Origin of the sequence: Gordonia sp. YY1, from assembly GCF_009872315.1 — a bacterium.
GTDB classification, from domain to species: Bacteria; Actinomycetota; Actinomycetes; order Mycobacteriales; family Mycobacteriaceae; genus Gordonia; species Gordonia amicalis.
Map to the genome: position 1 here is coordinate 230795 of NZ_WXYI01000001.1, position 56515 is coordinate 287309.

The 56515-nt window shown below is 67.5% G+C and carries 54 protein-coding genes and 4 pseudogenes (1 of these 58 only partly in view); 32 read left to right on the forward strand and 26 right to left on the reverse strand.

What is annotated here, in order from left to right; all coding sequences use genetic code 11:
* From BPODLACK_RS23375 to BPODLACK_RS01080, 3 genes and pseudogenes are all read right to left on the reverse strand, one after another.
* Positions 1 to 172: pseudogene (locus BPODLACK_RS23375) on the reverse strand (heparin-binding hemagglutinin); the annotation flags it as partial.
* Positions 173 to 257: 85 nt separating this feature from the next.
* Positions 258 to 764, reverse strand: coding sequence for a helix-turn-helix domain-containing protein (locus BPODLACK_RS01075; RefSeq protein WP_006436799.1), 507 nt, complete (start codon positions 762 to 764; stop codon positions 258 to 260).
* A gap of 127 nt (positions 765 to 891) precedes the next feature.
* Positions 892 to 2232 carry a DUF445 domain-containing protein gene (locus BPODLACK_RS01080; protein ID WP_006436800.1) on the reverse strand — a complete coding sequence of 447 codons (1341 nt, stop codon included), beginning with the start codon at positions 2230 to 2232 and terminating at the stop codon, positions 892 to 894.
* A gap of 41 nt (positions 2233 to 2273) precedes the next feature.
* Between BPODLACK_RS01080 and BPODLACK_RS01085 the strand changes: the two genes are divergently transcribed.
* From BPODLACK_RS01085 to BPODLACK_RS01095, 3 genes and pseudogenes are all read left to right on the forward strand, one after another.
* A complete protein-coding gene (locus BPODLACK_RS01085; RefSeq protein ID WP_174324733.1) occupies positions 2274 to 3074 on the forward strand; it encodes a TetR/AcrR family transcriptional regulator in 801 nt (266 codons plus the stop codon).
* Positions 3071 to 3902 (forward strand): annotated as a pseudogene (locus tag BPODLACK_RS01090) (SDR family NAD(P)-dependent oxidoreductase). The gene BPODLACK_RS01085 and the pseudogene BPODLACK_RS01090 overlap by 4 nt, the downstream one beginning before the upstream one ends.
* Positions 3899 to 4750, forward strand: coding sequence for a polyphosphate kinase 2 family protein (locus tag BPODLACK_RS01095; protein ID WP_006436803.1), 852 nt, complete (start codon positions 3899 to 3901; stop codon positions 4748 to 4750). Before BPODLACK_RS01090 ends, BPODLACK_RS01095 begins: the two are co-directional and overlap by 4 nt.
* Before the next feature lie 116 nt (positions 4751 to 4866).
* Here BPODLACK_RS01095 and BPODLACK_RS01100 read toward each other — a convergent pair.
* The 5 genes and pseudogenes from BPODLACK_RS01100 to BPODLACK_RS01120 form a co-directional block, all read right to left on the reverse strand.
* A pseudogene (locus tag BPODLACK_RS01100) lies at positions 4867 to 5668 on the reverse strand (hypothetical protein).
* 217 nt (positions 5669 to 5885) lie between these two features.
* Positions 5886 to 6653: a heparin-binding hemagglutinin gene (locus BPODLACK_RS01105; protein WP_159404523.1), complete on the reverse strand. Its 768-nt coding sequence runs from the start codon at positions 6651 to 6653 to the stop codon at positions 5886 to 5888.
* A gap of 253 nt (positions 6654 to 6906) precedes the next feature.
* Positions 6907 to 7794 (reverse strand): 3-hydroxybutyryl-CoA dehydrogenase, encoded by an 888-nt coding sequence (locus tag BPODLACK_RS01110; protein ID WP_159404524.1) that lies wholly within the window; start codon positions 7792 to 7794, stop codon positions 6907 to 6909.
* Between the two features lie 162 nt (positions 7795 to 7956).
* Positions 7957 to 9252, reverse strand: coding sequence for an isocitrate lyase (gene aceA / locus BPODLACK_RS01115; RefSeq protein ID WP_159404525.1), 1296 nt, complete (start codon positions 9250 to 9252; stop codon positions 7957 to 7959).
* Positions 9253 to 9723: 471 nt separating this feature from the next.
* A complete protein-coding gene (locus BPODLACK_RS01120) occupies positions 9724 to 10500 on the reverse strand; it encodes a hypothetical protein (RefSeq protein ID WP_159404526.1) in 777 nt (258 codons plus the stop codon).
* 60 nt (positions 10501 to 10560) lie between these two features.
* Between BPODLACK_RS01120 and ramB the strand changes: the two genes are divergently transcribed.
* Positions 10561 to 11991 (forward strand): acetate metabolism transcriptional regulator RamB, encoded by a 1431-nt coding sequence (ramB, locus tag BPODLACK_RS01125; RefSeq protein ID WP_006436809.1) that lies wholly within the window; start codon positions 10561 to 10563, stop codon positions 11989 to 11991.
* Between the two features lie 3 nt (positions 11992 to 11994).
* On the opposite strand, the gene BPODLACK_RS01130 is transcribed toward ramB, so the two are convergent.
* Positions 11995 to 13407: a lipase family protein gene (locus BPODLACK_RS01130; RefSeq protein WP_006436810.1), complete on the reverse strand. Its 1413-nt coding sequence runs from the start codon at positions 13405 to 13407 to the stop codon at positions 11995 to 11997.
* A gap of 396 nt (positions 13408 to 13803) precedes the next feature.
* Here BPODLACK_RS01130 and BPODLACK_RS01135 point away from each other — a divergent pair.
* Positions 13804 to 15094 (forward strand): annotated as a pseudogene (locus BPODLACK_RS01135) (lipase family protein).
* Positions 15095 to 15133: 39 nt separating this feature from the next.
* On the opposite strand, the gene BPODLACK_RS01140 reads toward BPODLACK_RS01135, so the two are convergent.
* Positions 15134 to 15598, reverse strand: coding sequence for a MaoC family dehydratase (locus BPODLACK_RS01140; protein WP_006436812.1), 465 nt, complete (start codon positions 15596 to 15598; stop codon positions 15134 to 15136).
* 25 nt (positions 15599 to 15623) lie between these two features.
* On the opposite strand from BPODLACK_RS01140, the gene BPODLACK_RS01145 reads away from it, so the two are divergent.
* The 8 genes from BPODLACK_RS01145 to BPODLACK_RS01180 all read left to right on the forward strand — a co-directional run bounded on the left by BPODLACK_RS01145 (position 15624) and on the right by BPODLACK_RS01180 (position 20892).
* A complete protein-coding gene (locus tag BPODLACK_RS01145) occupies positions 15624 to 16160 on the forward strand; it encodes a carboxymuconolactone decarboxylase family protein (protein ID WP_006436813.1) in 537 nt (178 codons plus the stop codon).
* Positions 16161 to 16173: 13 nt separating this feature from the next.
* Positions 16174 to 16842 carry a class I SAM-dependent methyltransferase gene (locus BPODLACK_RS01150; RefSeq protein ID WP_006436814.1) on the forward strand — a complete coding sequence of 223 codons (669 nt, stop codon included), beginning with the start codon at positions 16174 to 16176 and terminating at the stop codon, positions 16840 to 16842.
* Between the two features lie 28 nt (positions 16843 to 16870).
* On the forward strand, positions 16871 to 17689 hold the full coding sequence (locus tag BPODLACK_RS01155) for a class I SAM-dependent methyltransferase (protein WP_159404527.1): 819 nt from the start codon (positions 16871 to 16873) through the stop codon (positions 17687 to 17689).
* Positions 17686 to 18015, forward strand: coding sequence for a cupin domain-containing protein (locus BPODLACK_RS01160; RefSeq protein WP_006436816.1), 330 nt, complete (start codon positions 17686 to 17688; stop codon positions 18013 to 18015). The genes BPODLACK_RS01155 and BPODLACK_RS01160 overlap by 4 nt, the downstream gene beginning before the upstream one ends.
* A gap of 46 nt (positions 18016 to 18061) precedes the next feature.
* Positions 18062 to 18712, forward strand: coding sequence for a helix-turn-helix transcriptional regulator (locus BPODLACK_RS01165; protein ID WP_006436817.1), 651 nt, complete (start codon positions 18062 to 18064; stop codon positions 18710 to 18712).
* Positions 18713 to 18812: 100 nt separating this feature from the next.
* Positions 18813 to 19292, forward strand: a complete 480-nt coding sequence (locus BPODLACK_RS01170; RefSeq protein WP_006436818.1) for a hypothetical protein — start codon at positions 18813 to 18815, stop codon at positions 19290 to 19292.
* Between the two features lie 5 nt (positions 19293 to 19297).
* Positions 19298 to 20017 carry an ATP-binding cassette domain-containing protein gene (locus BPODLACK_RS01175; protein ID WP_006436819.1) on the forward strand — a complete coding sequence of 240 codons (720 nt, stop codon included), beginning with the start codon at positions 19298 to 19300 and terminating at the stop codon, positions 20015 to 20017.
* Positions 20014 to 20892 (forward strand): hypothetical protein, encoded by an 879-nt coding sequence (locus tag BPODLACK_RS01180; RefSeq protein WP_006436820.1) that lies wholly within the window; start codon positions 20014 to 20016, stop codon positions 20890 to 20892. Before BPODLACK_RS01175 ends, BPODLACK_RS01180 begins: the two co-directional genes overlap by 4 nt.
* Here BPODLACK_RS01180 and BPODLACK_RS01185 read toward each other — a convergent pair.
* Together BPODLACK_RS01185 and BPODLACK_RS01190 are read right to left on the reverse strand one after the other, a co-directional pair.
* On the reverse strand, positions 20810 to 21694 hold the full coding sequence (locus BPODLACK_RS01185) for a DNA-3-methyladenine glycosylase family protein (protein WP_040004800.1): 885 nt from the start codon (positions 21692 to 21694) through the stop codon (positions 20810 to 20812). The genes BPODLACK_RS01180 and BPODLACK_RS01185 overlap by 83 nt on opposite strands.
* A 219-nt stretch (positions 21695 to 21913) precedes the next feature.
* Positions 21914 to 23152: an amidohydrolase family protein gene (locus BPODLACK_RS01190; protein WP_006436822.1), complete on the reverse strand. Its 1239-nt coding sequence runs from the start codon at positions 23150 to 23152 to the stop codon at positions 21914 to 21916.
* Between the two features lie 486 nt (positions 23153 to 23638).
* Here BPODLACK_RS01190 and BPODLACK_RS01195 point away from each other — a divergent pair, with 486 nt between their 5' ends.
* Positions 23639 to 24685, forward strand: coding sequence for a linear amide C-N hydrolase (locus BPODLACK_RS01195; RefSeq protein WP_159404528.1), 1047 nt, complete (start codon positions 23639 to 23641; stop codon positions 24683 to 24685).
* A 204-nt stretch (positions 24686 to 24889) separates the two neighbouring features.
* On the opposite strand, the gene lpdA is transcribed toward BPODLACK_RS01195, so the two are convergent.
* A complete protein-coding gene (lpdA, locus tag BPODLACK_RS01200) occupies positions 24890 to 26275 on the reverse strand; it encodes a dihydrolipoyl dehydrogenase (protein WP_159404529.1) in 1386 nt (461 codons plus the stop codon).
* A 120-nt stretch (positions 26276 to 26395) separates the two neighbouring features.
* Between lpdA and BPODLACK_RS01205 the strand changes: the two genes are divergently transcribed.
* The gene (locus BPODLACK_RS01205) at positions 26396 to 27022 is read left to right on the forward strand and encodes a TetR/AcrR family transcriptional regulator (protein ID WP_159404530.1); all 627 of its coding nucleotides are present in this window, start codon (positions 26396 to 26398) and stop codon (positions 27020 to 27022) included.
* Between the two features lie 11 nt (positions 27023 to 27033).
* On the forward strand, positions 27034 to 28302 hold the full coding sequence (locus tag BPODLACK_RS01210; RefSeq protein WP_159404531.1) for an NADH:flavin oxidoreductase: 1269 nt from the start codon (positions 27034 to 27036) through the stop codon (positions 28300 to 28302).
* Between the two features lie 73 nt (positions 28303 to 28375).
* Here the strand turns inward: BPODLACK_RS01210 and BPODLACK_RS01215 are convergent, their stop codons facing one another.
* Positions 28376 to 30067: a serine hydrolase gene (locus BPODLACK_RS01215; protein ID WP_412768037.1), complete on the reverse strand. Its 1692-nt coding sequence runs from the start codon at positions 30065 to 30067 to the stop codon at positions 28376 to 28378.
* 162 nt (positions 30068 to 30229) lie between these two features.
* On the opposite strand from BPODLACK_RS01215, the gene BPODLACK_RS01220 reads away from it, so the two are divergent.
* The 4 genes from BPODLACK_RS01220 to BPODLACK_RS01235 all read left to right on the forward strand — a co-directional run bounded on the left by BPODLACK_RS01220 (position 30230) and on the right by BPODLACK_RS01235 (position 35751).
* Positions 30230 to 32281 carry a prolyl oligopeptidase family serine peptidase gene (locus BPODLACK_RS01220; RefSeq protein ID WP_159404532.1) on the forward strand — a complete coding sequence of 684 codons (2052 nt, stop codon included), beginning with the start codon at positions 30230 to 30232 and terminating at the stop codon, positions 32279 to 32281.
* Positions 32282 to 32555: 274 nt separating this feature from the next.
* Entirely contained in the window at positions 32556 to 33293 is a 738-nt protein-coding gene (locus BPODLACK_RS01225) for a TerD family protein (protein ID WP_159404533.1), read from the forward strand.
* Positions 33290 to 34069: a cyclase family protein gene (locus tag BPODLACK_RS01230; protein WP_159404534.1), complete on the forward strand. Its 780-nt coding sequence runs from the start codon at positions 33290 to 33292 to the stop codon at positions 34067 to 34069. Before BPODLACK_RS01225 ends, BPODLACK_RS01230 begins: the two co-directional genes overlap by 4 nt.
* A 5-nt stretch (positions 34070 to 34074) precedes the next feature.
* On the forward strand, positions 34075 to 35751 hold the full coding sequence (locus BPODLACK_RS01235) for a thiamine pyrophosphate-binding protein (RefSeq protein ID WP_159404535.1): 1677 nt from the start codon (positions 34075 to 34077) through the stop codon (positions 35749 to 35751).
* A 21-nt stretch (positions 35752 to 35772) separates the two neighbouring features.
* On the opposite strand, the gene BPODLACK_RS01240 is transcribed toward BPODLACK_RS01235, so the two are convergent.
* The 8 genes from BPODLACK_RS01240 to BPODLACK_RS01275 form a co-directional block, all read right to left on the reverse strand.
* Positions 35773 to 36567 carry a hypothetical protein gene (locus tag BPODLACK_RS01240; protein WP_159404702.1) on the reverse strand — a complete coding sequence of 265 codons (795 nt, stop codon included), beginning with the start codon at positions 36565 to 36567 and terminating at the stop codon, positions 35773 to 35775.
* Positions 36568 to 36630: 63 nt separating this feature from the next.
* A complete protein-coding gene (gene ppk2, locus BPODLACK_RS01245; RefSeq protein ID WP_159404536.1) occupies positions 36631 to 37581 on the reverse strand; it encodes a polyphosphate kinase 2 in 951 nt (316 codons plus the stop codon).
* A gap of 101 nt (positions 37582 to 37682) precedes the next feature.
* Positions 37683 to 38201, reverse strand: coding sequence for a DUF6764 family protein (locus tag BPODLACK_RS01250; RefSeq protein ID WP_159404537.1), 519 nt, complete (start codon positions 38199 to 38201; stop codon positions 37683 to 37685).
* Between the two features lie 131 nt (positions 38202 to 38332).
* Positions 38333 to 38773 (reverse strand): SRPBCC family protein, encoded by a 441-nt coding sequence (locus BPODLACK_RS01255; protein WP_159404538.1) that lies wholly within the window; start codon positions 38771 to 38773, stop codon positions 38333 to 38335.
* 106 nt (positions 38774 to 38879) lie between these two features.
* Positions 38880 to 39557, reverse strand: a complete 678-nt coding sequence (locus tag BPODLACK_RS01260) for a DUF4166 domain-containing protein (protein WP_159404539.1) — start codon at positions 39555 to 39557, stop codon at positions 38880 to 38882.
* A 153-nt stretch (positions 39558 to 39710) separates the two neighbouring features.
* The gene (locus BPODLACK_RS01265) at positions 39711 to 40319 is read right to left on the reverse strand and encodes a TetR/AcrR family transcriptional regulator (protein ID WP_159404540.1); all 609 of its coding nucleotides are present in this window, start codon (positions 40317 to 40319) and stop codon (positions 39711 to 39713) included.
* A 70-nt stretch (positions 40320 to 40389) separates the two neighbouring features.
* Entirely contained in the window at positions 40390 to 41208 is an 819-nt protein-coding gene (locus BPODLACK_RS01270; RefSeq protein WP_159404541.1) for a tyrosine-protein phosphatase, read from the reverse strand.
* Between the two features lie 51 nt (positions 41209 to 41259).
* Positions 41260 to 42174: an alpha/beta hydrolase gene (locus BPODLACK_RS01275; RefSeq protein ID WP_236577589.1), complete on the reverse strand. Its 915-nt coding sequence runs from the start codon at positions 42172 to 42174 to the stop codon at positions 41260 to 41262.
* Here BPODLACK_RS01275 and BPODLACK_RS23380 point away from each other — a divergent pair.
* On the forward strand, positions 42103 to 42303 hold the full coding sequence (locus BPODLACK_RS23380) for a hypothetical protein (RefSeq protein ID WP_236577593.1): 201 nt from the start codon (positions 42103 to 42105) through the stop codon (positions 42301 to 42303). The genes BPODLACK_RS01275 and BPODLACK_RS23380 overlap by 72 nt on opposite strands.
* Before the next feature lie 185 nt (positions 42304 to 42488).
* Here the strand turns inward: BPODLACK_RS23380 and BPODLACK_RS01280 are convergent, their stop codons facing one another.
* From BPODLACK_RS01280 to groL, 3 genes are all read right to left on the reverse strand, one after another.
* A complete protein-coding gene (locus BPODLACK_RS01280; RefSeq protein ID WP_159404543.1) occupies positions 42489 to 43430 on the reverse strand; it encodes an MSMEG_6728 family protein in 942 nt (313 codons plus the stop codon).
* A gap of 40 nt (positions 43431 to 43470) precedes the next feature.
* Positions 43471 to 44115: a DsbA family oxidoreductase gene (locus tag BPODLACK_RS01285; RefSeq protein ID WP_159404544.1), complete on the reverse strand. Its 645-nt coding sequence runs from the start codon at positions 44113 to 44115 to the stop codon at positions 43471 to 43473.
* Positions 44116 to 44272: 157 nt separating this feature from the next.
* Entirely contained in the window at positions 44273 to 45898 is a 1626-nt protein-coding gene (gene groL / locus BPODLACK_RS01290; protein ID WP_006436843.1) for a chaperonin GroEL, read from the reverse strand.
* Positions 45899 to 46133: 235 nt separating this feature from the next.
* Here groL and BPODLACK_RS01295 point away from each other — a divergent pair, with 235 nt between their 5' ends.
* From BPODLACK_RS01295 to BPODLACK_RS01320, 6 genes are all read left to right on the forward strand, one after another.
* Entirely contained in the window at positions 46134 to 47042 is a 909-nt protein-coding gene (locus BPODLACK_RS01295; RefSeq protein ID WP_159404545.1) for a TIGR03621 family F420-dependent LLM class oxidoreductase, read from the forward strand.
* Positions 47043 to 47105: 63 nt separating this feature from the next.
* On the forward strand, positions 47106 to 47741 hold the full coding sequence (locus tag BPODLACK_RS01300) for a DUF4178 domain-containing protein (protein ID WP_159404546.1): 636 nt from the start codon (positions 47106 to 47108) through the stop codon (positions 47739 to 47741).
* A 22-nt stretch (positions 47742 to 47763) separates the two neighbouring features.
* The gene (locus BPODLACK_RS01305) at positions 47764 to 48309 is read left to right on the forward strand and encodes a DUF2617 family protein (RefSeq protein WP_159404547.1); all 546 of its coding nucleotides are present in this window, start codon (positions 47764 to 47766) and stop codon (positions 48307 to 48309) included.
* On the forward strand, positions 48306 to 48860 hold the full coding sequence (locus BPODLACK_RS01310) for a DUF4247 domain-containing protein (RefSeq protein ID WP_159404548.1): 555 nt from the start codon (positions 48306 to 48308) through the stop codon (positions 48858 to 48860). Before BPODLACK_RS01305 ends, BPODLACK_RS01310 begins: the two co-directional genes overlap by 4 nt.
* Before the next feature lie 69 nt (positions 48861 to 48929).
* Entirely contained in the window at positions 48930 to 49355 is a 426-nt protein-coding gene (locus tag BPODLACK_RS01315) for a DUF350 domain-containing protein (RefSeq protein WP_159404549.1), read from the forward strand.
* Between the two features lie 13 nt (positions 49356 to 49368).
* Entirely contained in the window at positions 49369 to 50934 is a 1566-nt protein-coding gene (locus BPODLACK_RS01320) for a polyamine aminopropyltransferase (protein ID WP_159404550.1), read from the forward strand.
* On the opposite strand, the gene BPODLACK_RS01325 is transcribed toward BPODLACK_RS01320, so the two are convergent.
* Positions 50928 to 51878, reverse strand: a complete 951-nt coding sequence (locus tag BPODLACK_RS01325) for an SDR family NAD(P)-dependent oxidoreductase (protein WP_159404551.1) — start codon at positions 51876 to 51878, stop codon at positions 50928 to 50930. The two genes, BPODLACK_RS01320 and BPODLACK_RS01325, sit on opposite strands and share 7 nt — an antisense overlap.
* Before the next feature lie 76 nt (positions 51879 to 51954).
* Between BPODLACK_RS01325 and BPODLACK_RS01330 the strand changes: the two genes are divergently transcribed.
* From BPODLACK_RS01330 to BPODLACK_RS01350, 5 genes are all read left to right on the forward strand, one after another.
* Positions 51955 to 52560: a TetR/AcrR family transcriptional regulator gene (locus tag BPODLACK_RS01330; RefSeq protein WP_159404552.1), complete on the forward strand. Its 606-nt coding sequence runs from the start codon at positions 51955 to 51957 to the stop codon at positions 52558 to 52560.
* Positions 52561 to 52566: 6 nt separating this feature from the next.
* Positions 52567 to 53820 (forward strand): sensor histidine kinase, encoded by a 1254-nt coding sequence (locus tag BPODLACK_RS01335; RefSeq protein ID WP_159404553.1) that lies wholly within the window; start codon positions 52567 to 52569, stop codon positions 53818 to 53820.
* A 69-nt stretch (positions 53821 to 53889) separates the two neighbouring features.
* Positions 53890 to 54708: a LytR/AlgR family response regulator transcription factor gene (locus BPODLACK_RS01340; protein ID WP_159404554.1), complete on the forward strand. Its 819-nt coding sequence runs from the start codon at positions 53890 to 53892 to the stop codon at positions 54706 to 54708.
* Positions 54701 to 55090: a hypothetical protein gene (locus BPODLACK_RS01345; protein ID WP_159404555.1), complete on the forward strand. Its 390-nt coding sequence runs from the start codon at positions 54701 to 54703 to the stop codon at positions 55088 to 55090. The genes BPODLACK_RS01340 and BPODLACK_RS01345 overlap by 8 nt, the downstream gene beginning before the upstream one ends.
* On the forward strand, positions 55087 to 56515 hold the 5' portion of the coding sequence (locus BPODLACK_RS01350) for a sodium/solute symporter (protein ID WP_159404556.1). Its footprint extends 359 nt past the window's final position; 1429 of the gene's 1788 nt are visible here — the first part of the coding sequence; it begins with the start codon at positions 55087 to 55089; its stop codon lies off the right edge, out of view. Before BPODLACK_RS01345 ends, BPODLACK_RS01350 begins: the two co-directional genes overlap by 4 nt.

Consider the following 56515-nt stretch of genomic DNA (forward strand, 5'->3'; position numbering starts at 1 on the left):
CAAGCTTCGACTGAGTTGTCCCGACAGTCTCCGCAAGCTTCGACTGAGTTGTCCCGACAGTCTCCGCAAGCTTCGACTGGGCCTGTTCGCTCGCCGCCTCGCCACGCTCACGAACCTCGGCCAGCAACGCGGCCACCTGTCCCACGGCTGTCGTCAACGGGTTCTCGCTCATTCAGCTACTCCTGCCTCAGTTTTCTCGGAACTCGGCTTCTCAGGACTCGGCGATGCTTCGGGCCCACCAGTAGCTGATGACTCAGCTACTCATGGTCTGTCGGGGAGATCGAATTCTCCTTCCGGAAGGATTCGTAGATCTCCAGCAACATCTGTTTCTGACGCTCGTTGATCGAGTCATCTGCGATCAGAGCATCACGGACCGGGCTCGCGGGGCGTTCTTCGAGAATTCCTGCGCGGACGTACAACACTTCCGCGGACACCCGCAGACCCTTGGCGATCTGGGCGAGGACGTCGGCGGACGGTTTCCGCAGTCCCCGTTCGATCTGACTGAGGTACGGATTGCTGACGCCGGCGCGTTCGGCGAGCTGCCGCAGCGAGACCTTGGCGGCCACACGCTGGGACCGGATGAAGGCGCCGATGTCCTGGGCCGCATTCGTCACCGCGTCCTGGGCGGCGGTCGCCACCGCCTCCACTGCTTCCACGGCCTCGACCGCCATCGCCGTCGGGCCGTCCTCGGACACGTGGTCGCCGGACTCGGCCCGGCCGTCCACGACGGCGTCGACGGAAGCCTCGTCCTTCTCGCGCTTCATCACGCTCCGTTCCAGGGGTCGATCATCGCGGCGCCCCGACCGGATACCCACTGCCGCACCCGGCCACGCACGCTTTCCCAGTATCGGCGTCGGTGCTAGCACGTGCAAGCACACAGCTAATCCCGTGTCAGTGGAAGATCAGCACCGACGTGGTGTGGATGGCCAGACCGGCGAGCGCACCGACAACGGTGCCGTTGATGCGGATGAACTGCAGATCGCGGCCCACCTGGAGTTCGATCTTGCGGCTCGTGTCGTCGGCGTCCCAGCCGCGCACGGTCTCGGTGATGACCGCGATGATCTCCTGCGAATAGTTGGCGGCGATGTGATGAGCGACCCGCGCCACCCAGCCGTTCATCTTCTCCTGCAGCGGACGGTCATCGCGAATTCTCGTGGCCAACTGGATGATCGAGTCCGACAAGGTATTTCGCAGCGTGCTGTTGGGGTCGTCGAGCATCTGCTCGATGACGGCCTTGCCGGTCTTCCATGCGGTCGACGCGGCACCGGTGACCTCGTCACGTCCCACCAACTCCATCTTGATGTTCTCGAACTTCGCGATCATCTCGGGATCGTGCTGCAGGTCGTCGGCGAACTTCTCGACGAACTCGTGCATGGCCCGACGCAGTTCGTGGTCGGGGTCGGAGCGCACCTTGTAGGTGAAGTCGACGAGCTCCCGATGGATCTTGTCGCCGACGAGCGTGTTGACGAACTTCGGCGTCCACTGCGGCCCGTCGCGGTCGACCACGCGGTCGATGAGGTCCTGGCTGCCGATCGCCCACTCGTGGGCGCGATCGCACAGCATCTGGAAGACCGGTTCGAGACGGTCCTCGGCGATGAGCTGTTCCAGGATCCGGCCGGTCGGGGGCGCCCACTGCGGTTCGGCCACCCACTTGAGAGCCGCCTGGATGAGCTGTTCGACGTCCTCGTCGCGCAGCATCTCCGACGCGAGCTGGACCGCACGAGCCGCTTCACCGGAGATCCGCGGGGCATTGCGCGAGTCGGCGACCCACGTCGAGAACCGCCGCGGCAGGTCGATCTGCTGAGCGCGGTACACCACCACCTCGGGCGTCATGAAGTTCTCTTCGATGAAGCCGCCGAGCTGGTCGCCGATGTCGTCCTTCTTCTTGCGGATCAGCGCGGTGTGCGGGATCGGGATGCCGAGCGGATGCCGGAAGAGGGCCGTCACCGCGAACCAGTCGGCCAGCGCGCCGACCATGCCGGCCTCGGACGCCGCCTGCACATAACCGACCCATGCGGCGACGTCGGTACCGTCCCGGTGCTCGAGGTAGCGGGTGAAGAGGTAGACCACCGCCGCGAAGATCAGGAAGCCGGTCGCGACCGCCTTCATCTTGCGGAGGTCCCTGCGCCTGCCGGCGTCGCCCGGGTTGTCCCCACCGAATCCAGGGGCGGACGGCGCCTTCGGCACACCCTCGGGTTGTCCCGCGGCTCCTTCGATGACTGTCGATGCCATGGCACCAGTGTCACCCATCAACCGACTACGCTGGCGTCGTGATGGCCAACCGCCCGAATCCCGCAGCTGCCGCGCGTGCAGCGATGGCGGCTGCGGCCAACGTGACGCGTGGCCTCGAACAGGTACTGACCACCGTCACCGACACCGGCGCCAAACCCGACGGCCGCAAGCAGCGCTGGGAGAAGCACAAGCTCGCACGCCGCACCGAGCTCACCGACGGCGTCATCGCCGCGATCCGCGAGCTGGGTGCCGACGTCGGGATGGACGAGATCGCCGCGCACATCGGGGTGTCCAAAACCGTCCTCTACCGGTACTTCACCGACAAGAGCGACGTCGGGGTGGCGACCACCGTGCGCTTCTTCGAGACGACGATCTGGCCGCGCCTGACCGAGGCGATCTCCGACGACGTCGACGAGTACACCCTCACCCACACGATCATCGGCGTGTACGTCCACGCGGTCGACGATGAACCCAATCTGTACCGCTTCGCGCTCGCCAGCTCGCCCACGTCGTCGCCCGCTCCGGCCGACTCGGTTCGCCTGGTGTCGCAGCTGGTCATGAGCAGCATCGTGATGCGCATGGCCGACCGGGGCGCGGACACCACGGGTGCGGAACTGTGGTCGCACGCCCTCGTCGGCGGTATCCAGCACGTCGTCGACTGGTGGATGACCAGCCGCACGCTCGACGCCGACCAGGTCGTCGACTACCTGACGATGATGGTGTGGAGCGCGATCGTGGGCGTTGCCTCCGTCGACGGGTCGCGGGATGCCTTCCTCGCCGCTCCCCCACCGCTGACCGAACCCGCGCGCGAGGCACCGTCCGACGCGGGAGGGGGGTTGTGAGCCGGGTGGCGCTGGTGACCGGGGGCAGCCGGGGCGTCGGTCACGGCATCGCCCGTGCACTCGTCGACGACGGCTGGACCACGTACGTCACCTCCCGCCACGGCACCGGACCCGACGGCGCCCTCGCCCTGCGCTGCGATCACACCGACGACGCCGCGGTGGCCGCGGCCTTCGACGAGATCGCCTTCGAGTGGGCAACTCGACCTCCTCGTCAACAACGCCTGGGCAGCGCCCAAGGGATTCGGCGGGTTCTCCGACCCGTTCTGGAAACGCCCGGTCGACGACTGGGACACCCTGATCGGCGTGGGCCTACGCGCGCACTACGTCTCGTCGGTTCATGCGGCACGCCTGATGACCGAGGCGGGACGGGGTCTGATCACGAACATCTCGTCCTTCGGGTCCCGCGGCCACCTCCATTCGGTGCTCTACGGGATGAGCAAGACCGCACTGGACAAGATGGCCGCCGACATGGCCGTCGAGCTGAAGGACACGGGCGTCGCCGCGATCTCGTTGTGGCTCGGCCTCATCCGCACCGAGTTGCTGTTGTCGCTCGGCATCGACGAGTTCGCCGGTTTCTCGCTGCAGCGAGCCGAGGACCCGGAGTTCGTGGGCCGGGTCATCTCCCGACTCGCCCGGGACCCGGATCTCGCCGCACACAACGGCCACACCCTCGTCACCGCCGAACTGGGCACCCGCTACGGCATCGTGAACAACGATGGGACACCGCCGGATTCGCATCGTGCTGCGTTCGGCGGCGGACCACTGTTCCCACCATCACACCAGGTGGACGTCGACGATCGAATCCCGTCACGAGAGGACCTGTCATGAGCAAGGGCTGGACGGCACCTGCCGTGGAGGCACTCCGCGCCCGGACGATCGGGCCGATCGCCTCCTTCGACGCCGACTCCACGCCCGGATTCGACGGTGACAAGGATTCCGGGGCAGAGCTTCTCGCCGAGCGCGGTCAGACGCTGGCCGCTCTGCAGGAGCTGTTGTACGCCAACGGCCGCACCGGTGATCACCGGTCGGTGTTGCTCGTGCTGCAGGGGATGGACACCGCGGGCAAGGGTGGCATCGTCCGGCACGTGGGCGGCCTCCTCGACCCGCAGGGGTTGTCCATCAAGGGATTCGGTAAGCCGACCCCGGAAGAGTTGCAGCACGATTTCCTGTGGCGGATCAACAAGGCGCTGCCACCCGCGGGTCGGATCGGGATCTTCGACCGGTCACACTACGAGGACGTGCTACCCGTCCGGGTGCACAACCTCGCCCCGAAGTCGGAGTGGGAGAAGCGTTACCACATCATCAACCAGTTCGAGTCCGAACTGGTCGACAACGGCACCACGATCATCAAATGTTGTCTGGTGGTGTCCAAGGACGAGCAGAAGGCCCGCCTCGCCGAGCGCCTCGACCGGCCGGACAAGTACTGGAAGTACCACCCCGGCGACGTCGACGAACGCGCCCATTGGGACGCCTACCTCGAGGCCTACCAGGATATCTTCGACCTCACCGACAAGGACTCGGCGCCCTGGTTCGTGATCCCGGCGAACCGCAAATGGTTTGCCCGACTGGCTGTCTGCGAGTTGCTCACCACCGCACTCGCCGGACTCGATCTCGACTGGCCGAAGGCGGACTTCGACGTCGAGGCCGAGAAGAAACGAGTCGCGGCGTCGGACTGATCCCCTCGCTGCCCGTTCCGCCTCCCGCGGGCCCGCTTCCTTCCCGCTCTGCCACCTCCCTTCCGCTGCTCAGATCCAATAAGCGGCGAGGAATCCAAGGCGCGCAAGCAAATTCGCTACGCAGGAATCCCTGTTCCCGGTATCAGATCCAAACGGCCGAGCCACGGGCGCAGCAGATCGGGAAGTGAGCCCTCCTCGAGAACCGACCAGGTCCAGCGCACGACCATCACACCGAGCGCCCTGAGTTCGTCCTCGCGACGCTTCTCCCGGCAGACCCGCCTCGATCATCTGCGCACGACTCCAGGACTCGCCGACGCTTTCGGACAATCCGCTCGCCAGCGACAGCGCACGCCGCGCGTTGCGGATACCCTGTCGCCGACGACCCGCAAGGATCTGTGCGATCCGGTCGCGATCCGCGCCGGCACGCAGCGCCTGGTCGAACGCTGTCAGCGCCTGGGCGAAACTCCCCGCCGCGGCGACATCGACCGCGGTGCGCTCGAGTGATGTCACCAGCATGCCGTCGACCTCGACGAGTTCGACGTCGTCCACAGTCGCCGCATGAACGTGCCGATGCCCGAGGACCGAACCGCCCGACTTCTTTCGATTGATGACATGGACGTACTCGATGTCCGGCTTGAGAAGCGGTAGGCCATGAACTGCCGCCGCCGACGCGTGGCCCAACGGCAGGCGCGGCGCCTCGGCCGTACCGGTGGTCGCGACGGCAATGGATTTGAGTCGATGAAGACGCTGAGCGCCCTCGCGTCCGCCGAAGGCCGGAGATGACCGGACGAAGACGCCGGGGATGAGGCGCAGCAGATCGCCGCCTTTGACGGCGGCGGCGAGCTGGTTGTCGGAGAACGCCGCATCGAGTGCAGCGCCGCGTCGGACGAGACCGTAGTGGTCAACGGGAAAGAGCATCACTCTCCTTTGACGCACCGGCGGTCCGATCGGATCCCTGCTCACGCGGAACTCTTCCCGCGCGGACGTTTCCCTCCCGCCGTTGCAGTTTCCTTCCCGCTTATTGGATCTGCCGAGCGAGAGGGAATCCGCGCAGCGCGAAGGAAACAACCGAGCGCGAACACGACGACGCCCCCGCTGAACCCAGCGGGGGCGTCGTATCGAGTTGTGCGACTGCTTACTTCGCGGTGGTCGCCTTCTTGGCCGGAGCCTTCTTGGCGGGCACCTTCTTCACCGGCGGCACCGACTCGTCCTTGGCAGCTTCGACCTTCTTGGCCGGCGATGCCTTGGCGGTGCGGGTCTTGGCCTCGACAGTGCCTGCGGCGCCGTCGATCTCCTTGGCCGCGTCGTCGGCCTGCTCCTTGATGTCGCTGCCGGCCTCTTCGATGGCGACGGCGACGTCCTCGACCTCTTCGCTCACGCGGCCGGCCAGCTTGGCGGCGCGCTCACCCACGAGGCGGGTCTGCGAGGACACGACGCCGAGGGCGTCTTCGGTGAGGTCGACCGCGTCGTTGTAGACCTTCTCGACGCGAGACAGGTTCTCCTGGACGACCGGCTTCTTGCGCAGGCGCTCGAGGGTGGCCTCGCCACGCTCGGCGAGCGTGTTGTAGAAGTCGGTGGCCTTCTCGACGTACGGGTCGGCGAGCTTCTTCAGCTCGTCGGCGGTCAGCTTGCCGCGGATCTCCTCGATCTCGGTCGGGACTTCCTCCGAGAGCGACTCGATGCGGGTCTTGGCCTCGTCGAAGCGGGTCTGTGCGGTCTCGGGCAGATCGGTGATGAGGGCCTTGGTCTCGCTGTAGCGGGCTTCGAGACGCGTCTGCGCGGTCTCGGCAGCGGCCTCGGTGCGCTCACGGAGCTCGGTGAGCTTCTCGGTGACCTGCGCGAACGCATAGTCGCCGGCGCCGACTGCGGCATAGAGGGGGGCGTAATTGCGGGTGGTGGTCACGAGGACACTCCTTCTGTCGGTCACCAATCGCGCTGCAGCACATGCGGTCTCGCTGGTCTCGGCGTCGTTGCCGGGCGCATGTCGGGTTGTCGTCGATTCGACGCGATGGTCGGTGTCGCAAGCCGCCACGATCTTCCGGCTCGTCACCGCGCGAGATGAGAAACCGCGGCGCCATCGGTATTGGTGTTTCCGAACTCCAGTATCCACGCTGTGCTAGCAAATGCAAGCATTCTGCTAACACCTGTGGTCCACGTCACCTTTTCCCGACGAGGGGCCGCTCGTATTCGTAGAAACCGTGCCCGGCCTTCTTGCCGAGACGACCGGCCTCGACCATCCGCAGAAGCAGTGGCGGCGGCGAGTAGAGCGGCTCCTCGAACTCCTCGTACATCTTGTCGGCTATCGCCTTGACGGTGTCGAGACCCACCAGGTCGGCGAGCTTCAGCGGCCCCATCGGATGAGCGCAGCCGAGCACCATCGCCTTGTCGATGTCCTCGACCGTCGAGAAACCGCTCTCCACCATGCGGATCGCGGAGAGCAGATAGGGAACGAGCAGCGCGTTGACGACGAAGCCCGACCGATCGGCGGAACGGATCACCTGTTTGCCGAGTACGTCGTGTGCGAAGGATTCGGCCCGTGCGGTCACCTCGGGAGCTGTCATCAGCGTGGTGACGAGCTCGACCAGAGGGAGCACGGGTACGGGATTGAAGAAGTGGAGACCGATCACGCGGGCGGCGTTCTGAGTTGCCATGCCCAGTTTCATGATCGCGATCGAGGAGGTGTTCGACGCGAGCACCGCATGCGGGTCGACGACGATCTTGTCGAGCTGGGTGAAGATCGCGGTCTTGACCGCCTCGTCCTCGACGACGGCCTCACAGACGAGCTGCCGGTCGGCGAAATCGCCCAGGTCCGAGGTGAACGTGAGGCGGTCCACCGCCTGGTCGCGTTCGCGTTCGGTCAGTTTGCCGCTCGACACTCCCCGATCGAGCGAACTCAGGATGCGGGCACGGCCCGCCGCGACGAGGTCGCGAGTCGATTCGTACACCAGCACGTCGGCCTGGGCCCGGGCACACACCTCGGCGATACCCGCACCCATCTGTCCGGCGCCGACGACGCCGACTCGGCAGACCTTCTCGCTTGTCATGTCGAATCCTCACGGGAAAGTTCTGGTAACAACTGATCTCGCACGAACATGGGTAACTCCCGGGGTACGAACCAAGCCCTGGATAGACCAACAGGCGGTCCGCAGCGAAAGCCGCGGACCGCCTGACTGGTTCGCCGAGATTCCGGGGAGGCGGAATGGCTCCTAGTGGAACTGGCCCTCTTCGGTCGAGCCCTTGAGAGCTGCGGTCGAGGTGTTCGGGTCGACGGTGGTGGCGATGCTGTCGAAGTAGCCGGCGCCGACCTCACGCTGGTGCTTGACGGCGGTGAATCCACGCTCGTCGGCTGCCTTGAACTCACGGTTCTGCAGGTCGACGAAGGCGGTCATCTGCTCGCGGGCGTAACCGTAGGCCAGGTCGAACATGCCGTAGTTGAGCGAGTGGAAGCCGGCCAGCGTGATGAACTGGAAGGTGAAGCCCATGGCGCCCAGCTCGTTCTGGAACTTGGCGATGGTGCTGTCGTCGAGGCGCTTGCTCCAGTTGAACGACGGGCTGCAGTTGTAGGAGAGCAGCTGGTCGGGGAACTCCGACTTGACTGCCTCGGCGAACTTGCGGGCCAGCTCGAGATCGGGGGTACCGGTCTCCATCCAGATCATGTCGGCATAGGGAGCGTAGGACTTCGCACGCTCGATGCACGGCTCGATGCCGTTCTTCACGTGGTAGTAGCCCTCGGCGGTGCGCTCACCGGTGACGAACTGCTTGTCGCGGTCGTCCACATCGGAGGTGATGAGGGTCGCGGCCTCGGCGTCGGTACGCGCGATGACGACGGTGGGGACACCGGCGACGTCGGCGGCCAGGCGGGCCGAGTTCAGGGTGCGGATGTGCTGCTGGGTCGGGATGAGCACCTTGCCACCGAGGTGGCCGCACTTCTTCTCCGAGGCGAGCTGATCCTCCCAGTGGGTACCGGCGGCACCCGCGGCGATCATGGCCTTCTGCAGCTCGTAGACGTTGAGCGCGCCACCGAAGCCGGCCTCACCGTCGGCGACGATCGGGACGACCCAGTTGTCGACCGAGTCGTCACCCTCGACGCGGGCGATCTCGTCGGCGCGGAGAAGCGCGTTGTTGATGCGACGAACAACGTTCGGAACCGAGTTCGCCGGGTACAGCGACTGGTCGGGGTAGGTGTGGCCGGACAGGTTGGCGTCACCGGCGACCTGCCAGCCCGACAGGTACACGGCCTTCAGGCCGGCGCGGACCTGCTGCACGGCCTGGTTACCGGTGAGGGCACCCAGAGCGTTGATGTAGCTGCCATCACCCTTGGTCACGCCTTCCCACAGGATCTCGGCGCCACGGCGGGCGAGGGTGTGCTCCTCGACGACCGAACCCTGGAGCTGAGCGACCTGCTCGGCGGTGTAGTCGCGCTTGATGCCCTTCCAGCGGGGATTGGTGTCCCAGTCCTGCTGGATTTCCGCGGCGGTGCGGGGCTTTCCGACGTTGCTCATTGGCTACTTCGCTTTCGTTGTCCTGCTCGTCTCGACCGGGTCGGATCGGGACGACCGGCCCGGCGCGCCGCCGAGGCCTGGAGTGCTGACAGACATCCGACGTGGTTCCCGAGAGCGTTGTACTCGCGAGTCCGGCGGCGGTGTCGGCCGGACTTTGCGAACTCTTGGGCTTCCGTCTGAGGTGCCTGCAGCAAGGGTGCCACAGGACAAACACGCAGGTCCAACCCTCGCGGACTGTAAATCCGGGTTATTTTTTGACGCCGCGTTGCAAAGTTTGCAAATCTTGACATGTGAAAGCCTTCGTGGATCCCCGAAAAAAGTACGCGCGTACTGGGATTTCCTACTCCCGAGTACAGCAGACTCCGTGACTTCTCTGCGAGCCGTCGGGGGTCCGACATCCGGCGCCGGCGCGGCAATAGTGACCACTTTCACACCGCGCAGACGGCCCGACGCGCGCTTCGACCGCCTCGATCAGGGTGCGGTGACGCGACCGACGGCGGCGTCGAAGACTCTCACGAAGGTCGCGGCGTCGACGGGTTCGGTCGGTTCGGTCGGCGGATCGGAGGCCGGCGTGGTCGCGCCCGACACCGTCAGCTGGACGGTCACCGGCCCCGACGTCGGACGGTCCAGGGCGGCATGTCCGGCGAAGCCGATCTGGCGGCGGACACCACCGTCGGGCAGCGTCGTGGTGACCTCGGACCGCGTCAGCAGCATCTGCTCGCCGGTGCCGAGGCCGCCGTCCACCTCGGGCGGCGCCATCTCCGTGTACTCGGTGACGACACGGCTCCCGGCGAGATTTCCGACGGTGATCTCGGTGGTCGTGCGCGAGCAGCGACCGGTCGTGGAGAGCCGGTCGGCGTCGATGTCGCGCCTCGCCTCGGTGACCAGCTCGACGAGTACCCCCGTGCCACCACGCGCGGCGAGGACCGCCGAGCTGTCCGCGGTCAGCTCCCCGTTCAATTCCGCGTCGGCGGTCGGGGTGCAGAACCCGGGGGTCACCCGGGCGGTGCGCGCGGCGTCGATGCCCGCCCGGTTTCCCGCGACGAGGTCACTGACGGACAGCGATTCGGCGGTGAATCCCGGCGGTAGGTCGGATGGCTGGAGCAGCAGGTCGGCAGGCGTGCGAGGAGCGGGTGCTTCGGCCGACCCGTTCGAACATCCGGCGATCGCGATCACCGCGGCCACCAGCGCGAACACGGCCGACGCCACCGGCCTCGGGCTGCGGTGTCGGCCGCGGGGTGAGCGCACGCGGTCACCGTACCCTGAAGGGGATCATCGATCTGGCATCCCCTGTCCTGGAGGTGGCGAGTGAGCAGGACCTACGTCGGCTCCCGGCTGCGTCAGTTGCGATCCGAGCGCGGACTCTCGCAGGTGGCCCTCGCGCAGACGCTGTCGATCTCCGCGTCGTATCTCAATCAGATCGAGCACGACGCCCGGCCGCTGACGACGTCGGTGTTGCGCAAGATCACCGAGGCGTTCGGCGTCGACGCCGGGTTCTTCGACTCCCAGGACGATCTCCGGCTGGTCGCCGAACTGCGCGAGGTGCTGCTCGACGACGACATCGAGGCCGGTCCGGGCGCGCACGACGCCCAGCAGATCAGCACGATGGTCGCCTCGCATCCGGAGATCGCGCAGGCGATGGTCAATCTGCACCGGCGCTACCGGATCGCGACCGACCAGCTCGCCGCGGCCACCGACGAACGCGGCGACCGCAGCATGCGGGGCACGATCAGCGCACCACACGAGGAAGTGCGCGACTACTTCTATCAGCGCCGCAACTACATCCATGAGCTCGACATCGCCGCCGAGGAGATGACGAACCGCATGCGCATGCACTCGGCGGACATCCGGCGCGAGATCATGAACCGCATCGAGAACGTGCACGGGATCAGCATCGTGCGCCGCGTCGACCTCGGCGACTACACCCTCCACCGGCTGAACTCCGAGGAGCGCCGCCTGGAGTTCTCGGCCGCCCTCTCCGCCGGACAGCGGACCTTCAAGCTCGCCAGCGAGCTCTGCTACCTCGAGTACCACGATCTCCTCGACGAACTCGTCGACCAGGGAAACTTCACCAGTGAGGACGCGCGCTCACTGGCGCTGCTCGGCCTGGCGAACTACTTCGCCGCGGCAGTCGTGCTCCCCTACAGCCAGTTCCACGGCGCGGCAGAAGATTTCCGCTACGACATCGAACGGCTCTCAGCGTTCTACGCGGTGTCCTACGAGACGATCTGCCACCGGCTCTCGACGCTGCAACGCCCCAACCTCCGCGGGATACCGTGGTCGTTCGTCCGTGTCGACCGCGCCGGGAACATGTCGAAACGACAGTCCGCCACCGGTTTCCACTTTTCCTCCAGCGGCGGCACCTGCCCGCTGTGGAATGTCTACGAGACCTTCGCCTCGCCGGGCAAGATCCTCACCCAGATCGCCGAGATGCCCGACGGCCGCAACTACTTCTGGGTGGCGCGCACGGTCGAACGCCGCGCCGCGCGGTACGGGCAACCCGGCAAGACCTTCGCGATCGGCATGGGATGCGAACTCCGCCATGCCGGTCGGGTGATCTACTCCGACGGCCTCGAGATCGGACCGCAGGCACACGTGACCCCGATCGGTGCGGGCTGCCGCGTCTGCGAACGAACCCAGTGCGCACAGCGGGCCTTCCCCGCCCTGGGCGCCACACTGCGCGTCAACGAACACTCCTCCACGGTGTCGCCGTACATGGCGATCACCGAGACACGGTGAGGATCAGCGACACTCGTTGGTGGCGGGGATTCCCTGCAATCGACGGTCGAGCCAGGTGGCCACATCGGGAAAGGCCTCGAACACCGTCGTGATGTGCTCACCCGGATACTCGCGGTAGATCGCGGTCGCACCGAGTTCGCACTGCTCGGCGAACAGGGCACGCGCCTGGGTCGCGGGAAGCCACCATTCGTAGGTCCCCTGATAGATGAACAGGGGCATGGTCGCCCGGTACCCCGACATCGACGTGACGTCGAAGATGTGGTCGGCGACCGGTGAATGGAACGGGTCGGGGTCGAGCGAGAGCAGCTGCGTCGGCAGATGGGAGAAACCCAGGATGCCCATCTCGCCGGTGCAGAGGTCGCGCAGCCCGGAGGTCGCGAGCCACCGTGCGACATGGTTCGACATCCCCAGGATCTCCGGACGCTCCCGCGCCACACCCAGCATCGCGGAGTGGAAAACCCCGGATGCGAGGTTGGCGTTCATCGCCCCGGCCAGGACCCGGTAATCCGCCGGAACACCGCCGATGGCCGCGCCGACGAAGCGTCCGGCCTGATCGGGGGCGTAGGTGGAGGCGAGTTTCGCGGCCCCGTTGGTGGCGATCGCACCACCGGAGTATCCGTGCATGGCGATCGGGCCACGACCGAACTCGATCGGATCGAGTCTCGCCGCGGCACGGACGGAATCGAGGACGACATGCGCGCCGACATACGGTTCGGCATAGGCCATCCGGGCGCCCGTGTGGTCGGGCACGATCACCGCATAACCACGATCGAGCGCCAGCTGGGTCAGCGGCGGGAACAGGTCGGTGTTGTTGGTGTCCTTGTTGTACCCGTGGGAGAACGTGTAACCCGGTGTACAGGTCGTCCCCAGCGCGACGATCGGTGTGTTGTTGACGAGGATCGGCCGCGGCCCCGGACCCCTCCACGCCTTCTGCGGGACGAACAGGGTCGCCGTGCCGAACAGCGGGCCGCCGGTGGCGTCGGTGGTGCGGAACTTGATCTGCCGGGCCGACCGCAGCGGCACGGTGACGAGGAAGCCGGCCACCTGCGTCACGTCTCTAGTCGCGATCAGGTCGCCGGGCTCGAGTGCGGCGAGGTCGGCGGGCCAGTGATCGAAGAAGCGATCGCCCACCGGCGACGGCATGACCGCCTCACGCAGTTCCTGCAGTTCCTTGGAACCGCCCTCGATCTTCGACCGCTGCGGGATGCGGTTGAGCTTCTTGACCGGCGGGGCGGGCACCACCGCGTCGATCTCGCCCGGGATGGCCGACGGTACGGCGGTCAGGTTCGGTGGCTCGGCCCGGGCCACCGGGCCGAGCCCCGGTCCCCACACGCCACCGAGCAGGCCAACGGTCGCGACGCCGACGGCCGCCGCCACACACAGCGTCCGTGATCGCCACCTGAACTTCGAGCGCATCGCCAACACTCCTGCCACACCGGCGATCCCGGGTCAGCTCACCCCCGATGGTCAGCCCAACTCGCCATTCCGGTCCGAATTCCGTCATGCTAAACGCCCGCGGGGACTTCGGCAGGGGACAAACAGATTCAGGCAGAAATCCCCTGGCCGCGATCACGGTTGAGTATCGAAGAAATGTCCATGCGGGTGGCGGGCATCGACATCTGGTCGCTTGTCCTAGTCTCGACCGCAGCGAGGCGACACACTCGCGAGCTGCGGAGGCACCCGATGGCGGCACCGGCGAATCGCCTACGACACCGGACCAGCCGGCGCGCGCTGATCGTGTGCATCACCCTGGGGCTCGTGGCTGCCTGGCGGACGGTGGCCCCGGGGTCAGCATCCGGCGAACCGCCGAACATGATGCCTGTCCCGCCACCGGTCGCCGAGGCCGTCGACTCGGCCGTGCCACCTCCCCCGATCCCCCGCCTCCGCGAGGTCCCACCACGAGCGCGCGCATCCGGATTCGACCACCGCACACTGGAATTACGTGAGGCGCTGTTGCCGTCACCGACCGGCGACCCGTTCTTCGACCGGTGGCCGCCCGATCTGTCGGCACTGGAACCAGGCCAGGTGATCGCGGTCCGCGACGTCACCGCCTCCGCGAGCCCGGTGGTCACCATCCCGTTGCGGTCGGCGACCCTCGTCAAGTTCGCCACCACCGACGCGGTCGGCGCCCCGATCTTCGGTACGGCAACGCTGCTGATTCCGGCACGAGCGGTCCGTGGGCCACGGCCCCTGCTGGTCAACAACCTGCCGATCGACTCACTCGGAGCCGCCTGTACACCGGGATACACGTTGGCACATGGCTTCTCGATCGCGACGAACCCCACCGACCTGATCCCGCCGACCACTCAGCTCGCCTTGTACGACGGTCACGCGGTCCTCATCCCCGACCATCAGGGGCCGCGGATGGCCTACGCCGAGCCCGTTCTGGCGGGGCACGTCGTCCTCGACGCGATCCGCGCGGGTCTGACGCTACGCCCGGACATCCTGCGGCACAGCCGGATCGCGATGGCCGGCTACTCGGGCGGGGCGATCGCGACGCACGGCGCGTCGAAGCTGGTCGGCGAGTACTCACCCGAACTGTCCGACCGGATCGTCGGCGCCGCACTCGGTGGGGTTCCCGCCGACTTCCGGATGCTGGTCGGCAGCATGAACGCCAACCTGGCCACCGGGCTGTTCCACGCCGCGACCTTCGGCATCGCACGCGAACGCACCGAGATCCTGGCGATGGCCAACCGGCCCGCGCGTTGGCTGGCCACGTCACCGCTGAAGAACGTCTGCGTCATCCCCGAGGCCCTGGCAGGGGGGACATTCCTGCCGATGCAGTTGCTGTCGCGCGACCCGGACCCGTTCCACTCGCCGGTGGCCGAACGCATCTACCGGATCACCGCGATGGCCGACCGTAAATCGTTGGCCCCCTTGCTGATCTACCACGGAACCCACGAGTGGTGGATTCCCGCAGCGGGCGCCCGAGCGCTCTACCGCCAGCAGTGCTGGATACGGGGCGACCGCCGCATACCGCGAGATCTTCGGCGAACACATCACCGGCGCGCTCTTGGGATTCCCGGTCGCGCTCGAGTGGCTGAACATGCGACTCGCCGGACGGCCGGCGGTCGACGAATGCCCGCGGCGCCCGGCCGGATGAGGCCGGGCGCCGCGAGAGTCCGAATCGAACAGACGAGGATCAGTAGACGAGCACGCGCAGGTTCTCGGCGACACAGGCCGGCTTGGACTCACCCTCGATCTCGACCGTGTTGGTCACGACCATGTTCACGCCTTTGGGGGTCTCCTCGATCGAGGTGATGACGGCGTTGGACCGGATGCGGGCGCCGACCTTCACCGGGTTCGGAAAGCGCAGCTTGTTCATGCCGTAGTTGAGGACGAGCTTGGGACCCTCGACGGAGAAGATCTGGCCGGCGATCATCGGCAGCAGGGAGACCGTCAGATACCCGTGCGCGATCGTGGTGCCGAACGGCCCCGACTTGGCGCGCTCGGGATCGGTGTGAATCCACTGGTGGTCACCGGTGGCGTCGGCGAACGCGTCGATACGCTCCTGGGTGATCTCCAGCCACTCGCCCGACCCGAGGTCTTCGCCGATCGCGGCCTTCAGTTCTTCGACACTTCTGAACGTCCGTGTGCTGTTCGTCATAGTGGGCGTAGTCTACCGTGGCCCCATGAGCGCACCGCGAGTCACACCGGGTGGTCTCCGAGAACTCGGAGGTTTCAATTTCGTCTTCGCGCGCGGGGCCGCCCGCGTCATCGGAGTCGACGACGCGCACATCTTCTCGACGCTCGGCCGGGCGAAGGGCCTGTTCCGCGGCTGGCTGCATTTCAGCGGCCGGTTGATGCCGTTCGGGACGTTGCCACGCAAGGACTCCGAGATGATCATCATCCGCGTCGCACATCTGCGTGGTTGTGAGTACGAGCTCGACCATCACCGCAGACTCGGGCGCCGGGCGGGCATCGGTGACGTCGAGTTCGAGCGCATCCTCGAGGGCCCGGACGCCGGTTGGGGCGACCGCGAGCGGGCCATCCTGCGCGCCGTCGACGAGCTGGTCGCCGACAAGGACGTCTCCGACATCGCCTGGGCCGCACTGTCGCGGCACCTCGACGACCGCAAGCTGATCGAGTTCACGCTGCTCGTCGGCCAGTACGACAGCCTGGCCACGACGATCCACACGCTCCGCATCCAGCGCGATCGTCATACCTGACATCGGCGAAGCGATGGAGTCGATCAGCCAGCGCCTGATGCGCAACGCCGCATTCGCCGAGATCTACGAGAACCTGTGGCGACCGACCTTCACCCGGTTGTTCAGTCTCGGTGGGCGCGCCACCGAGGACTACGACCGCGCACTGCGCGCATACCTGTCCCGCCCCGGCGACCGACTCGTCCTCGACGTTGCCTGTGGCCCAGGCAATTACACACGCGTGATCGCCGACGGCCTGACCGGCGACGGCCGCTGCATCGGAATCGACTTCTCGGCAGCGATGCTCGCGCGGGCGGCCCGCACCAACGCCGTCGACCGTGCCGCGTTCCTCCGCGCCGATGCGCACGCGATCCCGTTCGGCGACAACACCTTCGACGTCGTCACCTGCCTGGCCGCCCTCTATCTCATCCCCGATCCCCTCCGCGTCGTCGACGAACTGGTACGGGTCACCAGGCCGGGCGGCGAGATCGTCGTGTTCACGTCCGTGGCGACCGAACTGACGTCACTTCCCGGGGTTCAACGGGTCGTCGCCCTGACCGGCTTTCACATCTTCGATGAGCACACCATCGTCGACCGCCTGCGTGCGGCCGGACTGGTGGACGTCGAGCAGACCATCACCGGCCACGGACAGTACGTGCTGGGCCTGAAGCCGGGGCCGGTTATGCCCGCAGGAGATTTACAGTAATGTCCTCCTCGAAATAGGGAGGTTAGGTATGACTAACGAAACTTCGTCCGCCGATCAGCTGCCGTTCGGGCGGCGTAAGACCGAGGACATGCCGGGACATTGGCTGCTCGCCCGGCTCGGCAAGCGAGTGCTGCGTCCCGGTGGACGGGAGCTCACCGAGAGCCTGCTCGACGACGCCCGCATCAACGGCGCCGACGTACTCGAGATCGCCCCCGGCCTGGGCAAGACCGCCACGTCGATCCTCGAGCGATCGCCACGCAGTTACGTCGGCGTCGACGACGATCCGGATGCCGTCGTCCTCACCAAGGATGTCATCGGCGATCGCGGTCGGGTCGTCGCCGGGGACGCATCGGCCACCGGACTCGACGACGCGAGCACCGACGTCGCCGTCGGCGAGGCGATGCTGACGATGCAGTCCGACCGCAACAAGGCCGAGATCGTCGGGGAGGCGTTCCGCGTGCTGCGCCCCGGCGGCCGCTACGCGATCCACGAGCTGGCGATCAATCCCGACACCCTTCCCGACGAGGACAAGACCGAGATCCGCAAGTCCCTGGCACGGTCGATCAAAGTCAACGCGCGACCACTCACCGAGGCAGAGTGGCGAAAGCTGCTGACCGACGCCGGCTTCGAGGTCACCACCGTCAAGTTCGCCGAGATGGCGCTGCTGGAACCGCGCCGCGTGATCGCCGACGAGGGCCTCGGCCGCGCACTTAAGTTCGTCGGCAACGTCATCCGCGACGCCGACGCCCGCAAACGCGTGCTCGCGATGCGTTCGACCTTCACCAAGTACAAGTCGCATCTGGCTGCCATCGAGGTCATCGCGACGAAGCCGGAGGTCGCGGCATGAGCGACACCACCGTGATCACCGGCCTTGCCGAGAACACCGGCAAGGCCGGCGACCGTCCCGACCTCTCGGTGCTCTCTCGCAACGACGGTGCCAACGTCGTGCGTCTGTCCTTCCTCGCCGGGCAGACGATGCCCGACCATCGCGCGGGCCGGCCGATCCTGGTCATCGGTCAGAGCGGCGAGATCGACTTCACCGTGGGTGACGACACGACGCGCCTCGAGGCGGGCGTCGCGATCCACGTGAACGCCGACATCCCGCACGCCCTCGAAGCGCGGACCGATGCAGTGGTCACACTGGTGGTGTTGGAGAATCCGACTGCGAACTGAACTCCGCGTCGGCGCGCGCGGTGCGCGTCGAGATCGAGAGGAACCCATGGCGACCAAGCAGCGCGACAAGATCATCGCCCTGCTCACCGAATCGGCCGCGCCGATGGTCGCCGGAGAGATCTCGGCACGCCTCGACCTGCATGTCACCACGGCCCGCTTCCACCTCGCCAAACTTGTCGAGGAGGGGCGGGTCGAGACCACGACGGTCCCGACCGCAGGCGTCGGACGTCCCCGCGTCGGTTATCGGATGGTCCGGCAGGCGCCCACCGGCGCGCTGCTGGGCCATCTCCTCGGACAGCTCGGCAGCACGACGGCGGCTCGCGAGCACGCCGGCGCCGAGGCCGGTCGCCTCTGGGCCGAACAGCATGCGCACCCCGTGCCTGCCGCCGATCTGCCCGACCCCGTGACCGTCGCCGCCCAAACCCTCGGCGAACTGGGCTTCCAGGTGTCGAACATGGTGAGCGCCTTCGGTTCCCACGAACTACGACTGTGCTCGTGCCCGTTGCAGGACATCGCCCGCACGCACCCCGAGGTCGCCCGCGGAATCGCTCGCGGGGTCATCGAGCAGGCACTTGCCGCGAGTTCCCCCGCACTCAGTTCGCAGTATGCCGTCAGCGTCGCCCCGGATCCGTCCGGCGGCAACTGCGAGATCGTGCTGCGACTGGCCCCGGTGCGACGCGGCGCAGCCCTCCCCTGAGACACGTACATAGGTAAGGCTTGCCTCAATCATTTTTGAGGATTAAGTTACTCCAAAGGCGTTGGCGAACGACCACCGCCGGACACAGGAGAACCACGTCATGCAGCTCATCCGGAGGATGACCATCGCCGCGCTCGCGACGCTCGTGGCCGTCATCGGGCTCGTATCGGCCACCGGCGGCGCCTCGGCCGCCAAGACCTTCCCGCCGAACTTCAAGGTCACCGCCGACCGTCCCACGCTCGCCGATCTCAACGACATCGTCGAGTTCCTGGTCGAGACGCCGGCGTCGGATCAGGCCAAGGCAGCCAACGTCGAGGGCGGCATGAACGCCGTGATCGTCCCGAAGACCGTGTACTCACTCGGCCTCTTCCGTGCGCCTCGTGGCTGGAACGACGTGACCGGCCCCCTGGTCCAGAAGGGCAACAGTGTCACCGCCACGCTCAACAGCGGCTCGGCCGGCCGTCCCACGATCCGCATGACGATCGAGTTCAAGAAGCTCGACGGCAACTGGAAGCTCGCGGCGAGCTCGCTGTGCCAGGGCGTCAAGACCGTCGGCCTGAACATCTACTGCAACAGCTGATCGGCGTGCTCGACATCAACGGCCTGTCCGTCCGAGTGGGCGGGCAGGCCGTTCTCGATGGGATCACCACTCATGTCGACGACGGTGAGCTCGTCTATCTGCTCGGCCGCAACGGCACCGGAAAGACCACGCTACTGCGGACCATCTGCGGTGTGATCCCGCCCTCTGCGGGACGAATCCTCTTCGACGGCAAGCGATTCGCCGAACTCGCCACACCATCGACGGTGATCGGTATGCACCTGGGCACCGACGGCGCCCATCCCGGACACACCGCCCGGCGCCACCTGACCTGGCTCGCCCGGGCCGGCGGGATCCCGACCGGCCGGGTGGCCGAGGTCCTCGACCTCGTCGGACTCTCCGACGTCGCCGACCGCCGGGTCGTCGACTACTCCCTGGGCATGCGGCAGCGGCTCGGGATCGCGACCGCGCTCCTGGGCGACGCCCGGACGCTCATCCTCGACGAGCCGGTCAACGGTCTCGACATCGACGGCATCCGTTGGCTCCGAGGCCTTCTCCGGGACCTCGCCGACGACGGCCGCCGCCTGCTCATCGCCTCTCACCACCTCGACGAGGTGGCCCGCACCGCCGACCGCGTCGTCGTCCTGGATTCCGGTCATGTCACCGCCGATGCGCCGCTGACCGAATTCATCGGTGGGCATGCGGATCTCGAGGAGGCATACCTCGCCGCGGCGGCCGGCCGGACACCCGCAGGAGTCACCCCATGACCACCACACTCGCGGCCGTGGTGGGCCAGATCCGTCGCGGCACCCGCGCCGAGCTCACCCGTGTCGGCGGTGCACGCAGCATTCTGCTCTACGGGCTGATCCCGGGAGCGGTACTTCTGCCCCTCGTCATCACTTTCGGCGTCGCCACCGTCGCCGAACGGTTCGCGTCGATCTCGGGCAGCATCCAGGTCACCTCGGTCACCACGACCAATTCGGTCTACTGGGTCATCACCTTCACCGTGATGATCTGGGCCGTGGTCGCCGCCTACGCCCAGGCGACCGCGGAGCGCGGTGCGCTGGGAGAGCTCGCCCGCCACCTCTACCCGCGGCGCTGGACCGGTCTGGTCTCCCGGTGGATCGCCTACGGCACTGGCGCCGCCCTGTGTAGCGCGGCACTGGTCGCGCTGGTCATGGCGATGCTGCCCACCTTCTTCCCGAAGGTCTACAGCGGGGTCGACATCGGTTCGGCGGAGGGGGTACGCTTCCTGATCGCGGTGCCGGTCTTCGCGGTGTTCGCGGTCGGGATCGGCATCGGACTCGCCGCGATCATCGGCCACCCCGCGGGAACCGTTGTGACACTGCTAGGTTGGGCGTACGTCATCGAGAACGCGATCAGCCTGGTGCCCGACGGTTATACGCTGCAGCAGTACATGCCCTTTCTCAACGGAACCTTCGGCACCGGACAGGAACTCGCGTTCATGCCGCCGTGGGGTCCCACCGGAGGACTCCTCTACTGCGGCGCGATCGCGCTGACCCTCGTCACCCTCGGATGCATCACGCTGACGCTCCGGGTCAGAAGGACCGGTAGTCGCGCACCGTCATCCGCGGTCCTCGCCGCTCTCGGCGGACGCCGTGCAGCTCGACCATCCGGATGATCCGACGCCGTTGTCCGGCATAGGGTTCCAGCAGTTCGAGCATGCCCGCGTCGTCGACCGGTTCGCCGATGAGGGTCATGCCCACCAGTGTCGGGATGTGATAGTCACCGACCGACACCGCATCGGTGTCGCCGACCGCACGCGCACGCGTCTCCGCCTCGGTCCAGCGCCCCACGCCCCGTAGGAGCCGGAGCCGGTCGTGGTGGCGCTCCACGTCCATCACGGTCGCGCCGCGGATCGTGCGCATGCGCACCGGTTCGATGCCGCTCCGGTGCCACTCCCACGACGGGATGTCGGCCCACGCGGCCCGCGGCGGCGGCACACGCATCGTGTCGGGTACCGGACCGGGCGCCGGTTCGCCGAAGCGGCGCACCAGATATCGCCACGCGCGGAAGGCCTCGGCGCCGACCACCTTCTGCTCGAGGATCGCCGGTACGAGCGCCTCCCACACCCGGTCGGTCCGGCCGATGCGCAGGCCCACCGACCGCCGGACGAGTCCGGCGACCACGTCGTCGTGCACGGTCATCGCCTGCGGGTCGTCGGAGGCACCGAGGAAGTCCGGCAACTGCTCGAGCAGCCAGTCGGCTCCCGGACCCCATGCACGTCCCAGCACTCGGGAACCGTCGATTCGCAGGGTCTCGGTGCCCGGGCCGTCGGGGGTCTGTACAGCGCGCCAGATCGACCCGTCGCTGCCGTAGACGAACGTGGGGTCACCGGCTCCCCGTCGAAGATGACCGACAGTGCCCCGAACGTCGAGCGGCCACGGCAACTCCCACTCGCGGACACGTTCGACGACACTCACCGCTCCGAGCGTAGTCCGCACTTCCTAGGTCCGTTTCTCGCCGAATTCCGGAAAAGGACGGGATATGTGTGCGAAGAATTCATCGGCCATTCCGAACCGCCGGCCGTGAAAAGAGTGCCGGGATACGACGAGAGCCGGTGACCGAACTGGTCACCGGCTCTCGTCGATGCGTCACAGGAAGCGATTCAGCGCTTCCACGAGTTCACTCCCCGCGATCGATCAGAGTGCGTATCCGCCGCGGTTGGAGGCGATCTTGCCCTCCTTGAGGACCAGGAGGATGTTGTCGTGGTCGGCCAGCGAATCGATGGCGGCGAGCGGATCGCCCTTGACGACGACCACGTCGGCGAGCTTGCCCGGCTCCAGGGTGCCGAGGGTGTCGGCGACGTCGCAGAGCTCGGCGGAGGTGCGGGTGCCGGCGACGATGGCCTGCATCGGGGTCATGCCACCGAACTTCACCAGGCAGCCGAGCTCGCCGAGGGTCGCCCCGTGGTCGGGGACCAGACCGGCGTCGGTGCCCACGGCGACCTTGATCCCGGCCTCGATCGACGCCGCGATGGACTCGTGTGCCAGGTTGTGCCACTTCTCGGATTTGGCGACCGCCTGCGGGGTCGCGGTGTCGGGCTTGAGGGTCTCGATGAGGGTGGGCACCAGGTACTGACCGCGCTCGACCATCTCGGCGCGCAGTTCGTCGGTGAGGGCGTAGCCGTGTTCGATCGAATGCGCGCCACCCTGGACGGCGGCCTGGATCCCGGCGAGGCCGATGGCGTGAGCCGCGACCTTGCGACCGCCGTAGTTGTGGGCCTCTTCGACGAGGGCGGCGACGATCTCGGTGCGGGCACCCAGCCAGTCCGGGTCGTCGCTGGGAGAGGAGACACCGCCGCTGGAGGCGACCTTGACGACGTCGACACCGCTGCGCAACAGCTTGCGGACCTCGCGGCGCGCCTCGTCGACGGTGTCCACGAGGAGACCGCCGATCAGGCCGGTGCCGTCGAGGCCGGACGCGATGTGGAAGTCGGCGTGGCCACCGGTCTGGCTGAGCATCTTGTCGGCGACCAGGAGTCGCGGACCGGCGACGAGACCGTGGGCGACCGCGTCCCGAACGCCGACGTCGACGCCCATGAGGTCACGCACGGTGGTGACACCGGCGCCGATCGTGGTCTTGAGGCGGTCGATGAGCTCGAAGTAGCGGTACGACGGCCGGACCATCGCTGCGGAGATCGGTGAGCCCTTGGTGCCCGGCAGCGAGAGATGCACATGGCAGTCGAAGAATCCGGGAGTGACGGTGTTGCCCCCGACATCCACCTTCACCGGCTTCGCCGACTCGTCGATCTGCGGGGCACCAGCAGCCGCACCGGCGTAGGTGATCTTGCCGTCGTCGATCACGACAACCGCGTCGGCGATCGGGTCGGCTCCGGTCCCGTCGATCAGACGAGCATTGTGCAGGATGGTTGTGCTCATAACGTTTGGTTATACCGTGAATTCCGATCTTCCCGGGCATTCGCTATTCGATCCCGGAGAGGCCCGCGCGGATCATTCGGAACGTGCGAATTCGACGGTGGACGCCGGAATCGCGGCGAACTCCCACGTCATCCGCTTCTGTGCCCGGTACCGATCTGTCCAGGTCTTCCGCAATCGGTGTCAGAGCAATCCGCGCCTGCTCAAATTTGCCGCCCGAACCGCTTGTTATGTCACGAAATTGCCGCCCTCGAGTCGGCCGCAATCGGGTGATCGGGGAAGCCCTGTTGCTGCCGCTGCGCGATCCCTCCCCGGGCGGACCGGAACAGTCCGCGCCGGAGCGCCGGCGCGGGACGACACGACGACAAGAATGCGCCGACTTCACTGTGCGGCAGAACATTCGAGATCCTCATGAGTATGCTCACCGGCGACGGACCCCGTCCGTTCGGAGACCGATCCCCATCACGATGAGTTAGGCAGCGACAACGCATGTGCACACGAGTGATCTGGCCCGACGCCAACGGTTCGGTGCTGGTCGGCCGGAACATGGACTTCCACAAGGACCTGATGACCAACCTGTGGAAGCAACCACGCGGCGTGAAGCGCGACGACGGCGTCAAGGGTGAGCTGACCTGGACGTCGAAGTACGGCAGTGTGATCGCGGCGGCCTTCGACATCATCTCGGTCGATGGGCTCAACGAAGCCGGTCTGGCGGGACATGTGCTCTGGCTGGCCGAATCCACCTACGGCACCTACGACGGGTCGCGCACCGCGCTCAGCCAGGCCATCTGGTTGCAGTACTTCCTCGACAACTTCGCCACGGTCGCCGACGCCGTCGCGTGGGTGGCGGAAACCGATGTCCAGGTGGTGCAGATGGACGACCCGACCGGCGGCACCCCGCCCACCATCCACCTGGCGCTCGACGACGCCACCGGCGACTCGGCGATCATCGAATACATCGACGGTCACCCGAAGGTCTACCACGATCCCTCCTACCGCGTGATGACCAATTCACCGACCTTCGACAAGCAGCTCGAGCTGGTCAAGGAGATCCGTGGACTCGGCGGCGACAAACCCCTGCCAGGTTCCACCCTCGCCGCCGATCGATTCGCCCGCGCGTCGTACTACGTCGAACGTCTCGCCCAGCCGGGCACCCAGCTCGAGGGCATCGCCGCGATCTTCAGCGTCATCCGTAACGCCGCGCAACCCTTCCGCATCCCGGACCCGGGCAAACCGGATGCGTCGCAGACCATCTGGCAGACGGTCACGGATCTGACGAACAAGCGTTTCGTCTACGAATCGACCACCCGCCCGAATATCGTGTGGGTCGACCTCGCCGATCTGGACTTCAGCGAGGGTTCGCCGCAACTCAAGCTCGACCTGTGCGGCCGCCTGGCAGTCGAGGGCGGACTCGCCGGCAACGTCAGTGACAAGTTCGAGGACGACGGGCCGATGACCTTCCTGTCGTTGCAGATCCTCGAGGAGCTCGAGAAGGCCGCCGAGACCCAGACCAGCGGGGCTCGGTCCGGGGAATAGTCACCCGCCCGGCTCTCGCCCACAGCACAGACCACAACGGCTGCTGCCGGCCCGCCCCTTTCGGGATGGGACCGGCAGCAGCCGTTGTCGGTGGCCAGAGGTGGATCATGTGCCCGATCGCGCCGTAGCCGACCAACCCGACGCGCGGCTCACAGATTGATCATGTGCCCGATCGCGCCATGGCCGACCAACCCGACGCGCGGCTCACAAATTGATCATGTGCCCGATCGCGCCGTGGAACGTCTCCTGCAGCGCCTCCGACATCGTCGGGTGGGTGTGCACGTTGCGTGCGAGCTCCTTGGCGGTGAGATCCCATTTGTGGGCCAGCGTCAGCTCGGGGAGAAGTTCAGAAACGCCGTCGCCCACCAGGTGTCCGCCGAGAAGTTCGTCGGTGTCGGCGTTGGTGACCAGCTTCGCGAAGCCGGTGGTCTCGCCGAGACCCTGTGCCTTTCCGTTGGCGGTGAACGGGAACGTCGTGGCCTTCACGTTGTAACCCTCGTCCTCGGCCTGCGCCTCGGTGAGTCCGAAGGACGCGACCTGCGGCTGGCAGAAGGTGGCCCGCGGGAGGAAACGGTAGTCACCCAGGGTCATCGTCTCGGCACCGGCGATGGTCTCGGCGGCGACGACGCCCTGCGCCTCGGCGACGTGGGCGAGCTGCAGCTTGGCGGTGACGTCACCGATGGCGTAGATGCCGTCGACGTTGGTGCGCATGTAGTCGTCGATCGCGATGGCGCCGCGGTCGGTGAGCTCGACGCCGGTCTTCTCCAGACCGAAACCCTCGACGCGCGGGGCGAAGCCGACGGACATGAGGACCTTGTCGACGGTCAGCTCGCCGTCCTTGTCCTTCGCGTCCTTGTAGGTGACGGTGACGCTGTCGCCGTTGTCGGTGACCGACTGCACCTTGGTGGAGGTCAGCAGCTTGACGCCGAGCTTCTTGTATTCCTTGGCGACGGCCTTCGACGAGTCGGCGTCCTCGTTGGGCAGGACGCGGTCGAGGAACTCGACGATGGTGACGTCGACGCCGTAGTTGGCGAGCACGTAGCCGAACTCCATACCGATCGCGCCCGCACCGACGATGACGATGGACTCGGGCAGCTCACGGGTCAGGATCTGGGTCTCGTAGGTGACCACGTTCTCCGACAGTTCGACGCCCGGCAGCAGCTTCACGGTCGAGCCGGTGTCGATGATGACGTTGTCGAAGGTGATCTCCCGATTGCCGACCTTGATGGTCTTGGCATCGGTGAACACGCCGTAACCGTCGATCTCGGTGATCTTGTTCTTCTTCATCAGGTAGTGGACGCCCTTGACGATGCCGTCCGAGACCTTGCGGCTGCGGTCGAACGCCGCGCCGAAGTCGAAGGACACGTCGCCACTCATGCCGAAGGTCTTGGCCTGGTGATTGAAGATGTGCGCGAGTTCGGCATTACGGAGCAACGCCTTGGACGGGATACATCCGACGTTGAGACACACACCGCCCCAGTACTTCTCCTCGATGACGGCGGTTTTCATGCCCAGCTGAGCCGCCCGGATCGCGGCTACGTACCCACCTGGACCTGCACCCAATACAACTGTTTGAAAGTGTTCAGCCACGCCTGCCACCCTACGTCCCGTCGATGGTCCGTCGCAGTCCGTCCCCACTACTCGCCGGTAACACCGCGATGGGTTCAATCACTGTTTGAAACACTGTTTGATCTGTGGTTTCATCCCACTGTGACCCAGACCACCGATGCGGCGGCACCCGGGGCCGGATCGGCCGGTACCCGCGAGACCCTGCTCGCCGTCGCCGAACGGCTCTTCCTGGCCGACGGCTACGACAAGGTGTCCGTCCGCGCGATCTGCGCGGCCGCCGACGCCAACCCGGCGGCCGTGCACTACCACTTCGGAACCAAGGACGATCTGACGATCGCCCTGCTCGAATCCCGGCTGGCGCCGTGCTGGGCCGACGCCCTGGCGTCGATCGATCCCGAGACCGACTCGGTGCGTCACGTCGTCGACGTGCTGCTCGCACCATTCGTCGAGCTCCAAGGCGATCCGACCGGCCACCTGCACCTGCGGCTGCTGTCACGGTTCGTCCTCAACCACCCGACGGTCGGCTGGACCGCCCGGTGGTTCGGTCTGGATCCGTTCGCCGACATCCTGCTCGACGCCATCCCCGGACTGCCCGCCGGCGCGGCACGCCGACGCTGGGCACTCGCCTTCCAGCTGATCCTCCTGCGCTTCGGCAGCACCGAGCCGCTCGACGCCAAGGCTGTCGCCGCCCTCGCGGAGTTCGTCACCGCGGGACTGTCGGCGCCTGCTGCCACCAGCCCGTCCGAAACCGCTACCGACAACGATTGAGAGGAACCGACGTGGACAGCCCCGACGCCGGACCGTTCAGCCCAGCACAGCTCGGCCCGCTCACCCTGCGGAACCGCCTGATCAAATGCGCCACCTTCGAGGGCATGACGCCCGATGCCCTCGTCACCGATGAACTGATCGAGTTCCACCGCGAGGTCGCGGCCGGCGGTGTCGCGATGAGCACCGTCGCCTACTGCGCCGTCTCGCCGGAAGGCCGCACCGACCGTCACCAGATCTGGATGCGTCCCGAGGCGATGCCCGGTCTGCGCAAGCTGACCGACGCCATCCACTCCGAGGGCGCACTCGCCGCCGCCCAGCTCGGCCATGCCGGCGCGGTGGCCAACTCGGTGTCGAACCGCGCGAAGGCGTGGGGTCCGGGCCGCATCCCCGCACCGATGGGGATGTCGTTGACCCACAAGGCATCTGTCGAGGACATCGCCGAGTTGCGGGTCAAGTTCCGGCGGGCCGCCCGCATCGCCGTCGACTCCGGCTTCGACGGGCTCGAGATCCACTGCGGGCACAACTATCTCATCTCCAGCTTCCTGTCTCCCCTGCTCAACCATCGTCGCGACGGCTACGGCGGGAGCCTGGCCAACCGCGCACGCATCGCCCGCGAGGTCGTCGAGAGCGTGCGTGAGGAGGTCGGGAACGAGGCCGCGATCTGGGTGAAGCTCAACACCTACGACGGCGTCGGCAAGCCCGACATCGAGCGCTCGCCGGAGGCACGGGCGAAGGGGCGCGCCAAGCTGAGCAGCTTCAACGTCGACGAGGCATGTCAGGTGGCGCAGCTGCTGGAGTCCGACGGCCATCTCGACGCCATCGAACCCACCGCGGGCAGCTCGCTGCTCAACCCGATGTACCTGTTCCACGGCGACGCCCCGCGCAAGGAGTTCGCCGACGCCTTCTCCGGCGCGATGAAGTACGGGCTCAAGGCTTTCGCACCGATCTTCCTCAAGCGCTACCAATACCACGACGGCTATCTGCTGCCGCTCGCCCGCGAGCTGCGCAAGGCGGTCGACCTGCCGATGATCCTGCTCGGCGGCATCACCGACCGGGCGTCGATGGACATGGCGATGGCCGAGGGCTTCGAGTTCATGGCGATGGGCCGCGCGGTCCTGCGAGAACCCGACCTGCCGCTGCGGATCGCCGCGGACCCGTCGACGAAGTCGCGGTGCATCCACTGCAACCTCTGCATGCCGACGATCTACTCGCACACGCGGTGTCCGATCCGCACGGGCGAGGTTCCCGATCCACTGCCCGCCGCATCGCCGACGAGCTGACTCGCGGCAGCTGTCGCAGATCGTGTCGCCGGTCGAACCGATCCGCGACAGCTGTTGCACGGTCGGACCCGTCTCACCTCCGCAGGAAGACCCCGTCGCTCTCCTCGTCGTCGTAGTACTCGACCGTCATCTTCGGACCGTCGAAGGTCACCTGCGAGATCGTGCCGATCTCGGCGTTCTCGTCGTGCAGGGTGAAGGTGAAGGTGTTGCGGTCCCAATGGGCGAGTTCGTGTTTGCGGACGCCGCCCGGACCCATCTCGAGGAACAGCTTGCCGTCCCGTTCGACGACCACGGCCGGTCCGTATACGGCATTCGCGTAGGTGCCCACGAACGTCGGCAACGGCTGTGACGGCGTGGGATTCGCCGGACGCTGCTTCCCGACGAGCTCGCCGTTCGGCACGCTGAGGGGCGCATAGACCTTGGCATAGAGCTTGCGCCAGTCGCTGCGGATCTCGCCGAACTGCACGAGGTCCATGAACTCGGCGGCCAGCGCGTCCACCGCGCCGATGGGTGCGGCGTTGGACAGCACGACGATCGCCGTGTCCGCCGACGGCAGGATCGAGAACACGGTGCCCGCACCGGACGCGAACGCGCCGGCGTGGCTGAACTGGGTGCGGGCGTCGGCCGTCACGCCCACGTTGAAGCCGTAGCCGTAGAAACCGGCACGCGTGTCCGGGTTCGCCGGCGGACTCGACACGACCTGCGGCGACACCGCGGGCAACAGTGCGTCCGGGGCGACGATCTCCGCGCCGTCGTGCTTGCCCTGCGCCAGAACCATCTTCAGCCAGATGGCCATGTCGTTGACCGTCGAGCTGACCCCACCGGCCGGTGTCTGGGCATCGGGGTCACGAGGGATGGTGGTCTTGGCCCACTTGCCGTCGAGCTTGATGTGCCCGACGGCACGGTCGGTCCGCTTCTCGAAATCCGCGTAGCGGGAACTGGTGCTGGTCATGCCCAGTGGTCCGTAGATGAGATCCTGCGACAGCGTCGGCCAGTCCTTGCCCGCCTTCGCGGCAACCGCCTCACCGCCGGTGGTCACGCCGAAGTTGGTGTAGGCGTAGCTGATCCGGAACGGGTCGAGAGGCATGAAGCGGAGCCGCTGGAGAACCTCGGTCCGCGAATAACCCATGTCCTCGAGTTTGTCGCCGGCGTGGTCCGGCAGTCCGGATCGGTGCGAGTACATGTCCCCGACGGTCACCGTGCGGGTGACGTACGGATCGGAGAGCGCGAACCAGGGCAGCCCGTCGACGATGGGCATGTCCCAGGCCACGGTCTTGTCCGTGACCGCCGCGCCGACCACCGTCGACCCGACGGATTTGGACACCGACGCGAGCTGGAAGACGGTGTCGGGATCGACCTTCTGACCCGTGGTCACGTCCTTGACCCCGAATCCCTTCGCATACTTGGTCTCACCGCCCGACACCACCGCCACCGCCAGACCCGGCAACCCGGTCGACGACATCAGCGACTCGACGAGCCCGTCGAGCTGTCCGACGGCCTTGTCCACCGCGTCGGCCGGCAACGGCCTCGCGACGACGGCGTTCGGGTTCACCAACGCCGACGACCCCGACGGTTCGGTCGGCGGGGAGCCGGTACCGGAGGACCCGCTGTCACAGGCGGCCACGAGGGCGATCACCGAGAGCGCCGCGCAGACCGCCACCGGCACCCGCCCCCATCGGGGAGCGTGTCGTCGCGGGAAACTGCCGGGGATGTGGCCGCGAACACGGCCGTGGCGCCGGACGGGGGCCGAATCGAAAGTGGGCATGCGGATCTCCTCATCCTCGCGCAGAGAAGATACCGCGTGGTGCGTCGCCAGGTCGCGATTCCCCAGTTCATCGGCACGATCTCGGCCGAGCGAGGCACAGACGTACCGCGCGCGGCCCCGCAACATCCGTGACCGGCACCCGGCCCGCGTAAGTTTGACGCCATGACCGAGCAGGCCGACGGCATCTCCACCAGCATCGACGATCCCTTCCTCTGGCTCGAGGACGTCACCGGCGACGAGGCGCTGACGTGGGTGCGCTCCCACAACGAACCCACCGTCGAGACGCTCTCGTCGTCGGACCGCTTCCGCGACATGGAGGCGTCGGCCCTGGCGATCCTCGACACGGACGACCGCATCCCGTTCGTCCGGCGTCGCGGCGAGTTCCTCTACAACTTCTGGCGCGATGCGGCGAATCCTCGCGGGCTCTGGCGACGTACGACGCTGGAGTCCTACGTGACCGACGCGCCCGAATGGGAGATCATTCTCGACATCGACGAACTCGCTCGCACCGAAGACGAGAACTGGGTGTGGTCGGGCGCGACGGTGCTCCGGCCCGAGTACGAGCGCGCGCTGGTGTCGCTGTCCCGGGGTGGTGCCGACGCCAGCGTGATCCGCGAGTTCGACATCCCGTCGCGGCAGTGGATCACCGATGGCTTCACGTTGCCGGAGAACAAGTCGAATGTGCGCTGGATCGACCGTGACACCGTCTACGTGGGAACAGATTTCGGGGAACAGCCGGACGGTGTGGGCTCGCTGACCGACTCCGGCTATCCCCGCGTGGTCAAGCGCTGGTCGCGGGGTGTGCCGCTCGAGGACGCCATCACGGTCTTCGCAGGCGAGAAGAGCGACGTGTCGGTGCACGCGACCTACGACGACACCCCCGGGTTCGAGCGGCACTTCGTCTCGCGTTCGACGGACTTCTTCAACTCCCTGTTGTTCGAACTGCGCGACGGCGAACCGGAACTGATCGACGTCCCGACCGACGCTCACGCCGGGGTGCGGATGAACTGGCTGCTGGTGATGACGCGGTCGGAATGGGAGGTCGCCGGTACGACCCACGCGCCGGGCACCCTGCTCGCGTTCGACTACGACGACTACCGTGCCGGTGGCCGCGAGGCCGCGGTGCTGTTCACCCCGGACGCGCACATAAGCCTCGTCGACTATGCCTACACGCGTTCACATCTCATCATCGTGACGTTGCACGATGTGCACACCCGGGTCGAGGTGCGCGAGCTCGGCAGCTGGAAGGTCATCGACTTCCCGGGCCTCCCGGACCTCGCCACCGTGTCGGTTCTCGACACCGATCCCGACGAGAGCGACGAGGTGTTCTGGATGGCCGCCTCGTTCACCGATCCGCCGAGTCTGCTGCACAGCGACGGCACCAGTCCTCGGGTCATCAAGCGCAGCCCGACGTTCTTCGATTCCGAATCGGTGATCGCCGAACAGTATTTCGCGACATCGGAGGACGGGACCCAGATCCCTTACTTCGTGATCCGCCGCCGGGACGTGACCACCGGCCCCACCTTGCTGTACGGCTACGGCGGTTTCGAGAACTCGCTCACCCCGAACTACCTGTCGATCTCCGGCAAGAACTGGATCGAACGCGGTGGCACCTACGTGATCGCGAACATCCGCGGCGGCGGCGAGTACGGACCCTCCTGGCACACGCAGGCCCAGAAGGCCGGACGCCACCTGGTGTACGAGGATTTCGCTGCCGTCGCCGGGGCTCTCGTCGACAGCGGACTCACCACTCCGGAACAGCTCGGCGCACAGGGTGGTTCCAACGGCGGACTTCTCATGGGCGTCATGCTCACCCGATACCCGGAGCTCTTCGGCGCGTTGGTGTGCCAGGTCCCGCTGATCGACATGAAGCGCTACCACCTGTTGCTCGCAGGCGCGTCATGGGTTGCCGAGTACGGCGACCCCGACGATCCCGAGCAGTGGGAGTTCATGCAGCCGTTCTCGCCTTATCAGAACATCGATCCGGATGTCTCGTACCCGCCGATCCTCGTGACGACGTCCACCCGGGACGACCGCGTCCATCCCGGCCACGCCCGCAAACTGGTTGCGCGGCTGGAGGAGACGGACCACGAGGTGATGTACTACGAGAACATCGAGGGCGGGCACGGCGGCGCCGCGGACAACAAGCAGGCCGCGTTCAAGACCGCACTCGCCTTCGAGTTCCTGTGGCGGAAGCTGGCTCCCGAGTCCTGATCCATGAGGCGCGACAAGCGCACAACCACCTGCTCCCCGATCCGAAAGAGCGACGCCGCCTCCGCAAGCTCCGGAGTTCGCGTCCCCGAGAGTGACGTCCGAGGGCAGGATGCCCTCGGACACCCCTCAGCGGGACTCGAGTTACCGCCGATCTCCGCGGTGCGCGTCGAAGGTGACCAGCACGCGGCTGCTGACGCCGTCGACTCTCCACTACCCTGGGCAGCAGATCGCCGGCACCGACGACGATGTCAGCACGACGAGATGAGGGAACGAGATGGGGATCGACTACACCAAGCGTCCGAAAGCCCAACCGCCGCAATCGCCTGCGCAGCCCCCATCGACTCCACCCGCACCGGGCTACGGCCAGCAGGCACCGGCTCCCGGCTATGGTCAGCAGCCGCCCGCCCAGCCGGTGTCGCTCTCCAAGATCACCCTGACCAAGTCGGCGCCGAGTATCTCCCTGAGCAAGCAGGGCGCGACCACCGGTCAGGTCCGCGTCAACCTCAGCTGGACCGCCAACTCCTCCGGCGGCGGCCTGTTCCGCAAGGCCAAGGGCATCGACCTCGACCTCGCCTGCCTGTGGGAGTTCACCGACGGCAGCAAGGGAATCGTCCAGGCCCTCGGCAACTCATTCCAGGCACCCCGCCAGGGACAACCGATCATCTACCTCGACGGTGACGACCGGCGCGGCGCCGGCGGCGAGAACATGTACATCGACCTCTCCGCCACCAACCAGATCCGTCGAATCCTGATCTTCGCCTACATCTACGAGGGCACCCCGAACTGGGCGAGCGCCAACGGCGTCGTCACGTTGTCCCCGGTCAGCGGCCCGGAGATCGAGGTCCGTCTCGACGAGGCCGACCAGTCCGCCATCTCCTGCGCCATCGCGCTGCTCGAGAACCGCCGCGGCGAACTGGTGATCAACCGCGAGGTGCGCTACATCCGCGGTGCGCAGGACAAGATCGACGAGGCCTACGGCTGGGGTATGAACTGGCGGGGTGCCCGCAAGTGAGCGCCACCGCCCTGTCCGGCTTCCTCACCGGCCTCGCCGACGGATCCCTGCAGGTGATCGACCTGACCACCCCGCTGTCGAGTTCGACTCCGGCCCTGCGGTTGCCGGCCCCGTTCGTGAACCTGATCGACTTCAGTCTCGAAGAGGTCAGCGCCTACAACGAACCCGGACCGTACTGGCGGCACAACAACATCCACACCGGGGAGCACATCGGCACCCACCTCGACGCGCCGATCCACTGGATCAGTGGTCGCGAGGGTGACGACGTCTCCCAGATCCCGGTGCAGCGACTGATCGGGCCGGCCGCGGTCCTCGACCTGACCGCCCAGGTCGCCGACAACGCCGACTACCTGCTCGAGGTCGCCGACGTCGAGGCGTGGGAGGCCGATCACGGCGAGCTGCTGCCGGGCGCCTGGCTCCTGCTGCGCACCGGTTGGGAGTCGCGCGGCGGGTCGGAGGCCGAGTTCCTCAACGCCGACGAGACCGGCTCGCACACCCCCGGCGTCTCGGTCGAGTGCGCGCAGTGGCTGGCCACGCAACGACAGATCACCGGGCTCGGCGTCGAGACCGTCGGCGTCGACGCCGGTCTCGCGGGTGGTTTCGATCCGGCCTTCCCCGTCCACTACCACTTCCTCGGCAACGACAAGTACGGCCTGACCTCGCTGCGAAATCTCGGTTCGCTGCCGGCGACCGGCGCCGTGATCGTCGTCAGCCCGCTCCCGATCGTCGGTGGTACCGGTAGCCCGTCGCGGGTCCTGGCGATCGTCGAGAGCTGATCGGCGTGACCGGCACTGCAGCAACGTACGGCCCCACGGTCGCCGACGTCGTGGGCCGGGTTCTCGCCGACCTGGGCGTCGGCCACGCCTTCGGGGTCGTCGGCAGCGGCAACTTCGTGATGACGAATGCGTTGCGCGCCGGTGGGGTCGGGTTCACCGCGGCTCGTCACGAAGGCGGTGCGGCATCCATGGCCGACGCCTACTCGCGTATGTCGGGCCGGGTGGGCGTGCTGACCGTGCACCAGGGCTGCGGACTGACGAACGCGGTCACCGGCATCGGCGAGGCGGCCAAGAGTCGCACCCCGATGATCGTGCTGACCGCCGACGCCCCGGCGGCTGCGCTGCGGTCGAACTTCCGGATCGACCAGGACGCACTGGCGACGAGCGTCGGCGCGGTCAGCGACCGCGTCCACGGACCGGACACAGTGGTCGCCGACGTGACCCGCGCCTACCGCACCGCGGTGACCCAGCGCCGGACCGTCGTCCTGAACGTCGCGATCGACGTGGCCGCGGCTCCTGCCGAGATCACCGGGCCGGTCGTCGCATCGGTTGCGACGCCGCGGGTCCGGCCCGACACCACGTCGGTCGAGACCCTCGCCGCGGCCATCCGCGCGTCCCGTCGACCGGTCTTCGTCGCGGGTCGGGGCGGCCGCGAGGCCGGACCGCAGATCGCCGCGCTCGCCGAGGCCGGCGGCGCGCTGCTCGCGACCTCAGCCGTCGCCAACGGGCTCTTCGCCGGAAATCCGTTCTCGCTGGGCATCTCCGGAGGATTCTCGTCGCCGATGGTCGCCGAACTCATCTCCGACGCCGACCTCATCGTCGGGTGGGGTTGCGCGCTCAACATGTGGACGATGCGTCACGGCCGCCTCATCGGCGATCAGACCGTCGTGGCCCAGGTCGACGTCGAGGTCGAGGCGATCGGTGCGCACCGTCCCGTCGACATCGGCGTGGTGGGAGATTGTGCCGCCACGGCCGCCGATGTGCGCGTCGCCCTGTCCGGTGATCCGCTGACGCACAGCGGATACCGCACCCCCGAGGTCGCCGGGCGGATCGCCGCGTCCGCGCGGTGGCAGGACGTACCGGTCACCGCCGAACCCGTCGAGGGACGGATCGACCCGCGCTCCTTGACCATAGCGCTGGACGAGATCCTGCCCATCGATCGGATTCTCTCGATCGATTCGGGCAACTTCATGGGCTACCCGTCGACGCACCTCTCGGTACCCGACGAGTTCGGCTTCTGCCTCACCCAGGCATTCCAGTCGATCGGCCTCGGGCTGGGCACCGCGATCGGCGCGGCGGTCGCCCAGCCCGGTCGGCTCCCGGTTCTCGGAACCGGCGACGGCGGCTTCCTGATGGCGATCTCCGAACTGGAAACCACTGTGCGCCTGGCACTCCCACTCGTGGTGATCGTCTACAACGACTCCGCCTACGGCGCCGAAGTACACCACTTCGGCGACGCCGACATGACCACGGTGACGTTTCCCGAGGTCGACATCGCCGCCATCGCCCGCGGCCATGGCGCCACCGGCGTGACGGTCACCGGGTTCGACGACCTCGACGAGGTACGACGCTGGGTCGCATCACTCGAATCACCCGAACCGTCCGGTCCGCTGGTCATCGACGCCAAGATCACGAATGACGGCGGATCCTGGTGGCTCGCCGAGGCGTTCGCCGGGCACTGAGCCTCGGAGGCGCCGACTCGCTCATCGCCGGCCGGCGAAGATCATCCGGCCCAGGAGTCCGACGACGAACATCGCGACCCCCACACCGCCGACGATGAGCGCGACGTGGGTGAGGTCGGAGTAGGCACCGTCGATGATCAGTTCGGCCACCTGCCGACCCGACGATTCGGCACCGGAGACCTCCTGCTTGGCGCGGTCGGCGAAGAACATTCCGATGGCCCAGCTGGCGACCCCGGCCGCGACGGCCCCGAGGCCGAGCCAGGCGAACACGGTGCTGCGCCGTCTGGCCAGCAACAGAGCGAGGAGCCCGGCGACGACCGCCACCGCTGCCGCCACCCGGGCGAGGACGGTAATCTGCTTCCCCACCTCGGCATATCGACCGGCCTCGAGACCCGATGCACCATTGGTCAATTCGACGACGACCGGTCCCGAGATCTCGTTCGGGGTACCGGTCAGGTTGAGCGCCCGGTTGATCATCGCGGTGATGTCGAGCTGCATGATGGAGGTGTCCTCGCCCGGGGCGGGTTCGGTGAACAGCCAGGCGTGCTGCTGACCGACGACGTCGGCGAAGTCGAGCCGGAACTGCTCGCTGTCGGTGTATCTGCCGGCCAGTGGACGCACCAGTGCACCCGCGATCGGGAGATCGGTCCGGGCCGTGGCCTGGGCGGCTATCTCGTCGGCGAGGTAGTCCTTCACCTTCTGGTTCTCGGCCATCGGCGCCACGGTGGAGACGAATCCGTCCTGGTCGACGATGCGAAGATCGAGCCAGAGAGCGGGGACCGCGAGCACGGTCGCAGCCATCGCGACGAGCGTCATCAGGGCACTGAGAAAGCTACGCACCCCACGAGGCTACCGATCCCCCACTCCTGCGCCCGACGGCTACTCCCCGACGACGTCGGCGGCACGTCCGACGATCAGTGGGTCGGGCCGGCCGACGAACTCGTGGTTCTTGCCGTCGTACTCGAACAGGCTGAGCACGTGCCGCATCGCGTTGATGCGTGCCCGCTTCTTGTCGTTGGACTTCACCACCGTCCACGGCGCGTGGTCGGTGTCGGTGGCGGCGAACATCGCCTCCTTGGCCTCGGTGTAGGCATCCCACTTGTCCAACGACGCGAGGTCCATCGGCGAGAGCTTCCACTGCCGGACCGGGTCGATCTGCCGGATGGCGAACCGCGTGCGCTGCTCGAGCGGGGTCACCGAGAACCAGAACTTCACCAGATTGATGCCGTCGTCGACGAGCATCTTCTCGAAGGCCGGGACCTGCGACATGAACTGGGTGTACTGCGGCGGGCTGCAAAAACCCATCACCCGTTCGACGCCGGCGCGGTTGTACCAGGAGCGATCGAAGAAGACCATCTCGCCGCCGGCGGGCAGATGCTGGACGTAACGCTGGAAGTACCACTCGGTCGCCTCGCGCTCGCTGGGCTTCTCCAGCGCGACCACGCGCGCACCGCGCGGGTTGAGGTGTTCGTTGAAGCGTTTGATGGTGCCACCCTTGCCGGCGGCGTCGCGGCCCTCGAAGACCAGCAGGTGCCGCTGCCCGGTCTGCTTGGACCACTTCTGCAGTTTGAGCAGTTCGATCTGCAGACGACGTTTGGTGACCTCGTACTCGCGCCGGCTCATGCGCTCGGAGTACGGATAGTCCTGGCGCCAGGTGTCGACGACGTTGCGGTGGGGCAGCGTCAGAAGGACCGGGTCATCGTCATCGTCGTCGTTGACCGTGAACTGCGTGACGTCGTGCAGGTCGACGAGCTGCTGAAGTGCCTCCCGGCCGTTCAGGACACTGAAGTCCGGGCCGATGTGGGGGTCTGCGTCGTGGAGATCGGTCACGATCCCACGATAGGACGCCTGGGCGGACAACACCCGACGCGCCGGTGAACGACGCGCCGCGTCGGGTGTTTTCGTCTCAGATCAGTGGGCGGATCACCCGGTCAGTTCCGCAGATCGATGGAACCCGAATGCAGGCAAGCCTTTCCGGTGATCGTGTCGAAGCCCGCCGCAAAACCGCCGCTGCACTGCGCCCCGTCGGGTCCGGCGTAGGCCTGCCCGCCCCACCCGCCGACCGCCACCGTGGTGCCGCCGCGTCGCGCCTGCGCGATGGACAACGCCTTGGGGCCGGTGGTCACCGAATACGCCACGCCGCGCGAGTTGGCACCCGCGAGCGCCGACGACCCGGGCTGCAGGTTGTAGGACGATGCGTTGCCGCCGTTGTCCGACACGGAGATGGCGGTGCCGTTGCCGCTGCGGTCCTCGGCGATCGCGCGGCTGCCCAACCCGGCCTTGGCGCCACATCCGCTGGCACCCACGACCCGTTCGATCTGAGTCCCGTTGGACGCCGAGCACGCAACAGCCGACGCGACTCCCTCACCGGATAATCCGGCGAATGCGACACAACCGGCGCCGCCGGCGAGAAGGACCAGTGCCCGCACAGCAAATTTGTTGATATTCAAAGGATTTGGCCTCCATGACGCGACGGCTGGGCAGATGACGATCCCAGGGTACCCGGGGCCGGTGCGGACCACCCAGGGGATCGTCGGAGCGACATCGTCCGGATGCCGACCCCGGGGCGCAGACTGCTCGTTCAGCCGATGGCGCGCTTCTCGACTTCGGCGGAAAGCCCCTTACGTGCGGTGTCGACGGCCATCTTCTGTGCTCGTTTGACGATCAGTCCCGGAAGTTTGATCTTGAGATCCACGCCCAGGTCGAAGTGCACGTGCGCGCCGGTGTCGGTTTCCGTGACGGTGTACTTGCCGTGCTGTTCACTGAGCTGATTCGACTTGACCAGATGCCATTCGCAGGTCGTCTCGGTCCACTCGTAGGTGCAGGTCTGCTCGTCGGAGATCCCGGCGGCGGTGACCACCATGCGCACGGTCCTCGGTTTGCCGTCGTCGTGCTCGTCGAGGATCTCGGCCTCCTTGTGCGGGCCCGACCAGTCGGGGAGGGACTCGATGTCCATGAGCACTTCCATCACCACCGAGACCGGGGCGGCGACGTGGAATTCGATGTTCGCGGAGACAGCCATGGGGTGAACCTACCGCCCGACGGTCACGGCCACACAACGAACCGTCGGCCGACGGGCCCCGATCCTGGTCGGTTGACCAAAACGCGGTCCGGCCGGCGGCGGAGACTCAGCTCTCGCGGTCGACCAGGTTCACCGGCCACGCCTCGTCGGGGATGTCGCGGAGCGTGCACGCCTGGTCCACGGCGGTGAACCAACCGCGGAAATGCATGATCTCGCCGATGACGGGGTTGCGGACCGTCATGTCGCAGCGAAAGCGTTCGCGCTTCTCGTCCCAGCCCTCGATGTACTTCATCTGCGCGGTGAACAGTCCGCGCATACCCACCTTCGGCCCGCGTCCCAGCCAGCGCATCGGCCCGCTCTCGAGAAGCAGTTCGCCGCCCGGGGTCACCGAGGGCTCGATCGGATACAGGAACTCGGGTCCGTCGCCGAAGTAGTCGACGAGTCCGGTGCGTCCCGCGACGAGCAGCGAGTTGAGCTTGCGCGGACCGGTCGTGTACTGGAAGGTCCGCAGTACGGCCAGGGATTCCCGCTCCAGCTCGTCGGTGTAGCAGTAGTAGGCCTGGGTGAGCGGAACCATCCGGCTGGTCTTGGACGGGAGCGCATTCCGTTTGGCGTAGTGCCAGAGAGCCGGCGGGGGCAGCGCCGAGGACACGTACACCGACTCGTACATCCCGTGACAGATCTGCGCGACACCGGAGGTGGAATCGATGCCGTAACGCCATGCGACGTTGGGATGGAGGCGGTCGAAGTCCGAGCCCAGCTCGTGCCGGAAGACCGGCGTCATCGTATCCCCTCCCGAACTCGGCCCAGCGTCGTCTCACGGCGTATACCACCGCGGTAGCGCCACCGTGAACCTACTACGGAGCCCTCCCCAAGCCAACGGCGAACAGATGACCAGGTCTGCGGGTTCGAAAGCCTCAGGCGGCGCCGGGTGGCGTCACTGCCGATAGACCGCGGCGTCGCAGAGGGCGGCCAGTTCGGTGATGACGCGGTCGAGCGGCTCGACGCTGCGCTGAGTCTGACAGAGCGCGACGGCACCCTCGATGGCGGCGACGACGAGGTTGGCCAGCGAGTCGGCGCGTTCGCTGTCCACGCCGTCGACGACGAGCCGGGCGGTGATGAGATCGGCCCAGCGGCGGAGGATCTCGGCCGCGGCATCGGCGACCTCGGGTTCACCGCGCCGCGCCAGACCGCCCGCGATGACCGGGCAGCCGAACTGATAATCGGTGTTGACCAGCATCCGCCGCCAGACGTCGCCGATCTCGCGGACCGTCTCGGCCGGTGTGAGCGTCGCCCGGCGCGCGAGTCGTTCGGCGATGAAATCGCCTGCATAGCGGACGGCCTCGGTCATGAGCTGTGTCTTGCCACCGGGAAAGTGATGGTAGATGGACCCGCGGGGCGCCGCGCTCGCGGCGATCACGTCGCCGATCGAGGTCGCGGCGACACCATCACGTCCGATCAGGTCCGCGGCGTGGACGATCATCCGTTCACGCGGACCGCGCGCATCCGATCCGGAGATGACGGATTCGGCGGAATGCGGCGCCATGACCTGCTCCTTCATCTGGGCCCGAGTGGTCTATGCAACTATACATAGCTCGGCACGCCAGAGTGCCCGGTCAGCTTTCGACGAGGAACCGCTCGCGGATCTTCTCCTGCTCGCCCGGACCGATCCCGAGCGCCTCGACGAAGTACCCTTCGATCCCGCCGAACCTGCTGTGCACCTCGTCGAACGCGGCATCCAGATATCCCGCATCGACGCCGAGTACGCCGACCAGGAGCTGCGGGTCGCCGCCTGCTGCCGCGAAGCCGTCGAAGATGTGCTTCAGCGCCGGGATGAGCCGCTCGTTGGTCAGCAGGTAGTCACGATAGACGTCCTCTTCGCCCACCCCGACGAGCGTCAGGAACGCGGCTGCGGCCCAGCCCGTGCGATCCTTGCCGGTCGTGCAGTGGAAGAGGATCGGGCTGGGCGCGTCGCCGAGCAGTCCGCGGTAGAACTCCGCATAGGCCTCGATGGCGCTGGGCAGGGTGATCATCTCCCGGTAGGTACCGGAGATCATCTCGCGGGCCTTGCCGCCGGCCAGCATCTGACCGGCCTGGGCGACCGCCACCGGATCGGCGAGCACGGCACCGATGTTGGCCGGAATCGACATCTGGGCATCGGCGAGCACATCGAGGCCGATCCCGGTGGCGCCGGGCAGTGCCGGGTCCGGGATGGCCTCCCGCTCATGCGCCGACCGGAGGTCGTAGACGGTCCGGAGGCCGAGGCCCGCGAGGGCGGCGAGGTCGGAGTCGGCGAGTGAGGAGAAGTCCGTCGACCGGAACAGCGTCCCGGAGCGCACCACTCGCCCGTCGCCGGTCCGCCAGCCGCCCAGGTCACGCAGATTCGGGAGGCTGCCGATCGGGCTCGGTGCACCGGGTGTCGTCACGCGACTCATCGTGGCAGATCGGGGCGGAAACCGGGCGACCGGCGGCCGATCACGCCGCGGTCAACGATTCAGCGCGCGGTCGAGCGTCGGCCACGACTTGGCCAGTTGGTCCTGCCAGTACGGCCAGGAGTGCGTCCCGGGTTCGTAGTCGATCGTTGCCGGGATGCCGAGTTGATCGAGCCGGCGCTCGAGGTTGCGCGTGCAGTGATGCGTCGCTGCCTCGATGACACCGCCCACCGCGATCTGATCGGCGTAGATGACGGTGTCGCCGCCGATCCCCGCACCGGTGAGCCGGTCGTGCGGGCCGGGCAGGCCGGTACCCGAGCTGATGTAGATCGACTTCCCGCGGAGCTTGCCGGCGTTGACCACCGGATCGTGCTCTCGCCACGCCGGCGACCCGATCGGCCCCCAGATGTTGGTCACGTCGCCACCACCGCGGAGTTCGACCACCGCCTGGATCGCCAGCCGGCCGACGTCGGTGCTCGTTTCCGCGCAGCCGCTGTACGACGCGACCGCGGTGTAGAGATCGGGAGCGGCTTCGGCAAGGCTCAGCGCCGAGGTTCCCGCCATCGAGATACCCGCGATGGCGTTGACCCCGGTGGTGTTGAGTTCGCCGTCGATGACCGGCGGGAGTTCCTTGGTCAGGAAGGTCGTCCATTTGTTGCGGCCGAGGACCGGGTCCACATTCACCCAATCGGTGTAATAGCTGTACGCACCGCGCATGGGGACGACGACGTTGACATTCTTGTCATCGACGAAGTCGACGATATCGGTCTGCTCGAACCAATGACCGTTTCCCTCGCCGCCACCGGCGCCATTCAACAAATAGAGCGTGGGTCGGGGTGTCGACCTGTCCGCAGGGACCAGCACGCGGACCGGGACATCTCGTCTCATCGATGCCGAATGTACGGCAAGGTCGAGGACACGACCTTGCGCGACGGCTTCGGCCAGCCGCTCGACACGGGCCGCATGCACCCCGTCATCAGCCGAAGCCGTCGACGGGATGGCAAGGGCGGCAACAGTTGTCAAGACAGAGACCAGCGCAACGGTCAGGCGTCGGTGGCGGTCACCGCCAACAGCAGACATCAGTGTCCCTTCAACTGACTTCAACCGCGCCACGGTCTCGACAACGGAATACGAACGAAGAGGAATCGATCCGGATACGTCGGACGATACTCAACATCGTGGGATGCGTCCGCTTTATGTCGGAGACGAGACACGAATTGGGGGGTCGACCACCACGTAATAGCGTTCTGCAATCATCGGTTCGCTATGACAAGCCACCGAATTCACCCACACGGGCCACGCTTCCCGATCCCGTCCGGCCATGCGGTCTCTACCGGCACCGGGAACATCGTCCGCGGGTTCTGCAGGAGTGCGGGTGGCAACACGGACGCACGTGCCAATGTCCCGGTCCACCGGACGCGCCGTCGATGCGGTGCGAGAGTCTTTCCCCGCCTGGTGAATTCGTAGTCACCCTCGATCTCCCCGAGCCGAAGGATCTCGGGGTCGTCGGGATCGACGACCGCCACCTCGTCACCGGGGGTCAGGTCGTCGACGAACGACGCGAGGACGCGGAGGTCCTTGCCCGGCCGTCGTCCCGGGCTGCACTCCTTGAGCAGGGCGCGCAGACCATCGGCGGTCGCCATCGCGGCGTCGGCGTCGATGCCGGACTCCGCGCCGAGACCGACGATGTCGCGGCGGCGGAATTCGTCGTACTGCTCCGTCGACGAGGCCCGGATGATCCATACCGTTCGCCCCCGGTCGTCCGGGTCGGGGACCGTCGCGGGAGGTCCCGGCCAGAAGTACGGGAGGTCATCGGGGACGTCGCCGAATTCGCCGACGTAGAAGTCCGGGTCCTTGCGCAGCAACGCCGAACGGTGGCTGCGATGAAGACGGTCGTCGCCCAGCCACGGAGGCATGAGACCGGCGTCGGCGAGATCCGACTGGGACACGCCCACCGCCTCGGGAGCGAACTCGGCGATCATCGCGGCCGTGGTGTCCGCGCGTCCCCCACGTAGCCAGACGTCGACGAACGCGAGGCCGTAGGAGACGAGGGCGGCAGTGTGCCCACGCCACATGGTGACCGCCGGATGGTTGCCCCAGCCGTAGTCGTACAGCTCGAGTGCACGCAGGATTTGCAGTGTCTCCACGCGCTGCTTGCCGAGCCGCGCGGGGTCGAGGGCCTCGGCGGATCGCCGGAAGTCCGGGTACGGCAGGAACGTCTGCATCACGCAGCCTTACCCGCGGAGCCCGGCGGTCCACACACGATCAGTCCGCGTGGACCTTTTCCAGGACCTGGGTGAAGGTCTCGGCGGGCTGAGCGCCGGACACCCCGTACTTGCCGTTGAAAACGTAGAACGGAACGCCGCTGATCCCGTAGGCCCGCGCCTGGTCGATGTCCGCGGCGACCGCGTCGGCATGGTCACCGGACTCCAGAGCGGCCAGCACCGCGTCGCGGTCCAGCCCGACCTCGGCGGCCAGGTCCGCGATCTCGGCGGGACGGCCGACGTGCCGGCCCTGCTCGAAGTACGCCCTGAACAGTCGTTCCGCCAGCTCGAGCTGGCGCCCGTGGGCTCGCGCGAAGTGCAGCGCCTCATGGGCCTTCAGGGTCTTGGTGTGCTGGAGGCGGTCGAAGTCGTAGTCGAGCCCGGCGTCGGCCGCGATCCCGCGGACCTGCTCGAGCATCCCCTCGACCTGCGCGGCGGGCATCCCCTTGTGCCGCACGAGGAAGTCGATCTCCGAGCCCTCGAAGTCGACGGGCGTGTCGGGGGCGAGTTCGAAGCTGCGATAGGTCACCTCGACGTCGTCGCGGCCCGCGAACCCGGCGAGACCCGCCTCGAAGCGCCGCTTCCCGATGAAGCACCAGGGACACGCGATGTCGGACCAGATGTCGACTGTGATGGGAGAGGCCATGCCGTCTTCAACTCCCTTCGACCGCGCCGCATTCCGGGCGCTCCCGGCAGGTTCGGAGAAAGCGGTTGAGAGACAACAGAACCGGCCCACTCCCGAAGGAGTGGACCGGTCCCGTTGAGATGTCAGAGCGTGTCGCTCCGAGGTGGAGAGCTCAGGCTCAGAAGCCCATGCCGCCCATCTCGTCGCCACCCGGCATCGCCGGAGCAGCGTTCTTCTCGGGCTTGTCGGCGACGACGGCCTCGGTGGTAAGGAACAGAGCCGCGATCGAGGCTGCGTTCTGCAGCGCCGAGCGGGTGACCTTCACCGGGTCGTTGATGCCGGCAGCCAGCAGGTCCTCGTACTCACCGGTGGCGGCGTTGAGGCCGGTGCCGGTGGGCGAGTTCAGGACCTTGTCGGCGACGACACCCGGCTCGAGGCCGGCGTTGACGGCGATCTGCTTGGCCGGAGCCGAGAGCGCGACGCGGACGATGTTGGCGCCGGTGGCCTCGTCACCCTCGAGCGAGAGAGCGTCGATGGCCGGCTCCGACTGCAGCAGGGCCACGCCACCACCGGCGACGATGCCCTCTTCGACGGCAGCCTTGGCGTTGCGCACAGCGTCTTCGATGCGGTGCTTGCGCTCCTTGAGCTCGACCTCGGTGGCCGCGCCCGCCTTGATGACCGCAACACCGCCGGCCAGCTTGGCCAGACGCTCCTGCAGCTTCTCACGGTCGTAGTCGGAGTCGCTGTTCTCGATCTCGCCACGGATCTGGGCCACGCGACCGGCGATGGCGTCGGGATCGCCCGCGCCCTCGACGATGGTGGTCTCGTCCTTGGTGACGACGACCTTGCGGGCGGTGCCGAGCAGCTCGACGCCGGCGCTCTCGAGCGAGAGACCGACCTCTTCGCTGATGACCTCGCCACCGGTGAGGATGGCGATGTCGGCCAGCATGGCCTTGCGGCGGTCACCGAAGCCCGGAGCCTTGACGGCGACGGACTTGAAGGTGCCCTTGAGCTTGTTGACGACCAGGGTCGAGAGGGCTTCGCCCTCGACGTCCTCGGCGATGATCAGCAGCGGCTTGCCGGCCTGGATGACCTTCTCCAGCAGCGGCAGCAGGTCCTTGATGGTCGAGACCTTGCCCGAGACCAGCAGGATGTACGGGTCGTCGAGGACGGCTTCCTGACGGTCGGCGTCGGTGACGAAGTAGCCCGAGATGTAGCCCTTGTCGAAGCGCATGCCCTCGGTGAGCTCGAGCTGCAGGCCGAAGGTGTTGGACTCCTCGACCGTGATGACGCCTTCCTTGCCGACCTTGTCCATCGCCTCGGCGATGAGCTCGCCGATCGAGGGGTCGCCGGCCGAGATACCGGCGGTGGCAGCGATCTGCTCCTTGGTCTCGACCTCCTTGGCGCTCTTCAGCAGCGACTCGGTGACGGCCTCGACGGCCTTCTCGATGCCGCGCTTCAGACCCAGCGGGTTGGCGCCGGCAGCGACGTTGCGCAGACCCTCACGGACGAGAGCCTGGGCCAGCACGGTGGCGGTGGTGGTGCCGTCGCCCGCGACGTCGTCGGTCTTCTTGGCGACTTCCTTGACCAGCTCGGCGCCGATCTTCTCGTAGGGATCCTCCAGCTCGATCTCCTTGGCGATGGAAACACCATCGTTGGTGATCGTGGGGGCGCCCCACTTCTTCTCCAGAACGACGTTGCGACCCTTGGGTCCCAACGTCACCTTGACGGCGTCGGCGAGGCTGTTGAGGCCCCGCTCGAGGCCGCGACGGGCCTCTTCGTCGAACGCGATTTGCTTGGCCATGGGTAAGTGATCCTCCGAAGGGGGTGACACTAGGTTCGTATGGCCGGACTCGGTGCCCGCGACGGACGACCGGTGTGTCATTCGGTACCGATCTCACCGTCCCGACCTGGCACTCACAGCTCGCGAGTGCCAACGTCCGTTTTAGCACTCGCCCCTGCCGAGTGCAAGGTTGCGGCGGGCCCGACGCCACCGCATTCACCCGGCCGGCCGTCGCGGCCCCCGTTAGGTTGTGGACATGTCTCTCGCGTCCAGGGCGTTCCGGTTCGGGGTCAACATGCTCGCGGTGGACAGCGGCGCGTCGTGGCAGCGACGAGCGCAGCACGTCGAGGAGCTCGGCTTCGATGTCCTGCTGGTCCCCGATCACCTGGGCATCCCGAGCCCCTGGCCTGCACTCGCGACGGCTGCCGCCGCGACCGAGAGCCTCCGGGTGGGCCCTTTCGTCCTCAACGCCGCGTTCACCAACCCCACACTGCTCGCACGCGACGTCGCGACCGTCGACCAACTGTCCCACGGTCGCGTCGAGCTCGGATTGGGCACCGGCTACGTCAAGGAGGAGTTCGAGTCGGCGGGAATCGAATTCCTGCCGGCGGGTCGCCGGGTCGACCATCTGGGCGACACCGTGGCGCGGACGATGTCGCTGCTGGCCGACCCCGACCACACCCCGCGTCCGGTGCAGGAGCGCGTACCGCTGCTCCTCGGAGGGAACGGCGACCGCGTGCTCCGGATGGCCGCCGAGCACGCCGACATCGTCGGGTTCACCGCGGCACGCACGGGTCGCAACGGCGACCTCGAGCCGCTGTCGGCGGACGACTTCGCCGAACGCGTCGCATTCGCCCGTGCCGCGGCCGGTGACCGCGCCGGGACCATCGAGTGGAACCTGCTGATGCAGATCGTCGTGGTCACCGACGACGCGACCGGCGTCGCCGAGGAGAACATCGAGAAGTGGGAACTGTCGATGAGTCCACAGGAGTTTCTCGATCTGCCGTCGATCCTCATCGGCACCGCCGCCGACATCGCCGACCGGCTCGTCGAACTCCGCGAGACCACCGGGATCAGTTACCTCACGGTCCTCGAACCGGTGCTCGAGCAGTTCGCCCCGGTTATCGAGCTCCTACGCGGCGTCGACGCGCGGGCGGAGTGGTAGCGGCGTCATTCGGCTCGCCGAAGCGGGCTGACGGTCTCCCGGGATCCGGATAGGGTCGGCGGAGTGGAGTTCCTGCTGATCATCGTCGTGGCACTGCTCGCGATCATCGCGGTGGTCGTCATCTTCAACTTCCTGGGCAACCGCCGGGCCCGGCAGGCCGAGGCCGACGCCCTGCGCGACCGCACCTACCGGCCCGGGGACCCGTTCTCCTCGGCCGACGACGACTCGGTCTACGGCGATCCGCGTCAGCTGAAGCCCGGGGACCTCGTCGAGCTGCGCGGAGAGACCTACGCGGTCCGCGGCACGCTGCGGCTCACCCAGGAGGGCTACACCTGGACCGAGAACTTCCTCGACACCGGGCTCGGAACCAAGGCGTGGATCTCGGTCGAGGACGATCCCGACCTGGAGGTCGTGCTGTGGCACGAACTGTCCGGCGTCGTCTCCGAGCCCGGGCCCGACACGGTCGAGGTCGACGGCCGTCGCTATCACTCCGAGGAGGCCGGCAACGCCCGGTTCACCTCGGCGGGCACGACCGGGGTCGCGACATCCGGCCGGATGGCGTACCACGACTATCAGGCGGGCGAGGACCGCTTGTCCTTCGAGAACTACGGCAGCGGGTGGGAATGCGCGCGCGGCGAACTCCTCACCCGGGCCGAGTACCGGATCTTCCCCGGCAACCCCACCGATCAGACCCCCTGAGCGACGAAGGACTGCGAGACACATGTCAGAACAGCCCGGCGAACTCAGTGCATCCGTCACCCGGCTCCCCGTCGCGTACGCCGACACGAGTGCCGCTCAGCTCGGCTTCTCGCTCGACGCCCCGCTGCAGGAGCCCCTGGCCCGGGAGGACGGGGAGATCGACGGCATCACGGTGTCGGTCCGCCTGCTCGGTGCCAGCCACCAGGTCGTCGTCGACGACGGCGCGCAACGCATCTGCGAGACCGTCGCATGTCTGCCCGAGGTGACCTCGGCCCTGCCGGAGAGCCTCCAGGACAGCGGCTACCTCTTCAGCTCCCGGGTCGAACGAGCCGACGCCGACCGATTGGCCGCGCTCGTCGAGCAACTCGGCGTCCGCGTCACCGAACAGATGGCGGCGGGTAATCCGAGCCTGATGGGCGTCTTTCCCGGGGATCCCCACGCGGTGACCGCCATCGTCTCCGAGCTGTCGGCGGACTCGATCTCGTGGCACACCTGGCACACCTACCCGCAGGCCGGTGAGGTGGTCATCACGACCAGCGTGATCCACCGCGGGGCGGCAACCGCATGACCTACCCGCCGCCCGGCAACCACCCACCGTCCCCGGACGAACCGGCGCCCGATCCGCGCCGCCGTCTCAACCGGATCCGCAACATCATCATCGGCGTCATCGTGGTGATCACGATCTTCGCGTTGGTCGGCGCGTGCGGCGCCCGAGCCCTGCGCGGCGGCGGACTGGGCGGTTCGGCACGCGATCACATCGCGCAGAACTACGAGCGCAACACCGGCCTCGACGAAGGGGATGTGGACGCCTACGTGGCCGAGGGCACGCCCGCCGAGGTGGCCGACGAGATCCGCGACGCCGAGCGCCCCACCGACCAGCGCGCCGGTGCCTCCGGAACGGGCAATGTCGCGGGCACCCAGTTCCTCCAGTACCCCGACTACCTGGTCGCCCTGTTCCCGTACGCCGCCAACCAGACCCGTGTGATGCTGAGCCGCGACTACCGGTCGGGCTACAACCGGTACCACAACTACGTCGGCGCCTTCTGGGTCCCGACGCCCGGATATTCCGGCAGCGGGAGCAGCAACCGCGGCGGCGGCAGTGGAGGTGGCGGCAAATGACTGCCCTTCAGAGTTCTCGCGATCGATCCCCCCAGACCGAAACCACGGCCCGACCCCACGGAGACGACCATGCTCGCTGACATGACCGAGAACGCCTACGCCGCAGGTGCCTACGCGGGTGTCGGAGTGATCCTGATGATCGTGTCCTTCGCGATCGTCGACCTGTTGACCCCGGGCAAGCTGCGTCAACAGGTCTGGTCCGAACGCAACCGCAATGCCGGAATCCTGGTCGGCGCCAACCTCTTCGCGGTCGCGATCATCGTGACCGCCGCCATCGTGGCCAGCGAGGGCCGCCTGCTCGAGGGACTCACCTACACGGTGGTCTACTCGGCGATCGGCCTGGTCGTGATGGGGGTGACCTTCCTGGTCATCGACGCGCTCACCCCCGGCAAACTCGGCGAGATCCTCGTGCAGCCGGAAAGCCATCCGGCGGTGTGGGTGCAGGCCATCGCGCACATCGGGGTGGCCATCATCATCGCCGCTTCCATCCTGTGACGACCGTCTTCCTGTGACACTCACGGACACCACGACCGAACCGCTCTCCGCGCGACCACGCTTCGCCCGCTCCGCACTGCTGGCCGTGGTGTTCGTCTGCGCCGCCTGCGGTCTGGTGTACGAGCTGGCGCTGGTCTCCCTGGGTTCCTTCCTGATCGGCAACACCGCGACACAGGCGTCGATCGTCCTCGCGGTGATGGTGTTCGCGATGGGTGTCGGCTCACTCGCCGCGAAGCCGCTGCAACCCCATTCGGTCACCTCGTTCGCGGTCATCGAGTTGCTGCTCGCACTTCTGGGTGGCCTGTCGGTGATGGCGCTCTACGCCGCATTCGCCTACCTGGAGCTCTACACGCCCGCCCTCATCGTGGTGGCGTTCGTCCTCGGCGTCCTCATCGGGGCCGAGATCCCACTGTTGATGGTGCTGCTGCAGCGGATTCGACGCCAGGAACCGGGCGCCGCCGTCGCGGACATGTTCGCCGTCGACTACATCGGCGCACTGATCGGCGGCCTCTGCTTCCCGTTCCTGTTGCTGCCGTTGTTCGGCCAGCTGCGGGGCGCGCTCGTGGTGGGACTGGTCAATGCCGCGGCCGGCTGCTTCCTGGTCTTCGTCATCTTCCGGAAGTCGTTGAGCCGCAGCCACCTCGTCCTGCTGTCCGCCGGAGCGCTGGCGGTGGTCGCGGCGCTCGTGGCCGGCCTGCTGTTGTCGGCCCGGTTCGAGGTGACGGCGCGGCAGGCGCTCTACCGCGACCCGATCGTCGCGGCCGCCCGCAGCGCCTACCAGGACATCGTGATCACCGAGAAGTCCACCGGCGCAGGTCCCGACACCCGCCTCTACCTCAACGGCGATCTGCAGTTCTCCTCGATCGACGAGCACCGCTATCACGAGGCGCTCGTCCATCCGGCGATGTCGGGTGCGCACTCGTCGGTGCTCGTACTCGGCGGCGGGGACGGCCTCGCGCTGCGCGAGGTACTCCGATATCCCGATGCGCGGGACGTGACGCTCGTCGAACTCGACCCGGAGATGATCCGCCTCGCCCGGACAGACCCGCGCCTGACATCCCTCAACCGGGGCTCGATGACCGACCGGCGGGCAGAGGTGGTGACCGCGGACGCGTTCACCTGGTTGCGCCAGACCGGCCGCCGCTTCGACGTGGTCATCGTCGACATGCCCGATCCGGACGACTCCGCCACCGCGAAGCTGTACTCCACCGAGTTCTACGCCCTCGTCCGAGCGCACCTGGCCGACAACGGCCGCGTCGTGGTGCAGGCGGGCTCGCCGTACTTCGCACCGAAGTCGTTCTGGTGCATCGCCTCCACCATGCGCGAGGCCGGACTTCCGGCGACGCCGTACCACGTCGACGTGCCGGCCTTCGGCGACTGGGGTTTTCACCTCGCGGGCACCCGAGGACCCATCAGCCCGACGGTGAACGCGCCTGGACCACTACGTTTCCTGAGTGCAGAACAGTTGACGGCAGCCACTGTCTTCCCCCTCGATCGGCAGCCACTCGACCTTCCGCCGTCGACTCTGATGGACCCGCGCATCCTGCGGTACGCACAGGGCGAGTGGGCCACCTACTGAACGTTGCCGAGCGTGACGCGCTTCGCCTCGAGGAACTCCCACAGTTCGAGTTCCCTTGCGCGGTCGTAACTCTCGGCCGATGATGAAGCGACTCGTCCGCGGTCGAGGTAGGCCCCCGATTCCGCGGACGGCGTGCCGAGGATCGCATCGCCGAGACGCCGTCCCGCGACCGGAACCCGGTCGAGAAGTCCCATCAGCGCGAAGACCGGAAGCATCCGGCGGTTCGCGAAGCGCTCCACCACCCCGGCGTCCCGTGCGAGATCCGTCCCCGGCACGTAAGCCGGGTTGTAGGAGACGATCTCGACGCCGTCGGGCAATCGGCGCGACCACTCGTGGACGAGGTGGACGGCCGCGAGTTTGCTCGTCGAGTACGCGGTTCGCCCGGACGCGGGGAGCGCGCCGCCGAAGGCGCCCGGCCGCGCCAGTTGCGCCGGAGACATCCACCGCGGCGCGGGGACCATTCCGAGGTTGTGCCTCAGATCCCCGAAATGCGTGTCGCTCACGGTGATCGTGATCCGTGAGCCGCGGATGAAGCGGTCGGCCAGATCGCCGATCAGCAGATGGTCGGCGAGCACGTTCACCGCGAACGTCGCCTCGAGACCGTCCGCAGTCGTGTGCTGGTCGTCGACGAACTGGATGCCGGCATTGCCGGCGAGGCCTCGGAGCGGCGGCAGCGTCGCGTCGTCGAGTAACCGCCCGATGATCGCGGCGGCCGAACGCGTGCTGCGCATGTCGGCGAGGTCGGCGTCGACGATGGTCAGTCGGTCGCCGACGTCACCGAAGTCATCGGCGAATCCGGTCGGCCCGCCGCCGCGGGCGAGGAGGACGAGATGGCAGTCGGGCACTTCCGCCAGGACGTGCCGTGCGGCGACGCGCCCGATACCGCGGGTCGCCCCGGTCATCACGAGCGTCCAGGGGTTCGAGTCGATCTGCGTCGAGTCCATCGCGGCTCCCATTTCAGTTGACATTGTCAACTCAAGACAAGCCCTCTCGGTTGACGATGTCAACTATGGTGTGGGCATGCCCACCCGAGCCGAGAGCGCGGCCCAGACGCGCGAGGCGCTCCTCGATGCCGCCGCAGCGCTCCTCGACATCGGAGGCCCAGACGCGGTCACGCTGCGCGAGGTCGGCAACGGCGCGGGCGTTTCACGGTCGGCCCCCTACCGGCACTTCGCCGACAAGGACGCACTGCTCGCCGCGCTGGCGAGCCAGGCGTGGGAGGTCGTCGCCGGCGGGCTCGACGCCATCGTCGCCGACGCCGGACTCGACCCCGAGGACGCACTCCGCACCGCTCTGCGCGCCCTGTCCGACCTCGGCGTCGGACGCCCGCACCTGTATCGCCTCATGTTCGCGACCCCTGCGGGCGCACCCGCCATCCCGGCGGCCGCCCGAGCCCAGGACGGCCTGATGAACCTGGTGGGTCGCGTCATCGGCCCCGACGCCGAGCGGGATGCGGCCCGTCACCACGCCGCACTGTTGCTGGCGACGGCACACGGCGTCACCGAACTCGACATCCACGGCCACCTGCCGCCGGAGAAGTGGCACGCCGACCGCTACCGCCTCATCGACCTCGCCGTGTCGACCACCGCGGCCTCGCGCGGCACGGCGACCGGCATCCGGAGCTGAGGCGCCATGTCGAGCGAAGTCGCGATCGTCGGGTCGGTCCTGCTGCTGATCATGGTCCTCGGTCTCGTCGTGCTGGTCCGGACGCGCCGCCAGGTCACCACACCCACCGAACGCGCGGTGCACATGGCGTTGCACACCGCGTCGCTGGCGGCGCGATCGCTGCGCACCGGGCTCTCCGAGGACTCGGCGCGCGAAGCTCTCCCCCACCTGCGCACACTGACCTCGGCAGAGGCCGTCGCCCTGTTCGACGACGAGCCGCGGCGCCTCGCCCACGACCCGGACGACGACGCGATCTGGGATCCCGACATGCTGCGCGAGGCCGACCGTGCCGCCGCGTCCGCGACCGGTGATCAGCGTCGTGTCCTGATGTCCGACCCGTGCGGCGCGGAGTCACCGGTGCGGGCCCTCATCGCGCAGCCACTCGTCGCCAGTGAGGTCAACCTGGGTGTCCTCGTCGTCGCCACGACCCGTCGTCCGGGTCCGGGCATGCTCGGTGCCGTCGCCGAGGTCGCCCGCTACGTGTCGAGCCAGATCGAGTTGGCCGAACTCGATGCGTCCCGCGCCCGCCTCGACCGGGCCGAGGTGCTCGCGCTGCGCGCACAGATCAGCCCGCACTTCATCTACAACGCCCTCAACACGATCGCCTCGTTCGTCCGCACCGACCCCGACCGCGCCCGTGAACTCGTGCTCGACTTCGCCGACTTCACCCGCTACTCGTTCCGCGCGAGCGGCGAATACACCGTCCTGGCGGACGAATTGCGCAACATCGACCGCTACCTCACCCTCGAGCGGGCCCGGTTCGGCAACTCACTCGACGTGCGACTCCACGTCGCGCCGGAGGTCCTGAACGTCGTCGTACCGTTCCTCGCACTGCAGCCGCTGGTGGAGAACGCGGTCCGTCACGGACTCGCGTCGAAGGGCGGCGGCACCATCAAGATCACCGCGGCCGACGAGGGCACCGACTGCGTCATCACCGTCGAGGACGACGGCGTCGGCATGGACCCCGAACTCCTGCGCAGCGGTGCGCTCGACGCGTTGGACCACAGCGACGGCGCCCATGTCGGGCTCACCAACGTCGATCATCGTCTCCGGGCCGCCTTCGGCAACGACTACGGACTGGTGGTCGAGACGGCCGTCGGCGCGGGCACCAAGGTGGGCATGCGGGTACCGAAGTTCCGGGCCGGCATCCGGGCCCAGAAGCCCGTTCGCCGGGTCTCGAGCGAGTCGCCGCCAGACGTTGCCGGCGGTTCCGATCTGTGATGCGGACCACGCGGTACGATCCTCGTGTCCGTCGTCGGACGTCAGGCGCAGTCGGTCGGGAGGTGATGGATGTCCGGGCTGGTGGTGCTCGCCGTCGACGACGAATCCCCGGCTCTCGACGAACTCCGTTACCTCCTGGACCGGCAGGATGATGTCGCCGAGGTCCACACCGCAACGGATGCGACCGGCGCGCTCCGCGAACTCAACTCCCGCCGGGTCGACGCGATCTTCCTCGACATCAACATGCCGGGACTGTCGGGACTCGAACTCGCCGGCGTCCTCGCCAAGTACGCGCAGCCCCCGGTGATCGTGTTCGTCACCGCTCACGAGGACAAGGCGGTCGACGCCTTCGAGGTCGGCGCCATCGACTATCTGCTGAAACCGCTCCGCGAGGAACGACTCGCCCAGGCGATCGCACGCGTCCGCGCCGGCCTCGACGCCCGTACTCAGCCCGCCGAGACGACTCCCACCCCCGCCACCCAGGGTGAGCCGCGCGCCGCCTCTGACGACGTGATCCCGGTCGAGATGAGTGGGGTGACCTCGCTGGTCCGGCGTGATTCGATCTCCTGGGTCGAAGCGGTCGGCGATTACGCCCGACTCCACGCCGAGTCCGGCGCCCACCTGGTCCGAATCCCGCTGTCGACCCTCGAATCACGCTGGCAGGACAAGGGATTCGCACGTGTCCACCGTTCCTACCTGGTGGCCTTGCCCATGGTCACCGGACTGCGGAGCAGCGGCAGCGGGACACTCGTCAGCATCCGCGCGAACGGGGCATCGGAGGCGGTGGAACTCCCGGTCAGCCGTCGTCAGGTCCGCGACCTGAAGGACCGGCTCATCCGGGACCCGTTGCGCCAGTACCGCTCCCCCACCGGTCGCGGCGATGTCTGAGAACCCTCCGCAGCGTGAACGGGTGGTCCTCGCGTCGCGGCGGGGCGCCCGGATGGTCCGCACCCGCGTGGAGGTCCAGGAGCAGACCGAGGTCGGCGACGCGCTGGTGCGCGGGCTGATGCGGGCTCAGCTCGGGCTGGCGTTGCGCCTCGGCGGGAGCCTCCTCGTCGTCGTGGTGGCGATTCCCCTCCTCGCCGTGCTGTTCCCGAGCGTGGCCGAGACGACGATCTTCGGTATCCGGATCACCTGGATCGTGCTCGGACTCCTCGCCTATCCCGTGCTGTACCTGACCGGGCTCCTGTACGTGCGACTGGCCGAACACGCCGAACGCGACTTCATGAACCTCGTCGACGACGACCCCGGCGATCCGGACGGGCCGTGACCGGCGTCGACGTGCTGACCGCGGTGGGACTGTTCGCCGCGGCGATCGCGACGATCGCGGTCGGGGCGTGGGGCGGCCGGTTCTCCCGGACCACGTCGGATTTCCTGGTGGCCTCACGTACCGTCGGCCCGCGCTGGAACGCCGCTGCCGTATCGGGTGAATACCTCTCGGCGGCATCGTTTCTCGGTGTGGCCGGTCTCGTCGCGAAGTACGGGGCCGACGCGCTGTGGTACCCCGTGGGTTTCACCGCCGGATACCTCGGACTGTTGCTGTTCGTCGCTGCACCGTTGCGTCGTTCCGGCGCCTACACCGTGCCCGACTTCGCCGAGTTCCGGCTCTCCTCCTCCACCGTGCGCAAGACCGCGATGGTGGTCGTGGTCGTCGTCTGCGTGCTGTACCTCATCCCCCAGTTCCAGGGCGCGGGACTCACCCTCAACATCCTGCTCGGCGCGCCGGTGTGGACCGGAGCGGTCGGCGTCGGACTCATCGTGATCGTGAACGTCGTCGGTGGCGGGATGCGATCGATCACCTTCGTGCAGGCATTCCAGTACTGGCTCAAGCTGACCGCGATCGCGATCCCCGCCCTGGTGCTCATCGGGGTCTTCGCCAACGATCCGGCACGCGTGGGTGAGCCCGCGCCACCCCGGGTCACGACCGCCACCACCGTCGACGTCACGACCGACGTGTCGGTCACCGTCGCCGAGACCAGAGGCGTACGCGTCACCGGCACACTCGACGGCGCTCCCGTGGTCGACGCGCCGATCCCGGCCCCGGGCGGTCACGTCATCTCCGCCGGCTCGGTGATCGAACTCGATGCCGGGGCGGCCACCCCGGTGGTCGCGGGAGCCCCGGTGCACGGCAACGATTGGGTCACCCCCGGCGGCGGTTTCGGCGACCGCCATCCGCTGTTCCAGGTGCTCTCCCTGATCCTCGCCACCTTCCTCGGCGTGATGGGCCTGCCGCACGTGCTCGTGCGCTTCTACACCAACCCGGACGGCCGCACGGCCCGTCGAACGGCGCTCGCGGCGATCGCCCTGCTGTCGCTGTTCTATCTGTTCCCCGTCCTGCTCGGGGTGTTCGCGCGCCTCTACGTACCCGAACTGCTGATCACCGGCACCTCCGACGCCGCAGTCCTGCTCCTTCCGAGCGCGGCGGTCGGCGGTCTGGCCGGACAGATCCTCGCGGCCCTGGTGGCAGCCGGCGCCATCGCAGCCTTCCTCGCCACGTCGTCGGGCCTGTTGGTGTCCGTGGCCGGCGCGCTGGCGACGGACGTCCTCCGCGGACGCGTCCGCGACTTCCGCATCGCAGCGGTCATCGGCGGGGCGATCCCGATCGCTCTCTCGCTGGCGGCGGGATCCCTCGAACTGTCCCGGACCGTCGGGCTGGTGTTCGCGGTCGCGGCGTCGACGCTGTGTCCGTTGCTCG

Bases quoted from the DNA above. Each gene is read 5' to 3' on its own strand.
- BPODLACK_RS01075 (WP_006436799.1), bottom strand. From the start codon at position 764: ATGAAGCGCGAGAAGGACGAGGCTTCCGTCGACGCCGTCGTGGACGGC.
- BPODLACK_RS01080 (WP_006436800.1), bottom strand. From the start codon at position 2,232: ATGGCATCGACAGTCATCGAAGGAGCCGCGGGACAACCCGAGGGTGTG.
- BPODLACK_RS01085 (WP_174324733.1), top strand. From the start codon at position 2,274: ATGGCCAACCGCCCGAATCCCGCAGCTGCCGCGCGTGCAGCGATGGCG.
- BPODLACK_RS01095 (WP_006436803.1), top strand. From the start codon at position 3,899: ATGAGCAAGGGCTGGACGGCACCTGCCGTGGAGGCACTCCGCGCCCGG.
- BPODLACK_RS01110 (WP_159404524.1), bottom strand. From the start codon at position 7,794: ATGACAAGCGAGAAGGTCTGCCGAGTCGGCGTCGTCGGCGCCGGACAG.
- aceA (WP_159404525.1), bottom strand. From the start codon at position 9,252: ATGAGCAACGTCGGAAAGCCCCGCACCGCCGCGGAAATCCAGCAGGAC.
- BPODLACK_RS01130 (WP_006436810.1), bottom strand. From the start codon at position 13,407: ATGCGCTCGAAGTTCAGGTGGCGATCACGGACGCTGTGTGTGGCGGCG.
- BPODLACK_RS01140 (WP_006436812.1), bottom strand. From the start codon at position 15,598: ATGACGAACAGCACACGGACGTTCAGAAGTGTCGAAGAACTGAAGGCC.
- BPODLACK_RS01145 (WP_006436813.1), top strand. From the start codon at position 15,624: ATGAGCGCACCGCGAGTCACACCGGGTGGTCTCCGAGAACTCGGAGGT.
- BPODLACK_RS01150 (WP_006436814.1), top strand. From the start codon at position 16,174: ATGGAGTCGATCAGCCAGCGCCTGATGCGCAACGCCGCATTCGCCGAG.
- BPODLACK_RS01155 (WP_159404527.1), top strand. From the start codon at position 16,871: ATGACTAACGAAACTTCGTCCGCCGATCAGCTGCCGTTCGGGCGGCGT.
- BPODLACK_RS01160 (WP_006436816.1), top strand. From the start codon at position 17,686: ATGAGCGACACCACCGTGATCACCGGCCTTGCCGAGAACACCGGCAAG.
- BPODLACK_RS01165 (WP_006436817.1), top strand. From the start codon at position 18,062: ATGGCGACCAAGCAGCGCGACAAGATCATCGCCCTGCTCACCGAATCG.
- BPODLACK_RS01170 (WP_006436818.1), top strand. From the start codon at position 18,813: ATGCAGCTCATCCGGAGGATGACCATCGCCGCGCTCGCGACGCTCGTG.
- BPODLACK_RS01180 (WP_006436820.1), top strand. From the start codon at position 20,014: ATGACCACCACACTCGCGGCCGTGGTGGGCCAGATCCGTCGCGGCACC.
- BPODLACK_RS01190 (WP_006436822.1), bottom strand. From the start codon at position 23,152: ATGAGCACAACCATCCTGCACAATGCTCGTCTGATCGACGGGACCGGA.
- BPODLACK_RS01195 (WP_159404528.1), top strand. From the start codon at position 23,639: ATGTGCACACGAGTGATCTGGCCCGACGCCAACGGTTCGGTGCTGGTC.
- BPODLACK_RS01215 (WP_412768037.1), bottom strand. From the start codon at position 30,067: ATGCCCACTTTCGATTCGGCCCCCGTCCGGCGCCACGGCCGTGTTCGC.
- BPODLACK_RS01220 (WP_159404532.1), top strand. From the start codon at position 30,230: ATGACCGAGCAGGCCGACGGCATCTCCACCAGCATCGACGATCCCTTC.
- BPODLACK_RS01225 (WP_159404533.1), top strand. From the start codon at position 32,556: ATGGGGATCGACTACACCAAGCGTCCGAAAGCCCAACCGCCGCAATCG.
- BPODLACK_RS01240 (WP_159404702.1), bottom strand. From the start codon at position 36,567: ATGACGCTCGTCGCGATGGCTGCGACCGTGCTCGCGGTCCCCGCTCTC.
- BPODLACK_RS01255 (WP_159404538.1), bottom strand. From the start codon at position 38,773: ATGGCTGTCTCCGCGAACATCGAATTCCACGTCGCCGCCCCGGTCTCG.
- BPODLACK_RS01260 (WP_159404539.1), bottom strand. From the start codon at position 39,557: ATGACGCCGGTCTTCCGGCACGAGCTGGGCTCGGACTTCGACCGCCTC.
- BPODLACK_RS01265 (WP_159404540.1), bottom strand. From the start codon at position 40,319: ATGGCGCCGCATTCCGCCGAATCCGTCATCTCCGGATCGGATGCGCGC.
- BPODLACK_RS01270 (WP_159404541.1), bottom strand. From the start codon at position 41,208: ATGAGTCGCGTGACGACACCCGGTGCACCGAGCCCGATCGGCAGCCTC.
- BPODLACK_RS23380 (WP_236577593.1), top strand. From the start codon at position 42,103: ATGTACGGCAAGGTCGAGGACACGACCTTGCGCGACGGCTTCGGCCAG.
- BPODLACK_RS01280 (WP_159404543.1), bottom strand. From the start codon at position 43,430: ATGCAGACGTTCCTGCCGTACCCGGACTTCCGGCGATCCGCCGAGGCC.
- BPODLACK_RS01285 (WP_159404544.1), bottom strand. From the start codon at position 44,115: ATGGCCTCTCCCATCACAGTCGACATCTGGTCCGACATCGCGTGTCCC.
- groL (WP_006436843.1), bottom strand. From the start codon at position 45,898: ATGGCCAAGCAAATCGCGTTCGACGAAGAGGCCCGTCGCGGCCTCGAG.
- BPODLACK_RS01295 (WP_159404545.1), top strand. From the start codon at position 46,134: ATGTCTCTCGCGTCCAGGGCGTTCCGGTTCGGGGTCAACATGCTCGCG.
- BPODLACK_RS01305 (WP_159404547.1), top strand. From the start codon at position 47,764: ATGTCAGAACAGCCCGGCGAACTCAGTGCATCCGTCACCCGGCTCCCC.
- BPODLACK_RS01310 (WP_159404548.1), top strand. From the start codon at position 48,306: ATGACCTACCCGCCGCCCGGCAACCACCCACCGTCCCCGGACGAACCG.
- BPODLACK_RS01315 (WP_159404549.1), top strand. From the start codon at position 48,930: ATGCTCGCTGACATGACCGAGAACGCCTACGCCGCAGGTGCCTACGCG.
- BPODLACK_RS01325 (WP_159404551.1), bottom strand. From the start codon at position 51,878: ATGGACTCGACGCAGATCGACTCGAACCCCTGGACGCTCGTGATGACC.
- BPODLACK_RS01330 (WP_159404552.1), top strand. From the start codon at position 51,955: ATGCCCACCCGAGCCGAGAGCGCGGCCCAGACGCGCGAGGCGCTCCTC.
- BPODLACK_RS01335 (WP_159404553.1), top strand. From the start codon at position 52,567: ATGTCGAGCGAAGTCGCGATCGTCGGGTCGGTCCTGCTGCTGATCATG.
- BPODLACK_RS01340 (WP_159404554.1), top strand. From the start codon at position 53,890: ATGTCCGGGCTGGTGGTGCTCGCCGTCGACGACGAATCCCCGGCTCTC.
- BPODLACK_RS01345 (WP_159404555.1), top strand. From the start codon at position 54,701: ATGTCTGAGAACCCTCCGCAGCGTGAACGGGTGGTCCTCGCGTCGCGG.